Genomic DNA, 57671 nt, shown 5'->3' with positions numbered 1-57671 from the left:
GGACATCCGGGATCGCCTGCCGATCCGGCAGCGGGCCGGCATGCCCAAGTGGAAGAAGAAGGACAAGGCGGACCCGACGCTGAACTACACCCGGCGCGGGTTCCGCCTCAAGGCCGGTCGCCTGCACCTGGCGGGCGGAATCGTACTGACAGTCGTCTGGTCGCGGGACCTGCCCACCGATCCCAGCTCGGTACGGGTGTACCGGGACAACCTCGGCCACTGGTACTGCTCGTTCGTCGTCCCCACCCAGACCGAGCCCCTGCCCGAAACCGGCGCGGTGATCGGCATCGACTGGGGCGTGAAGGAGACCGCGACCACTACCAGCAACGACCACGATCTTCCCCATGCCGAGCACGGGCGGAAGGCCGCCAAGCGGCTGGCGTACTACCAGCGGATGATGTCCCGCCGCGAACGCCCCAGGGGCAATGCCCAATCCAAGGGCTACCGACGGGCGCAGCAGCAGGCCGCGAAGCTGCACAGGAAGATCGCTAAGCAACGACAGGACAGCGGCCGCAAGTGGGCCAAGCGCGTCGTCCGCGACCATGATGCGGTGGCGGTCGAAGACTTCCGGCCCAAGTTCCTCGCTAAGACGTCGATGGCGCGCAAGGCCGCGGACGCCGCCATTGGCGCGACCAAGGCGGCTCTGGTGGAGATGGGCCGCAAGCACGGGCGCGATGTCCGCCTGGTGCCCCCTGCGCACACCACCATGGATTGCGCACAGTGCGGAGCGAGAGCCAAGCACGCACTACCTCTTTCCGAACGTACCTACACCTGCACCGCGTGCGGAGCTGTGTCCCCCAGGGACAAGAACTCCGCCCGCGTGGTGCTGGTCCGGGCTGGTCTGAACCCGGCTGGTGCCGATCGCATAAGACTCGATCGTCAGCTTGGCAACCGAGCAGCGTGAGCCAGGAATCCCCTCCCCTTCAGGGAGGGGAGCATTCAATGGTGCTTGTAGTGCTTGATCGAGTCGTCCTTGGCCGCCTCGTCGGCGAAGCCCTGAATCTTCTTGATCGCCTCGGCGGGAGTGAGGCGGCCGGCCATCAGCTCGCCGAGGCCCGCGACACCGATCTTCTCCTTCTGCAGGGCCACGTACCAGTCCTGGAGGCGGGGGTTGAGGATGTTCTCCCCCGCCTTGTCCAGGGCGGCGGTCGCGGAGGTGAGGCCGGGCGGCAGGGTCAGCCCGTCGGTGCCGCCGTTGAACGACGTCAGCGACGAGACCAGCTTGGTGAAGTTCTTCGACTGCGCCTCGCTGAGCATGATGCGCAGCTGCTCCATGGCGCCGTCGGGATTCTTCGCCTTGGCGGGGACGATGAACGGCTCGCCGCCGGAGGCCCACAGCGTGCCGAAGGGCATCTTGTCCGAGCTGTCCAGGCTGGACGGGGCCGCGACCCGCATCTCGAAGTCCTTCGGGGTGGTCTTGCTCGCCTCGTTCTCCACCCAGGAGCCGTTGGGGATGAAGAGCGCCTTGCCCTCGTTCCATGCGGTCTGGGACTCGATGTGGTCCAGGCCTGGGGTGCCCTTGAGGATGTAGCCCTTCTTGTAGAGCTCGTAGTACGCCTCGAAGGCCGCCTTGACCGCCGGGTGCTTCCAGGCGTTGGGCTCGAGGTTGTCGATCGCGTCGAGGACCTCACGGCCGCCGATCTTGCCGATGAAGGGGTAGAGGCTGAAGGGGATGTAGTACGGGTGTTTGCCCGCGTATGTCCAGCCCGCAATGCCCTTTTTCTTTGCCTTCGCGCAGACCGCGAGCATGTCGTCCCAGGTCTCCGGGTACTCCGCGTCGAGCTTGTCGAGCGCGGTCTGCGAGTACCACACGCCGTACACGGTGTAGGCGTAGTAGAGGATCCAGACCGGTTTGCCGTCGAACTGGCCCATCTCGGCCACGCCCGGCCGCAGCGTGTCGCGCACCTTCTTGCTCGGGTCGTCGATGGACGGGGCGTCCAGCAGCGGGGTGAGGTCGGTCAGCTGGTCCTTGCCGACGAGGACGCCCATATCCATCTGCTCGGCGCCGGAGTTGTCGATGAGGTCCGGCGGGGTGCCGCCGTTGAAGCGCGGCTGCAGGACGGACTGGATCTTCTGCGTGGCCGAGTGCTTGACCTTCGGGGCCTTAGGGAAGGCCTTGTTGTACTCCTTCTCGGCGTCCTTGGCGTACTGCTCGCCGAAGCCGCCGTCGAAGATGACGACCTCGAGAAGCGCCGTCTCGTTGACGCCCAGCGGGTTCGTGTCGCTCTTCTTGCCCTTTTCGACCTTGTTGTCACCGCCGCTGTCGCTGCTGGCACACGCGGACAGGAAGCTCATCGTCGGGACGGAGATCAGGCCGATTGCCGCGGAACGCTTGATCAGATCGCGACGGCCGAAACCGTCAGGGTTGTGGGCGGAGGTGGATCCCATGCTCAAGTCCTCGCCTTCTCCAGGACTCAGGCGGTGTGCCGGTTGCCCGAACGTCAACGCCTGAAGGCGAAGGGCCCCGCCACCGCGGTCATATTGAAGCTGGGTTCGTGCAGGGTGCAGCGGAACGGCTGGAATACCCGGCAGTTGATGCGCTTACGCCTCCCCACCGTCGCCCTCCGCTCCCCCCGGAGCCCGCAGCCGGTGCCAAACGGCTGGGGCAGACGCCGACAGGTATAGTCCACTTCCCGTGGGGCGGGCAAGATCGAATGCAGCATTCGTCGGCAGTCTTTCCCGAGTTGAGACCTCGGGGAAATGCGGCAGGACGCCCTCCGGATAAATCGGGGCCGAACCACACCCTTCGGACGTGTTTTGATGGCCCGTCGGAGTGGAATGCCCAACTCCCTTGACACCACCGGCCCCATCAACCATTACTTATTTTTGCGCAACCAGGTTGACAACGTTGTCTAGATCGTTGGAGGGGCTGGCCGATGGAGCGCAGACGATGGCGCAGGCTCGGACGTACGGTCGCCCTGGTAGCGGCCGTCGTACTGGCCGCGACGACCCAGGGCTCGGCGGTGGCGCTCCCCCGCGAGCCCGAACGGGCGTCACAGGAATTCGCCTCCTCCTTCGAATCGGATGACCCTCAGCCAACTTGGAACAATACCGTCGAAACCGGCCCTGACGGCAAGAAAAAGTCCTCAGGTGTCGACGGTGGTGACACTTCCGGCATTCCCGGCAATGTGACGGACAAGGTGACCGAGGTCCGCGCCAGCGCGGAGAACACCGATGCCGGCGAGATCAAGGAAAATCTGGTCGACGGCGAAATCACCACCAAATGGCTGGCCTTCGAGAAGACCGCCTGGCTCGAGTTCGACCTGGACGAGCCGGTCAAGGTCGTACGGTACGCCCTGACCTCGGCCAACGACGCGGCCGGGCGCGACCCGAAGGACTGGACCCTCAAGGGCTCGAACGACGGCTCCAACTGGAAGGACCTGGACACCCACGAGGGCGAGGTCTTCGAGAAGCGCCACGAGACCAAGGAATACGGCTTCGAGAACACCGAGGCGTACCGGCACTACCGGCTCGACATCTCCCGCAACGCCGGAGACGACATCACCCAACTCGCCGAAGTGCAGTTCTCCAACGGGGACACGAGCGAGCCCGCGCCCTCCGACATGCGCACCCACGGCGACCGCGGCCCGTCAGGCGGCCCCACCGCCAAGGCCAACGCCGGCTTCACCGGCACCCGCGCCCTGCGCTACGCGGGCACCCACCAGGCCGAGGGCCGCGCGTACTCGTACAACAAGGTCTTCGACGTCGACACGGCCGTAACTCCGCAGACCCTGCTCTCGTACCGGATCCATCCCTCCATGGGCGACACCGACCTCAGCTACCCGGCGACCCATGTCTCGCTCGATCTCGCCTTCACCGACGGCACCTATCTGAGCGACCTCGCCGCCGTCGACCAGCACGGCGCCCGGCTCACCCCCCAGGGCCAGGCGGCCTCCAAGACCCTGTACGTCAACCAGTGGAACCACAAACAGTCCCGGATCGGCCAGGTCGCCGCGGGCAAGACCATCGACCGGATCCTCGTCGCGTACGACTCCCCCAAGGGTCCCGCGAAGTTCCGCGGCTGGGTGGACGACGTGTCCATCGCGCCCGCGCCGCCGGAGAAACCGCTGGCCCATCTCTCGGACTACGCGGTGACCACACGCGGCACCAACTCCAGCGGCAGCTTCTCGCGCGGCAACAACTTCCCCGCCACCGCGGTGCCGAACGGCTTCAACTTCTGGACGCCGGTGACCAACGCCGGCTCCACCAGCTGGCTGTACGAGTACGCCCGCGCCAACAACTCCGACAACCTCCCCACCGTCCAGGCCTTCGGCGCCAGCCATGAACCCAGCCCCTGGATGGGCGACCGGCAGACCTTCCAGCTGATGCCGTCCACCGCCTCCGGCACCCCCGACGCCGACCGCAAAGCCCGGGCGCTCCCCTTCCGCCACGAGAACGAGACGGCCCGCCCCCACCACTACGGCGTCACTTTCGAGAACGGCCTCAAGACCGAGATCGTGCCCACCGACCACGCCGCGATGATGCGATTCACCTTCCCGGGTGACAACGCGAGCGTCATATTCGACAACGTCAACAACTCGGGCGGGCTCAGCCTCGACCCCGACAGCGGCGTCGTCACCGGCTACTCCGACGTCAAGAGCGGCTTGTCCACCGGCGCCACCCGGCTGTTCGTCTACGGCGTCTTCGACGCTCCCGTCAGCGACAGCGGCAAGCTGCCCGGCGGCGGAGGCAAGGACGTCACCGGCTTCTTCCGGTTCGACCCGGGCGCCGACCGCACGGTCAACCTCCGCCTGGCCACCTCCCTGATCGGCGTCGACCAGGCCAAGGCCAACCTCGCGCAGGAGATCGGGGCCTCCGAATCCCTCGAGTCGGTCAAGGCCCGCGCCCAGGCGGCCTGGGACGACATCCTCGGCGTCGTCGAGGTCGAGGGCGCAACCCACGACCAGCTCACCACCCTCTACTCGAACCTCTACCGGCTCTACCTGTATCCGAACTCCGGCTACGAGAACACCGGCACCCGTCAGAAGCCGAAGTACCAGTACGCCAGCCCCTTCTCTCCTCCCGCGGGCGAGAACACCCCGACCCGCACCGGCGCGAAGATCGTCGACGGCGAGATGTTCGTCAACAACGGCTTCTGGGACACCTACCGGACCACCTGGCCCGCGTACTCCCTGCTCACCCCCGAGCGAGCGGGGAAGATGGCCGACGGCTTCGTCCAGCAGTACAAGGACGGGGGCTGGATCTCCCGCTGGTCCTCGCCCGGCTACGCCGACCTGATGACCGGCACCAGCTCCGACGTGGCCTTCGCCGACGCCTACCTCAAGGGCGTGGATCTCGACGCCGAGGCCGCGTACGAGGCCGCGCTGAAGAACGCCACCGTCGCCCCGCCGTCTCCCGGCGTCGGCCGCAAGGGCATGGAGACCTCCGTCTTCCTCGGCTACACCAGTACGGAGACCCGCGAGGGCATGTCCTGGGCGCTGGAGGGCTATCTCAACGACTTCGGGCTCGCCCAGATGGGCAAGGCGCTCTACGCGAAGACGAAGAAGGCGCGCTACAAGGAGGAATCTGCCTATTTCCTGAACCGCGCCCAGAACTACGTCAAGCACTTCGACAAGGGCATCGGCTTCTTCCAGGGCAAGGACGCCGACGGCGGCTGGCGGCTGAAGCCCGAGAACTACGACCCGCGCGTCTGGGGCCACGACTACACCGAGACCAACGGCTGGAACTTCGCCTTCACCGCTCCGCAGGACACCCGCGGGCTCGCCAACCTCTACGGCGGCAAGGCGGCCTTCGGCAAGAAGCTCGACACGTTCTTCTCCACCCCCGAGACGGCCGACCCCGACTTCGCCGGCTCCTACGGCGGCGTCATCCACGAGATGACCGAGGCCAGGGACGTCCGGATGGGCATGTACGGGCACAGCAACCAGGTGTCGCACCACATCACGTACATGTACGACGCGGCAGGCCAGCCGTGGAAGACGCAGGAGAAGGTCCGCGAGGTGCTCTCGCGGCTCTACCTGGGCAGCGAGATCGGCCAGGGCTACCCGGGCGACGAGGACAACGGCGAGATGTCCGCGTGGTACGTCTTCGGCGCGCTCGGCTTCTACCCGCTGGTGATGGGCAGCCCCGAGTACGCGATCGGCTCCCCGCTCTTCACCAAGGCGACCGTGCATCTGCCCGGCGGCCGCGACCTGGTCGTCAAGGCTCCGCGCAACAGCGCGCGCAACGTCTACGTCCAGGGCGTGAAGCTCAACGGCAAGCCATGGAACTCCACCGCGCTGCCGCACTCCGCCATCGCCGGCGGCGGCACGCTGGAGTTCGCGATGGGCCCGAAACCGTCGAAGTGGGGCACCGGCAAAGACGCCGGTCCCGGTTCCATCACCCAGGGCGACCAGCCGCCGTCCCCGATGGACGACGTGACGGAGAAGGACGGGACCGAGCTGACCGACAACACCTCGACGACGACCCGGTCCTTCACTTCGGCGGACCTGAAGGGGAAGTCCGCGTCCCGCGTCGCGTACTACACCCTCACCTCGGCGGACCGCGCCAAGGCCCCGCAGGGGTGGGTGCTGAAGGGCTCACGCGACGGTGAGAACTGGACCGAGCTGGACAAGCGCTCGGGCGAATCTTTCGCGTGGGACCGGCAGACGCGGGCTTTCGCGGTCGGCCACCCCGGCTCGTACGCGCATTACCGGCTGGAGCCGGTGGGCGGGGCGGCCACGCTGGCGGAGGTCGAGCTGCTGTCCTGAGGCGCAAGCGCCCTGTGGGGAGGAGGGCCGGGCCCCCGGGCCCTCCTCCCGAACCATTCGGCACGCGTGCCAACGTCCCACGCATCGGTCCCGCCCCGGAACCTGCGGAGCGGGCCGATGTGATTTCCGGATCTCGGATCAGGAGGTGCGCAGCGCCCAGAGCCCGGTGCGGATGCGAGGGGCCGAACGGGTCCCCGGCTCCGGGCGCTCGGCTGGGCTGAGGGTCACAGCGGCCCCCACAGCTGCGGGGAGGCTGGGTGGGGACCGTGGCTTCCGGTTCGTATGCCGCTCACGAGAGGCGGCAGCTGATCTCCATGCCGTCCTCGACGGGGAAGGTCACGCTGTGATAGCCGTTCGCGGGGGTACGCACGTAGCTCAGGTAGGACTGCAGACTGGTCAGGTTGACGTCGTCGGCCACGACGAGGGTGCCGGGCGTCAGGCGCGGTTCGAGCAGGCGAAGGACGGGCAGGCACAGGTCCTTCCAGCCGTCGAGCAGGACGAAGTCCACGGAACCGTCGATGCCGCTGAGGGTCTCACAGGCGTCTCCCTCCAGCACCGTGATGACATCGTCCAGACCGGTCTCGGCGAATGTGCGGCGGGCCGCGGCGATCTTGTGCTTGTTCAGTTCCGTGGTGATGACCCGTCCGGCGCCGTTGTCCTGCACGGCCGCGGCCAGGTACAGCGTGGAGATCCCGAACGAGGTGCCGAACTCGATGACGGTCGTCGGCCGAATAGCGCGGACCAGGTTGTAGAGCAACCGCCCACCAACGGCGGAGATCGGCATGTAGATCTGCGCCGCTGCGTCAGCGTGCTCCTGCGGTGCGGTGGGCATGGCGCCCCCATGCTCGGCCCGTAACCGGGCCGCGGTGGCGTCGTCGTCTGCTGCGTGCGCGAACATCCGGTCGAGGGCGGCCTCGACCCGGGGGTCGGCAAGTGTGTACCTGGTTGTCATGCGAGCCAGAGTAGACGCACCGTTGCGTCTAGTCTAGGGTGGATTTCTGTTCCGGAACGAAGGAGGCGACATGCGGCGTACAACAGCAGCCGGCGAGGAGAGCGCCACCGGCCGATCGGGGCCGCGTCACCGTGGCAACCGGTACGGACGCAGCGAAAGGGCCCGGCAGGCGGTGCTGGAGGCGGCCGACGATCTGCTCGTCGAGAAAGGGTTCGCGGGCGTCACGATGGAGGGCATCGCGGCGAGAGCCGGTGTCGCCAAGCAGACCATCTACCGCTGGTGGAACACGAAGACCGACGTGCTCGTGGAGGCCTTCCTGCAGGACATGACCGAGGAGCTGCGCCCGCCCGATCACGGTGACATCGCCCGCGATCTACGCGCCTACCTGCACCAACTGGCATGCTTTCTCAGCCAGTCCGATGCCGGAGCCGTCTTCAAGGCCTTGATCGCGCAGACGCAGCACAATCCGGTGTTCGCGGAGGACTTCCGCGGCAGATACCTCGACGAACAACGCCGTCACGACCGCCTGCCACTGGAACGCGCCGCACGACGTGGCGAGCTGCCCGCCGGCATCGACATCGCGGCCGAGACCGACCAGCTCGTGGGACCTGTCTACTACCGCGTCCTGGTAACGAACGAGCCGATCGGCCGGGACTTCACCGACCGGCTCGTCGACTCGTTTCTGCGTCGCATGCGCTAGGCGTGCAGCGAGGTGGTTCCCCACCGCAAGGGCGTCATGGGGGTGGCCGCTGCCCACCGCCTGCGGTGTCTCGCCCCCTCGGGTGCGGCCCGGACGCGCAGGGTCAGCGCTGGTAGAGCTGCCACATGGCCAGCTCGTCATCATGCGCGCGCAGGCGCTCGACCGCCTCCGCGGGAGTGCGCTGCTCGGTGAGCTCGTAGAAGAGGAACAACGGGGCGAACACGCTCGTGTAGCCGAACGGCGCTCCGCGCGGGGCGATATAGATGCCGGCGCCGGCGTCTAGGAAGGCGTCAGCAAGCGCGGTATCCCCCGTGTCGCAGCCGGTGACGAGCGTGACGCTGCCCGGCAGGTGGAAGTGCTTGCGCACCTGGTCCGGGCCGACGGCGCCGTTGAACGCCTGGAATCGTGCCAGTTCCTCGGCGAGGTCGTCCATGAGAATGCGTCCCTCGTCGCGGTGGCAGGACACGATCACGTACGGCGCGATGGGCCGACTGCCGTCCAGTGCCGACACCAGGTGGCGAGGCTGGCCAACCTGTAGGTAGCTCACCCGGGCACCGAGCACTTCCAGCCCATCCCGCAACGGCCGCGCGAACCCGTCGTCGATGTCGATCAGGTCGATCTCGGTCCAGGCCAGCCGACCGGCCTGAATCTCACGCACCCGCGACGGACTGCTGCGTCGCCAGCCACTCGGCCTCTTCGTTGGACGTCACTCATCCACGATTCCTCGGCAACGACTGCCACGAGTGGCCTTCCCGAATGTCCGTGAAACTCATAAGAGTTGGCAGCAGCCACGCCACGGCATCGCCCCCGCTGGGTTTCGGGTCGCCGGATCAGGAGGTGCGCAACGTGCGCATCATGGATGCGAAGACCGGGGAGTCGGGGAACGGCTGCTGCGTCCCGATCTGCTCGTAGCCCCACGCCTCGTAGCGGGCCTTGAGCCTCCCGTCGCTGAACAGCGGGTTCACCAGGAGCGTGACGCGCTCCTCGGACCGGCCGGAGATCAGCTCCTCGTGGATACGGTGGGCCACGTCCGTGCCGCGCCAGGGCTTACGTACGACGACCTCGTTCAGGGCCAGGGTGCGGGTGCCCGTCTCGGTGGTATAGCCCTCGGGCAAGGCTTCCCTCATGGCTTCCCACCAGCGGGTTTTGGGCCCGAGCGGGGTGGCGTAGGCGAAGCCCACGGCTTCTTCCTCGGCATAGCCGATGACAGCTTCCCAGCCCGGGGCAGAGGAGTGGCTGGTCAGCCGCTCGTTGAACCGCTCCACGGAATAGAACGGGCGCTCCAGGAGGCCGAAGTCGCCACGTACCGCGGCATGGATGTCCAGAAGGAGCTGCCGCACATCATCCACGTTGGTGACGTGGCGGAACGTCAGAGGAGCGGGGGTGGTCACGCGGTGGTCCTCCTATGGCTTCGGGTGTAGTCGGTCCATTCGCGGGCCTGGGCGGTGCCCGAGGCAGTGCCTTGCAAGCGGTCGCCGAAGCGATCGAGGAGGCGACCGACACGTCCACCCCGTTGGGCGATGTCGCCGGGGACGGCCTTGGCAGCGACCAACGCGGGCTCCAGTGCTCCTTGACCAAGCTGGGCATGGGCCAGATGGGCGTTGGCCAAGGCGCGGTTGCGCAACAGGTTGGGGCGGAGCTGAGCCAGATTCCGGTGTGCGTGCGCCTCGGCGTCCTCCCAACGGCCGAGAGTGAAGTTGGCGATCAGCGCCAACAGCTCCATTTCAGCCTGGTCGTAGAAGCCCATCCACGGGGGGCGGGATGCGCTCAGGTCGGCTCCGTTCAGGGCGTCCTGCGCGTGCGCGAGGCTGCGCAGCGTCGCAGTCGGGTCGCCCAGGTCCGCGTGGCTAACGGCCATACGGGCGTGGGTGAGCGACGCGTACAGAGGGTCACGGCGGGTGATGCTTGCCGAGCGTGCGGCTTCGGCCGCGGCCATGGCGTCGGCGTTCCGGCCGAATTGCCGGTACAGGGCCCCCGCGTGGCCCCATACGCGGACCTGGATGGCAGAGTCCCCCGAGAGGCCCGCCAAGGTCACAGCGTGGTTCAGGTGCTGCTGTGCGACGTCCAGGCGGCCACCGTCGATGGCGGCCCACATGGCGCTGGAAGTGAAGGAGGCCGCGGTGGCATAGAGATGACCGCGTACACGCTGGCTTATCGTGCCGTGTTGCTGCAGGTTGAGCACCTCTCTCGCCATGTTGGCTGCGCGGCGTTCCAGGTCGATCGTGCCGCCGTGTCGGTTGTCGTCGGCGACGATTGCGCCCAGCTTGGCATTGAGGCGTTCCACGTCGGTCATGCCGACGCGCCGGGGCGTGGAGGTCGCCGCCGTTGTGGTGGCGGTCAGTGCCGCACCGGTAGTGGCAGTGATGAACCTGCGGCGGCGCACGGGGCCCTCGTCTTCAGGTGGCGCTGTTACGGCTGGCGGGTTTCCTCGGCGATGAAACCCTAATTGCGGGGCGGTACGGCCGGTGACCGCTTCCAGGGCTACCCGCTGGCGGGCCTGGGGCAAGGATGCCTCACCGGACAGCCAGCGGAACACGGTCCGTTCGGAGACGGATCCGTGCTTGCCGGTCAGGTTGCCGATCTCGTCGTTGACCTGCTCGGCGAGTTCGAGCGCCGTCACCCTGTGCTCGGCCATCCACGCCGCCAGAGCCTCATTCCTGGTCCGTGGCATGTAAGTAACGGTAGAGCGTGCGGGACCTCACCGACGGTAAAGAGACCGCCAACTCGTCAGGGTACTTGCACGCACCCTGACAGCACTTCGACATACAGAGCAGCCGTGACGGCGGGTTAGCTGAAGGTACGGAAGATGTGGCGCCCATCACATGCGCCTTCCGCCCCGAGAGGATTCCCGCATGCACCCGCGCACCAATGCTGCCCCGCCGACGCCCACGGACGAGCCCGTAGATCTGTTCAAGGTTCAGCTGACGATCGACGCCGCGATGGACCTCGCGCCCCGACTGGCTGAGCCCGCAAGGCAATCACCGGGCAAGCGCGCGGACGAACTCATCACCCGGCTGACCCGCTACCTGCATCAGCTGCTCGGACCGGCCGAGGAGCGTATCCAGCGCATGAGCCCGGACACCCCTGCCCGCGCCATCGGCCTGGAAACGGTGAGGCACGCCCGCGCTCTGCTGGCCGATGAAGGTGGCGGAGATCTGGGGGCCCGCCTGACCTTGCTTGCCGGGTCCGCTCGGCTCCTGACGCACTACCAGGGCATGAGGCCGTGAACCCGGATCCCCGCTGCCTCACCGCCCCATAGCCCGCCTGACATGCGGGGCCGAGACTGCCGCCCCCCGCTGGAAGCGGGGCGGTGCATTCTGGCCGTCCCGACACCAGACGGCGAGTGCCACCGCAGGACGACTGAGACGAAGAGAGAGGAAGATAGCAGCAGGTGACTGCACCAGCCGGCGAGGGCCGACCCTGGGGTATCAGCCGGATGCGCCCGTACCCGAGCGTCCACCAGCCCGGGTACGCCACAGCCGAGGTTGACCCGGAGACCCAGCTCACGACCTTCCGTGACGCTCGGGGCGGAGTGATGGAGATGGGCAAGCACGGCACCGCCAAAGGCACCGAGACACACCCCCAGTCGACCAACCTGGACAGCCGCAACGATACCGATCACGACCAGGACAACGAGCAGGACTGATGACTGCCTCTGGACCGGTCGCCGTCGTGACGGAACCCGACGACATCACCGCTGACATAGTGATCGCCGAGCTCAACGCGCGGGCCGTGCCCGTCGTGCGGTTCGACCCTTCGGACATCGGTGAACGCCTGGCGGTCTCGGCCCGGTTCGGCACCAACCCGGCTGCCCCGGCCGGAGAGGTCCGTACGCCTTCCAGGACAGCGAGCCTGGAAGGCGTACGGGCCGTTTACTGGCGCCGCCCGACCTGGCCTCACTTCGCGCACCTGGACCCCGCGGATGCAGAGTGGGCTGCCGCGCAGGTCCGCCACGGCCTCGGCGGTATCCTCTACGCGCTGCCCGCCTGCCGCTACGTCAACCACCCCTTGCGCAACCGAGCCGCCGAGCACAAGCCCCTGCAGTTGGCCGTAGCTCAGCGCATGGGGTTTACGGTGCCGCCCACGCTGATCTCCAACCACCTGGATGACATCACCGCGTTCATCACCGAACAGGGCTCGATGATTTACAAAGCCCTGCGGTGGACCCCCTACCGCCGAGCTGATGGCGCCGGGCTCACCACGTGGACCGAGCCGGTCACCGTAGGCGAGCTGGACGCCTCCGTGACCGTCGTGCCGCACCTGTTTCAGGCGCGCGTGAACAAGGTCGCTGACCTGCGGGTTGTGGTGATCGGCGACCGCGTGTTCGCGATACGGATCGACTCCGGCCTGCTGGACTGGCGCGCCGACTACAGCGCGTTGTCGTACAAACCTGTCACCCTGCCCGAGGGAATGGACAAGGCCCTGAGCGACTATCTGAAACACTTCGGCCTCGCCTCTGGCAGCTTCGACCTGTGCATCGGCGCCGACGACCGGATCCACTGGCTGGAGCTGAACCCCAAGGCCAATGGGGATGGCTCGAAGACGAAACCGGCCTGCCCCTCGCCGCCGCCTTCGCCGACCTCCTGAAGCAGGGAGCCGCACCGTGAACCTCCCCGACACCAGCCGCCACCGCCGCGCACTCGCCGCCCGGCTCATCGCGCAGGGCCACCTGAAATCCCCGGCATGGAAGGCCGCGGTCGAAGCCGTTCCGCGTGAACTCTTCCTCTCCTCCGGGGTGTTCCTGCCCGAAGAAGCCACCGGCCTGTGGCGGCCGATCACCCCCGACGGCATGGATCCCGAGCAATGGACGGCCCTCGCCTACAGCGATCAGTCCTTGGTCACCCAGCTCGACGGCCGCCTGACCCCCGACCAGGCCGACAGCGCCGTATCCGGCTTCCCCACCTCCTCATCCACCCTTCCGGCCACCGTCGTCGGCATGCTCGAGGCCCTCGACGTCGAAGACGGCCAGAACGCAGCGGAGATCGGCACCGGCACCGGCTACTCCACCGCACTGATGTGTCACCGGCTCGGCGAGGACAGCGTCACCAGTATCGAAGTCGACCCCCGGGTCGCCGAGCGGGCCGACGCCTCACTGGAGACGGCCGGGTACTCCACCTGGACCGTGACCGGTGACGGTCTTCTCGGCAATCCCCGCCGCGCCCCCTACGACCGGATCATCGCCACCTGCGCGGTGCGCCGTATCCCCTACACCTGGATCAGGCAAACCAGGCCCGGCGGCATCATCCTGGCCACTGTCGGGCCCGGCTCCTGGTCCTACGGCACGGGGCTGGCCAAGCTCACCGTCAAGGACGACGGCACCGCCGAAGGGCGCATCATCGGCCCGTCCTCGTTCATGCCCGCCCGCTCCCAAGCCGTCGTCCCTGTGTCCGGAGATCTGGCAGCCTGCACCGCCTACGCCGACACCGAGCGCAAGGCGATCATCGAGCCGGACAGGCTGAACGAGTGGATGCCTGCGTTCCTCGCCCAGCTTGCCGCTCCCGGTCAACTCGTGCGGGCCGTCGCTGGCGGAGGCCAGGAGACGGTGTATCTGTTCGACACCAGCCGGGAGTCCTTCGCGGCCCTGACAGCAGACGCAGGCGAGTGGACCGTGCGGCAAGGCGGTCCACTCGCGATCTGGGACGCCATCGAAGGTGCCGTCGCAGCGTGGCGTGACGCGGGGGAACCGGACATCAGCGCAGTGCGCGTCGAGGTGAGTCCCCACGCGCATGTGTACTGGATCGGCGGCCAGCAGATGGCCACCCCCAATCGGTCCTACTGGATCGGCGACAATCCGGCCCTGCGATGGGAGCACAGGCACCAGCCCCTCACCACATAGACACGTCTCACTTGCCCGTCATCGAGAGCCCCGAGCGCCCACCCCGAAGGGTGCGCTCTCGACACTCGCCTGGTGCGGCGTCAGCGCCCCACGAGCCGTGGGAGCCGGGTTCTGTTGCTCTCCCTGACGTGCCCGTCAGCACACGGAGAAGGGCGGGGCGTGCGCGGTCCGTGTGCCACGTTTGCTGTCGTCCGGACCCCGATCGAGATCGGGCAACACAGCGCTCAGGCACGCCTCAGAAGCTACAGTCCTGGGTGACCGGTGACTGGTGAGCTCGGCAAAAGGGGCGTGGTGTGATCGAGTTGGCCACCGTGATCAGGGAGCTGCGGGAGGAGCTGGAGCGGGCGATCGTCGCGGCGGAGGGTGAGGCGCTGCGCTTCGAGCTGGGGTCGATCGAGTTGGAGCTGTCGGTCGCGCTGGAGCGAGCCGGGCAGGCGGGGGCGAAAGTGCGGTTCTGGGTAGTGGAGTCCGGTGCGGACGCGACGGTGAGCGCCACCTCGACCCAGCGCATCACACTGGCGCTGCAGCCGACCCTGACGGGGGCGAACAACTCGCCGTACGTCTCCGGCACCGCCGGCGCACACGAGCGATGAGTGCCGCTGTGGGCGGGGCATTCGAGCCGGATGGGCTCGACCGGTGGCGGGTGGTCCAGGTCATCACCACGCGCGGCGACCGCGCGGGGGGCCGTGGGTCGGGTTACCAGGTGGCCGGGGATGTGGTACTCACGGCCGCGCATGTGGTGTGTGACGCGACGTCGGTTCAGGTGCGTTTTCTCACCAAGGACGGCGGTACGCGGGAGTTACCCGGCGAGCCGGTCTGGGCGGACTCCGCCTCGGATATCGCACTGCTCAGGATCGCGGACGACTCGAGCACCGGCGGGCTGTCCGCTGCCCAGGTCTCGCCGGTGCGGTTCGGCCGCATCTCGCAGCCGGTGGATTGCGAAGCGCTGGGATTCCCCAGGTTCAAGCTGCGCCCTGATACCGCGTCACCGGACCGTGATGCTCCCATGTGGTACCGGGATTCTCACCACGCGCGGGGCAAGACCACACCGTTGTCGAACCTGCGCGCGGGCAGCCTGGAGATCTCCGTGGATCCTCCGGAGTATGACCCCGAGCCGGGCCGTTCCCCTTGGGAGGCGATGTCGGGGGCCGCGGTGTGGAGCGACGGGTGCGTGATCGGGGTCATCAGTGAGCATCATCGCTCCGACGGGCTCGGCAGGCTCGCGGCAAGCCAGGTGGCCCGCTGGTACACAGTCCTGACTCCAGCCCGGATCAGCGAACTGAGCTCGCTGATCGGTCTGCCGGCGCATGCTGACCAGCTCGAGCAGCTTCCTCGCCCACCGCAGCTCCCGGACGGCGCGCCGGAGTTACGAGAGGCGGCCGAGCGACTCGCCTTCAGGGTGGCAGAACAATGGCGTAAGGAGGAGCAGCGGCGGAAGGTGCACGACCCGTTCCCGCTCGCCGTGCGCTTCCGGAACGCCGACACGGGGTTCGATCACTGGGCCAGTATCCGCAATGCCCCGGCCGGGGCGGATCCAGGGCCGCTTACGCTGGCCGGCCGGCTCGACCGGATCGTGGAGGTGTACCGGTCCATCCCGTCCCGTCGGCTGGTGGTGCTCGGTGCGGCCGGGTCGGGCAAGACGGTCCTGACCCTGCGCTTCGTCCTCGACCGGCTGGACAACCGCACCCCCGGTGACCCCGTACCGGTGATCTTCAGCCTGGGTTCATGGGACCCGGCCACCATCTCGCTGCGCGACTGGATGTGCCGCCAACTGGTGCGCGACTACGGCCTCGCGGCTCCGGCCGCGCACGGAGGGAATCTGGCCGGCACCCTGGTCGACACCGGCTGGATCCTGCCTGTTCTGGACGGGTTCGACGAGATCGCCATCGGTCTGCAGGGCAAAGCGCTCGAACAGCTCAACCGCACCACCACCCCCCTGCTGCTCACCAGCCGCCGCGCGGAATACACCAAGGCCGTGGCGAAATACGACGTGCTCACCAAGGCCGCCATCGTTGAGCTGGACGACCTCACCCTGGACGACCTCGCCGTCTACCTGCCCCGCGCCAGCCGTCCGGGCAGGGATGGCGGCCTGCACAGCACCGTGTGGGAACCCGTCCTGGCCGAGCTCCGTAAACAGCCGCGCAGCCTGGGCGCAGAGAACGTCGCCACGGTGCTCACCACCCCGCTGATGGTCGCCATGGCCCGCACCAGCTACAGCGACCGCCCCGGTCGCGACCCTGCGGAACTCCTGGACACCACCCGGTTCGAAACCCCCGAAGCCCTACAGAAGCATCTCCTGGGCGAGTTCACCCCCGCTGCATACGCGCCCTTGCCGACCGACAGCGACAGCGGCAACGGCCGTCGCCGCCAGCGGCACTGGGACCCCGACCGTGCCCAACACTGGCTCGGCTACCTGGCCGCGCACCTGGACCAACTCGGCAGAGCACGCGCGGGCGTCCCCGCACGTGACCTCGCCTGGTGGCAACTGGGCACCACCATGCGCCGTTCCTCGCGCATGCTCATGATCGGGTTCCTGGCCGCACTGGCCTTCGGGGTGACGACCGGGGTCGGAAACGTGCCCATTGACTTGATCGCAACATCGCACGGGCTCAGGTTCGCGCTCGAGCGAGGGCTCGTGGTCGGTCTCCTGCACGGGCTCGTGGCCGGGCTGGTCATCGGGCTCGCGTACGGGTTCGTCTCCCTGGGTGCGGCAGAGCCGTCGCGCGTACGCATACGGGTCTTCGGCAGGGCCAGGGAGAGGCGGGCGAGATTCGTTCCCAGATTCAAGCTCGGGCTCATGTGCGGAGCTTCGATCGCGCTCGTGCTGCTGTTCCTGGACAGGATCGTGGTCGAATCGCTCGGGCTCGGGGACGGGCTCGATGGCGGGCTCGTGGGCGGGCTCGTGTTCGTGCCCGGAGTCGGGCTCGGGGCCGGGCTGGCGCTTGGGCTCATGGCTTGGCTGGAAGTTCCCATCAACATCAGATCTGGCGTCAGCTCCTCTGAGCTGTTGAGCCAGGACCGCAGGAACGTGGTCTTCTATTGGCTGGTGTGGGCACTCGTGTTCGGGGTAGGGGCCGGAATTCCCAACGGGCTCATGTTCGGGCCTGTGGAGGGGCTCTTGGCCGGGCTCGCGTTCGGGATCGAAGCCGCGTTCATGGGCGGGCTCGGATACGGGCTCAGTATGACCGCTTGGGGTCAATGGGTGGCCCTCGCGCGAATATGGCTGCCGCTGACAGGGCGGTTGCCCTGGCCACTGATCGCTTTTCTCGATGACGCGTGCGAACGAGGTGTGTTGCGCCAGGCCGGCGCGGTCTACCAATTCCGCCACGCTCGACTCCAGGATCACCTGACCCAGGTCTTCCTGGCACGCCGCGACCAGCGTCCTGTCGGCTCGCCGGCTCCCGGTCGAGGCGGTGACGAACTGGAACCGAAGTGTGACAGACCTATTACTGCGGTGCGTACAATCCTTGTTGAGAGATCCCAAACACCTGACGGGGGATCAGGATGATGACAACTGGCAAGCAAATCCAGAAGCTTGAGCGGCGTGCGTTAGCCCGTGCCGTCGTAAGCGGTCCAGCGGCTCGTAGCGCCCTTCGACTCGCGACGGCTGTAGGGGTTGCGGGCGGAATCGTAGGAGTTTTCGGAGCCGCACCCGCCGCCGCGGACCCGGTATCGCTCACGCTGCGGTACACATGCTCAACTGAGTTAATCGAGGACCTGCCTGTCACGCTGAAGATTGACGCGGATATCCCGAAGTCGGCCGAGGTCGGCAAGCGCACCCCGAAATTCGTCGTCAAAGCGCGGCTGCCGGTGCCCGCAAACGCGACGAAGGTGCTGGGCAAGGTCGGTGTGAAGACCGTTGAGGGAAGGGTGGTCGCGAAGGCCCGCGTGGCCGCACCGGAGGGCGACATCCACGTGAAACTGCCGGTCAACGTGAAGACCAAGGTCCCGGCGTCCGGGGCGTTCGACGTCAAGGCGACCGGCGCCGCGCCGGCGCTCACCTTCAAGCAGCCGGGCAGCGCCAAGATCACCGTCGGCGACCTCGTCGCGCGTCTCACCCCGAAGGACGCGAGTGGCGACGTGACTTTCCCGGGCAAGATGGACGCGAAGTGCAAGCTGAACGACGGGCAGAACAACGTCATGGCGTCGTTCCACATCGCGGGGACCAGGACGGCGACCGGCCCGGCCACTTCCGGGACGACGGGTACGACGGGTACGACCGATACGGCCACCTCCGGCACCTCCGGCACCTCGGGGGGCGATGAGACCGCGTCAGGTACCACCGCGCCCAAGCCGAACGGCTCGCTCGCCCACGCCGGAGCCGGCGCCACCCCGTGGCTGCTCGGCGGCGCCGGCGTGCTGCTGGCCGCCGGCGGAAGCGCTGTCTTCGCCGCCCGCCGAAGCCGGACGGATGACCGCGGCACCGCTTGACGCGGAATAGTGGGCCACTGCGGCAGGGCCGCACCCCTTTCGGGAGGGGTGCGGCCCTGCCGTCCCTGGCCCGCGGCGCGCCCGCCGGGCCTCAGCCCACGGCCACCGTGAAAACATGCAGGTTCTCGTTGTCCGGCAGCGTGACGCTCTTGATCGTCTTGCCGTCGGGGGCCTTGAAGGGCGCGGTCGCGAAGACATAGGCGTCGATCACGTCCTTGTCCCCGCCGCTGACATTGCGGTACGGGGTCCTGGCGACGGTCAGGTTGCCGTACTGGACCGTCCCGCTCCCGCCGCCGACCGTCCAGTCCGTGAAGGAGACGGAGGCCGTGCCAGAACTGCCGTCGGTGTACGTGACCTTGGCCTCGGCGGGCTGGTTCCCGTTGACCGCGCTGCCGACGAAGGACAGTGCGGTGGCGGGCCGGGGCAGCTCGATGGTCTGGCCGTCGGCCGAGGCGTTGTCAGGGCGGCCGGCTGGCGAGCCGGGCCAGGTGAAGTCGAGGCCGCCGACCGTGCCCTTCGCCCCCGGTGTCAGCCCGGCCTGGCCCAGCGCCTGCCGCGAATAGCTCCAGCCGCCGCCGTCGTAGTCGCCCTCGTCGTGCTCGCCCTCGTCGTCGGACGAGCCGACGTTGTTGTACGCGGCGAGGAGGCTGCCCGGCGCGGCGACCGTCACCGTGACCGGCTGGACGACGGTCGTACGGTCGCTGGTCACCGTCACCCTGGCGTCGTAGAAGCCCTGCTCCGTGCCTTCACCGGCGGTGAGGGCGATCTCCGCGGTGCCATCGGGGCCCACCGTCCCGGAGGCGGGTGAGGCCGTGAGCCCGTCCGGGGCTTCGGCCGTGAAGCGCACCTCGGGCCGGTCCCCCTCGCTGACGGGAACGGCCGCGACCTTCACGGTCATGCTGCCGCCCGGCGCGACGGTGCCCGTGGTCGGCCCGACCCCGATCTGGTACGGCTGCTCGCCGTCGCGGAAGGACGGCGGGGCGTCGGCCGGGTCCGCGCCCCAGGAGCGGTCGGGCTCGGTGCCCAGGGTGAAGTCGAGCCTGCCGCCCCGGTTGACGAAGGACTCCGGCAGCCAGGCCCGGTCGCTCGCCCGGCCGTTGATCCGCAGGGACTGCACGTACGGCGCGTCGGGCGCGGCCTGCGGGGCGCTGATGGAGATGGAGCGGGCGCCGCGGTCGATCTCGGCGCGCGGGAACAGCGGGGAGGCCAGCACCAGTTCGGAACGCGAGGGAACCTGCGGGTAGAGCCCCAGGGCGGAAAAGACGTACCAGGACGACATCTCGCCGAGGTCGTCGTTGCCGGGGATGCCCCCGGGCTGCGTGGTCCACAGCTGCCGCATCGCGGCCCGTACGGTCTCCTGCGTCTTGTACGGCTGCCCGGCGTAGGCGTACAGGTAGGGGACGTTGATGGAGGGCTCGTTGTCCAGCTCCGACTTCTCGCCGCCCGCCCCGGTGAGGGCCCAGCTGCCGTCGGCGTTGTGGAAGAAGGAGTCCAGGCGCTTCACGGCGGCGTCCCTGCCGCCCATGGCGGCGAAGAGGCCGGCCGGGTTGTGCGGGACCATCCAGGTGTACTGGGCGCTGGTGCCCTCCACGAATCCATTGCCGGTGGCCGGGGTGAAGCCGGTGACCCAGCTGCCGTCGGCCTTCCGGTTGGCGATGTAGCCGCCCGTGTCATGAGCGGCGGCGTTGAAGTTGTTCTGCCACCACTGGGCGCGCTCGGCGAAGGCCTCGGCGGTCTTCCGCTCCCCCGCGGCCTCGGCGAGCTGGGAGACGGCGAAGTCGGCTCCGGACATCTCCAGCGTCTCGGCCGCGCCGCCCCAGGCGTTGGAGACGGACGGCATGTAGTGCAGGTCGAGGTACTTGTCGAGGGAGGGGCGCTGCCCGACCGACATGATCGGTTTGCCCGCGGGGCTCAGGTCCTTCGCGGTCGGCACGGTGGCCGCCTTCACCAGGGAGTCGAGCGCGCCCTCGAGGTCGAAGTGCGTGCCGCCGAAGGCCCGGATGCCGGCGAGGGCGGCGGCGGACGGGTCGCCGTTCATGACGTGCGTGCCGCCCGCGTTGTGGATCCAGCGGTCCCAGACGCCGCCGTTCTGGCGGGCGAAGTTGAGCAGCGACTGCGCGATGTCGGAGCCCGCGCGGGGCTCGAGGAGGGTGAGCAGCTGCACCTGGGAGCGGTAGACGTCCCAGCCGGAGAAGGTGCCGTACTGCGCCTGGTGGCCCGTGCTCACGCGGTGGGTTCTGCCGTCGCTGCCGGTGTAGCGGCGGTCCGCGTCGCTGATGACGTTGGGGTGGAGGAGGGCGTGGTAGAGCGCGGTGTAGAAGGCGGTGCGGTCGGCGTCGCTGCCGCCGCCGACCCTGATGGCGGAGAGCTGCTCGCGCCAGGTGCGGTGCGCAGCCGCCCGTACGTCGCCGAAGTCGCGGCCCGGCGGATTCTCGGCAGCGAGGTTGGCCTTCGCGCCCGCCTGGCTCACGTACGAGATGCCGACCTTGACACCCACGGGTCCTGTGCCGGGGGCGAACTGCACATAGCCGCCGGAGCCTTTGCCCGCGACCGGGCGGCCGTTGGTGCCGTATCCGCCGGCGCCGCCCTCGGCGCTGGTCGTCCCGGCCCGGAGCGTGTCGTCCTGCCAGGTGCCGTGGGCGGTGAAGGGGCGGTCGAAGGTGGCGGTGAAGTGCAGGGTGTAGTAGCTGCGGCGGCCCTCGGGGTCGAGGTAGCCGCAGAAGTTTCCGCTGGTGACCGAGCCGGAGACGGTGCGGCGGTCCGGATCGATGGTGACGTCGGCGTCCGTGCTGCCGACCTCGGAGTTGGCGGTGCGGATCAGCAGGGAGGCGGGCTCGTCCTCGGGGAAGGTGAAGCGGCCGGACCCGGTGCGGGCGGTGGCGGTCAGGTCGGCGGTGACGCCGGAGGAGAGGGCGACCTTGTAGCGGCCGGGCTCGGCCGTCTCGTCGGAGTGCTTGAAGTCGGCGGCGTACACCGCGTCCTTGGTGTCCGCGGCGGGGGACGTGGTGACTTCGCCGGCGTGGGGGAAGAACGGGATGTCGCCCGCGCCGCCCGCGCACCCCGTACCGGACATGTGGGTGAGGCTGAATCCGCGGATGCGGGTGGCGTCGTAGTGGTAGCCGCCGGGGGCCGCGGTGCGGGTGGCGTCGCCGCGGGTGTTCTCGGGGCTCCAGGAGAGCATGCCGAAGGGGAGCACGGCGCCGGGGAAGGTGTTGCCGCCGTTCCGGCTGCCGATCAGCGGATCGACGTACGCGGTGGGGTCGTTGACCAGGGTCGGGGGCGAGGCCGCGGATGCCGGCGTGGCCAGCGTGGGCGCGACGAGGCCCACGGTGAGCGCCACGGCCGCCAGCGCGGCGGAGGGGCGGAGGAGCATGGCGGTCCTGCCTTGTCGGAAGGGCCGCGGTCGACGGGACGAACAAGCCGGGAGCGACCGTACCCGATGGCGCGCACCCGCCGTAAGACCGCGCGCGCCGTTCCAGGTACAGCTGTCCGGCTCAACGCCCTTGACAACATGGGCCACTTGGCGGCCTACTGAACCCGACCCTTCCACTGACAACGTTGTCGCGGTCGCCGGTCGGACAAGCCCCCCCGCGCTCCGATACGTACGCGGCGGGGCCGCACCCCCCTCCCGGAGGTGCGGCCCCGCCGGACTGCCCTGCCTGCCGCGCTTACTTGCGGATCAGCGAGCGCAGCACGTACTGCATGATGCCGCCGTTGCGGTAGTACTCCGCCTCACCCGGGGTGTCGATCCGCACCACGGCGTCGAACTCGACGCGGCTGTCGGTCGTCACCCTGACGGTCCGCGGAATGGAGCCGTCGTTCAGCGCGGTCACGCCGGAGATGGAGAACGCCTCCTCGCCGGTCAGGCCGAGCGACTCCGCCGACTGCCCCTCCGGGAACTGGAGCGGCAGAACGCCCATGCCGATGAGATTCGAGCGGTGGATGCGCTCGTACGACTCGGCGATGACGGCCTTGACGCCGAGCAGGGCGGTGCCCTTGGCGGCCCAGTCGCGGGACGAGCCGGAGCCGTACTCCTTGCCCGCGAGGACGACCAGCGGGATGCCCTGCTCGATGTAGTTGCGCGAGGCGTCGTAGATGAAGGAGACCGGGCCGCCCTCCTGCGTGAAGTCACGCGTGAAGCCGCCCTCGGTGCCCGGCGCGATCTGGTTGCGCAGCCGGATGTTGGCGAAGGTGCCGCGGATCATGACCTCGTGGTTGCCGCGCCGGGAACCGTACGAGTTGAAGTCGCGGCGCTCGACGCCGTGCTCGGTGAGGTACGTGCCGGCCGGGGTGTCGGCCTTGATCGCACCGGCCGGGGAGATGTGGTCGGTGGTGACCGAGTCGCCGAGCTTGGCGAGGACCCGGGCGCCCGCGATGTCCTCCACCGCGGCCGGGTCCATCGTCATGCCCTCGAAGTACGGGGGCTTGCGGACGTAGGTGGACTCGGCGTCCCACTCGAAGGTGTTGCCGGTCGGGATCGGCAGCGACTGCCACTGCGCGTCGCCCGCGAAGACGTCGGCGTAGCTGGTGCCGAACATCTCCTGGCCGATCGCGGAGGCGACGACCTGCTCGACCTCCTGCTCGGAGGGCCAGATGTCCTTGAGGAAGACCGGGTGGCCCTCGGTGTCGGTGCCCAGCGCCTCGGTGGTGATGTCGGTCTTCATCGAGCCGGCGATGGCGTACGCGACGACCAGCGGCGGGGACGCCAGGTAGTTCATCTTGACGTCCGGGTTGATCCGGCCCTCGAAGTTGCGGTTGCCGGAGAGCACGGAGACGACGGCGAGGTCGTTGTCGTTGACGGCCTTGGACACCTCGTCCGGCAGCGGTCCCGAGTTGCCGATGCAGGTGGTGCAGCCGTAGCCGACAAGGTTGAAGCCCAGCTTGTCGAGGTATGGGGTGAGGCCGGCCCGGTCGTAGTAGTCCATGACGACCTTGGAGCCGGGGGCCAGGGTGGTCTTGACCCACGGCTTGCGGGTGAGGCCCTTCTCCACCGCCTTCTTGGCCAGCAGCGCGGCGGCGACCATGACGTACGGGTTGGAGGTGTTGGTGCAGGAGGTGATCGCGGCGACGGCGACGGCGCCGTGGTCGATCTCGTACTCGGTGCCGTCGGGGGCGGTGACCTTGACCTTCTTGGCCGGGGCACCGTTGCTCACCGCGGGCGCGTCGGAGGCCGGGAAGGACTCCTTGCTCGCCTCGTCGGGGTCCTCGGCGTCGGCGACGTAGTTGCGGACGTCCTCGAGGAACTGGTGCTTGGCGTCGGCGAGGACGATGCGGTCCTGCGGGCGCTTCGGACCGGCGATCGACGGGACGACCGTGGAGAGGTCCAGCTCCAGCTTCTCGGAGAAGTCCGGCTCAGCGGCCGGGTCCAGCCACAGGCCCTGCTCCTTGGCGTACGCCTCGACGAGCGCGAGCTGCTGCTCGGAGCGGCCGGTGAGCTTGAGGTAGTTGATGGTCTCGCCGTCGATCGGGAAGATCGCGGCGGTGGAACCGAACTCCGGCGACATGTTGCCGATGGTGGCGCGGTTGGCCAGCGGCACGGACGCGACGCCCTCGCCGTAGAACTCGACGAACTTGCCGACGACGCCGTGCTTGCGCAGGATCTCGGTGATCGTGAGGACCAGGTCGGTGGCGGTGGTGCCGGTGGGCAGCTGGCCGGTCAGCTTGAAGCCGACGACGCGCGGGATGAGCATCGAGACCGGCTGGCCGAGCATCGCGGCCTCGGCCTCGATGCCGCCGACGCCCCAGCCGAGGACGCCGAGGCCGTTGACCATGGTGGTGTGCGAGTCGGTGCCGACAAGGGTGTCGGGGTACGCCTGGCCGTTCCGGACCATGACCGTACGGGCCAGGTGCTCGATGTTGACCTGGTGGACGATGCCGGTGCCGGGCGGGACGACCTTGAACTCGTCGAAGGCGGTCTGGCCCCAGCGCAGGAACTGGTAGCGCTCCTTGTTACGGCCGTACTCCAGCTCCACGTTCTGGAGGAAGGCGTCCGGGGTGCCGAAGCGGTCGGCGATGACGGAGTGGTCGATGACCAGCTCGGCCGGGGCCAGCGGGTTGATCTTCGCCGGGTCGCCGCCGAGCTCCTTGACGGCCTCGCGCATGGTGGCGAGGTCCACGACGCAGGGCACGCCGGTGAAGTCCTGCATGATCACGCGGGCCGGCGTGAACTGGATCTCCTGGCTGGGCTGGGCGCTCGCGTCCCAGTTGCCCAGCGCCCGGATGTGGTCGGCGGTGATGTTCGCGCCGTCCTCGGTGCGGAGCAGGTTCTCCAGCAGCACCTTCAGGCTGTACGGCAGGCGGGCGGAGCCCTCGACCTTGTCCAGCCGGAAGATCTCGTACGACTCGTCACCCACGCGCAGCGTGGCGCGGGCGTCGAAGCTGTTCGCCGACACGACAGTCTCCTTCATCAATGTGCGCGTTACTCACGCGATCCTGCCGCCACGGCTTGTGGCCGGTTCGCTAAGGTAAGACTTAGTTAGGTAACCCTTACCGGCGGCGGCAGCGGTGCGCCTCTCGGGCAGATATCTCGATGTCGAGATAACTCTAGTACATCACCGCTGCTCGGTCATGTCCCGCCCGCGCCCGTTCCGTGTTCAGCGCGACGGGGCAAAGGGGACGCGTGTCGGGCAGACTGACGTCATTCGCCTCGCCAAATGTTGTTGAAGGCCGCCTCGTCGAGCGCTCGCCGTTGCCGTTCGGCCTCCAGTTCCCTCAGTGCGTCATGGACGGCGGCGAGCACGGTCGCCACCGCGTCGTCGGCCACGGCCGGGGGGTCTCCAGCCCGCTCGTCGCGGAGTCCGACGGCCGCCGCAAGGGTGGCGAGGATGGGCTCATCCGATGTCCAGCGGTCCACCGCCAGACGGCGAGCAGGAGTATCGGCCAGCACCATCCGGCTGGTCCCGAAGAGCATCCAGCGGCGGCGTTGCCGGGTGAGCTGCCCTTCCGCCTCAAAGGCGGCCACATAGGCCGCGGACAGGCCGCGGCCTCGGCGCCACAGCCAGTCGTCGACCGACTCGTACGGCGCTTGCCGGAGGAGCGACGACGCGGCCTCATCCAACAGGCGATCGTCCAGTGCGCGCCGGTCGCCCGGCACGATGTGATCGCCGTCCAGTCTGACGGCCTGGGCATTCAGAAGGTCGATCACCTCGGCTCCCGCCAAGGCGAGTGACAGATCGCCTCGCTCCGGAGGGCGACTGGAAGCCATGTCCATGGCGACGATCAACAGGTCTCGTGGTGTGGTCATGATGGTGTTGACTCTCGCTCCGCTATCCGGTTCCGACCCATCTCGGCGGCCGCCGGGTCCAAGTTGAGCTGGGACGCTGCCGGCACCGGTTGAGAAACGTACGACGCCCTCTTGAGAAACCCCAGCACATCGGGATGAGAGTCAGCACATGGGCCCGGGCGGAGCCGGTGGCTGCCGCCGCAAGTCCCGCGACTGGCAAGGTCCCCGGCGCAGCCGCCCGACCTGGGAGCTCACCACCGGACGACCCGACCAGCGCGGTCACCGCCGCACAGCCCGACCGGCACGGTCACCACCGGACAATCCGGCCGGCGCCCGAGCGGCGAGGTCACCGCGGAGTGGCCCGACCGGCGAGGTCACCGGCATGGAGAACCAGCAGCGCCAGGTCGTCGTCCGGCGGCGTCTCGCCGAATTCGTGCACCGCGCGCCTGATCCGCTCCGCGACCCCCGCCGCTCCCAGCCCCACACAGCCGGCCAGCGCCGCCGCCAGCCCGCCGCCGTCGTCGAACTGCCGCTGCCCCGAGCGGCGCTCGGTCACCCCGTCCGTCACGGACAGCAGGGTGTCGCCGGGGCGCAGGTGGAAGGTCTGGGACTCGTACGCCGTGTCCTCCTGCACGCCCAGCAGCAGCTGGGGCGTCGCCGCGGGCCGCACCTCGCCGTCGGGCAGCAGCAGCAGCGGCAGCGGATGACCGGCGCTGGCCAGGGTGCACCGCATGCCGGGACCGTCGCCCGCCGCCACCAGCTCCCCGTACACCAGTGAGAGAAAGCGCACCTGGGGAGCCTCCCACGGCACGGAGCCCGCGTCGGCGGTCGCCGGTGGCGCGGCGGCCTCCGCCGCCTGCGTGGCGTCGTCCATGAGCATGCGGTTGAGCCGGTCGAGCACTCCTCCGACGCTGTATCCCTCGTGCGCCAGCAGCTTCAGCCAGGGCCGGACGAGACCGGTCACGACGGCCGCCTCCGACCCGTTCCCGCACACGTCTCCCAGGGCGAAGCACCACCGGCCCTCGCCGGCCTGGAAGATGTCGTAGAAGTCGCCGCCCGCCCACGCGCCCTCGCCGGCCGGCTCGTACACCACGTGGGTGGTCACGCCCGGGATGGGGGCGATTCCGCGGGGCCGCAGTCCCTTCTGCAGGACCAGGCTCGTCGTGGCCTCGCGGGTGTACTGGCGCGCCGAGAGGATCGCCAGCGCGACGCGGCGCGCGAAGTCCTCGATCAGCGCGCCCACTTCGTCGGGGATGCGCGCCGGGCTTTCCCGGCCGAGCAGCAGGGTGCCGACGCTGCGGGCGCCCGCGAAGAGCCGGCAGGCGAGCGCAGAGCCGCCGTCCTCCTCCCACGGCTGCAGACCGTACGCGCTCCCCGGCGTCTCCGGCTCGGTCGCCGGCCACGGCCAGGGCACCGGCCAGCCGCGCACCGCTTCCCCGAGCACCGGAGGATTCTTCTCCAACGCCGCCCTGAACGCTTCGATACGACTCTCCTGGGCATGCCAGACCCGGGCGAGCCGCGGCGCGGAGCCCGGTGCGCGCCCGGCCTCGTCGTCCAGCCAGACCGCGCACCAGTCGGCCAGCCGCGGCACGAGCAACTGCCCGGCCAGCGCCGCCACCATGTCCTCGTCGAACTGCCCCGCCAGCAGGTCGGACGCCTCCGCGAGGAAGGACAGGGCGCCACGAGTGTCCCAGTCGGAGCCCTGCTCCCAGTCCGGGCGCCGCCCCCAGTCGCCAGCCTGCCGCCCCCAGTCGCCGCCCTGCGCCCGGGCCGTGACCGGCCGCCGGTTACCGGGGTCCGCGGCCGGCAGCGCCATCGCCCCGCCGAACACCGAGTCCCAGCCGGGCCGTCGACCGTCCGCGCCGTCGGGCTCCGTGTCCGTCAGCCGGAACCACACGGTCTTCAGGCCTCTCCGGTAGCTCACTCCCCAGGACTCGGCGAGCGCGCCCACCAGCTGGAGCCCCCGGCCGTACTCCCCTGCCGGAGGCGGCTGGCTCCCCACCGGCCGTGCCGCGTGGCGGTCGGAGACCTCCACCACCAGCCCGGCCGCCCCACCGTCTTCCTCCCCTGCCGCCACCAGGCGGCAGACCAGCTCCACGTCCGTGCCCGCATGCACCACCGCGTTGGTGACCATCTCGCTGACGAGCAGTGCCGCGTCCTCCGCCAGCCGGTCGGTGATGACCTCGGAGGAGGGCAGCCGGAGCTCCGCCCAGTCGGCGAGCGCGACGCGTACGAAACGGCGGGCGGTGGCGGGCGCGAGAGGATTCCCGGGCAGGTTGGTGCGTACCATCGGCCGCGTCCCACGGACGATGGCGGCCCCGGAACAGGTTTCGCGCAGTTTCGGAATCGACCCCACAGTGCGGCTCCTGACCATTTCGAGCAAACGCGCCGCTGACTACTCCGACAGAGTGACAGACTGAGCCTGCCCATGAGCACCAAGTCACCGAAGTGGGCTGCGATGAGCTCTGCAATTGGTACATCACACGACATTTCTGGTACGGCAGCCGCGGCACCGCCGCCCGGCGGGGGGTGGATTCGCGCCGACGCGCTGCGCCCGCTCCTGGCGGCGATGACCGCCTTACGGGACGGCGACTTCCGTGTCCGGCTGCCGGGCGCGTACGAGACCCCGTCCCCCGCCGACGCGGTGCCCCAGGGCGTCGCGGCCGACCTCGCCGCCGTCTTCAACCAGATCGCCGACCGCAACAAGCACTTCGCGGACGAACTGGTACGGGTGCGCCGGGAGATCGTGCGCCACGGAAGGCTCGACGAGCGGCTCTCGGCGAGCCCCGGCCAGGGCACGTGGACGGCGAGCGTGGGAGCCGCCAACTCCCTTGTCGACGCCCTCGTCGCCCCGGCCGCGAACGCCACCCGTGTCCTGGACGCGGTGGCCGGCGGCGATCTCACCCAGCGGGTGGATCTCCACGACGGCAACCGGCCGCTCCGCGGCGACCTGCGCCGCCTGGGGCGGGCGGTCAACACCATGGTCGACCAGCTGTCGCTGTTCACCGGCGAGGTGACGCGGGTGGCCCGCGAGGTCGGCACGGAGGGGCGGCTCGGCGGCCGGGCCAAGGTGCAGGGACTCTCGGGCAGTTGGCGGGACGTGACGGAGGCCGTCAACACCATGGCCGCCCGGCTGACGGCCCAGGTGCGGGACATCGCGGTGGTGACGACGGCGGTGGCCCGCGGCGACCTGACCCGTTCGGTCACCGTCGAGGCCACCGGCGAGCTGCTGGAGCTGAAGCTCACCGTCAACACGATGGTGGACCAGCTCTCCGCCTTCGCCGACGAAGTCACCCGCGTCGCCCGCGAAGTCGGCACCGAGGGCAACCTCGGCGGCCAGGCCCAGGTCCGCGGCGTCTCCGGCGTCTGGAAGGACCTCACCGACAACGTCAACTTCATGGCGTCCAACCTGACCTACCAGGTCCGCAACATCGCCCAGGTCACCACGGCCGTCGCCAACGGCGATCTCTCCCAGAAGATCACCGTGAACGCTCAGGGCGAGATCCTCCAGCTGAAGTCGACGATCAACACCATGGTGGATCAGCTGTCCGCGTTCGCCGATGAGGTCAACCGCGTGGCCTGGGAGGTGGGCACGGACGGCAGGCTCGGCGGCCGGGCGCAGGTCCGTGGCGTCTCCGGCGTCTGGAAGGACCTCACCGACAACGTCAACTTCATGGCCGACAACCTCACCACCCAGGTCCGTAACATCGCCCAGGTGGCCACGGCGGTCGCCCAGGGCGACCTGGGCAAGACCATCACCGTCGAGGCCAAGGGGGAGATCCTGGAACTGAAGTCGACGATCAACACCATGGTCAGCCAGCTCTCGGCCTTCGCCGACGAAGTCACCCGCGTCGCCCGCGAAGTCGGCACCGAGGGCAACCTCGGCGGCCAGGCCCAGGTCCGCGGCGTCTCCGGCGTCTGGAAGGACCTCACCGACAACGTCAACTTCATGGCGTCCAACCTGACCTACCAGGTCCGCAACATCGCCCAGGTCACCACGGCCGTCGCCAACGGCGATCTCTCCCAGAAGATCACCGTGAACGCTCAGGGCGAGATCCTCCAGCTGAAGTCGACGATCAACACCATGGTGGATCAGCTGTCCGCGTTCGCCGATGAGGTCAACCGCGTGGCCTGGGAGGTGGGCACGGACGGCAGGCTCGGCGGCCGGGCGCAGGTCCGTGGCGTCTCCGGCGTCTGGAAGGACCTCACCGACAACGTCAACTTCATGGCCGACAACCTCACCTCCCAGGTCCGCAACATCGCCCAGGTGGCGACGGCCGTGGCCCAGGGCGACCTGTCGAAGAAGATCGACGTGGACGCGCGCGGTGAGATCCTGGAGCTCAAGACCACCATCAACACCATGGTGGACACGCTCTCCTCCTTCTCCAGCGAGGTCACCCGGGTCGCCCGCGAAGTCGGCAGCGAGGGCCAACTCGGCGGTCAGGCCCGGGTCGAGGGCGTCTTCGGCACCTGGAAGCGCCTGACGACGAACGTCAACGAGCTGGCCCTCAACCTCACCACCCAGGTCCGGGCCATCGCCGAGGTCGCCTCCGCCGTGGCCCAGGGCGACATGTCCCGCTCCATCACCGTGGAGACCCGGGGTGAGGTCGCCGAGCTGAAGAACAACATCAACCTGATGGTCTCCAACCTCCGCGAGACGACCCGCGCGAAGGACTGGCTGGAGTCCAACCTCGCCCGCCTCGCCGGACTGATGCAGGGCCACCGGGACCTGATGGAGGTCGCCGACCTGATCCTGCGTGAGCTGACCCCTCTGGTGAACGCCCAGTACGGCGCGTTCTTCCTGGCCACGACCGACGGCGACGGCGGGCCGCCGAGCGCCGACGGCAGGCTCACCTCGCAGCGCGGTCTCGCCTTCATCGCGGGCTACGGCTCCGCGCAGGGGGCGACGGTCGACACTCCCGGTATGCCGGGCCACGGCCTCGTACAGCAGGCGGCGCTGGAGAAGAAGCGCATCCTCATGGAGGAGGCCCCGCCCGACTACATCAAGATCAATTCAGGGTTGGGGGAGGCGGCCCCGGCGAGCGTGGTCATCATCCCGATCCTCTTCGAGGACAAGCTGCTCGGCGTGATCGAGCTGGCCTCGTTCTCCCGCTTCTCCGATGTGCACCTGGCCTTCTTCGACCAGTTCGTCAACACCATCGGCGTCGCGATGAACACCATCATCGCCAACTCCCGGACCGAGTCGCTGCTCAGCCAGTCCCAGCGGCTGGCGATGCAGCTCCAGGAGCGCTCGGACGAACTCCAGCGCCAGCAGGCCAAGTTGCAGCGCTCCAACGCGGAGCTGGAGGAGAAGGCGGCGCTGCTGGCCACCTCCTCGCAGTACAAGTCGGAGTTCCTGGCGAACATGTCGCACGAGCTGCGCACCCCGCTGAACTCCCTGCTCATTCTGGCCCGGCTGCTGTCCGACAACCCCGACGGCCATCTGTCCGAGCAGGAGGTGCAGTTCGCCACCACCATCCACCGTTCGGGCTCCGACCTGCTCCAGCTGATCAACGACATCCTCGACCTGTCGAAGATCGAGGCCGGCCGGATGGACGTACGCGCCAAGAAGCTGCCGCTGATCAAGCTCCTCGACTACGTCCACGCCACCTTCCGCCCCATCACCCTCGACCGCGGTCTGGCCTTCGAGGTGGCGGTCGGCGAGGACGTGCCGCGCGAGATGCACTCCGACGAGCAGCGGATCCAGCAGATTCTGCGCAATCTGCTGTCCAACGCCATCAAGTTCACCTCGGCGGGCCGGGTCGAGCTGAGAGTGGAGCGGGTCAAGGACCCGCAAGGCCATCACTTCGAGGGCGTGGAGGACCTGATCGCCTTCTCCGTCAAGGACACCGGCATCGGAATAGCTCCCGACAAGCTGCCGGTGATCTTCGAGGCGTTCCAGCAGGCGGACGGCACGACCAACCGGAAGTACGGCGGGACGGGCCTGGGCCTGTCGATCAGCAGGGAGATCGCCGGACTCCTCGGCGGGAGGATCACCGCCGAGAGCGAGCCGGGCAAGGGCAGCACCTTCACCTTCACCGTCCCGGCGATCTACCCCGACATCGCCGGCGTGGAACCGGAGGCATCGGCGGAGCCCGGAAGGGAGGCCGGGCCGGCGCACCAGCCGGCCCCGGCGGATGTGGCCGCCTTCCCGGACCAGAGCGACCACTGGCCCACCCCGACCCGGCTGGAGCAGTGGAAGTCCGGCCGAGCGGGACACGTACTGCCCGGCAGCCGCGTGCTGATCGTGGACGACGACATCCGCAATGTCTTCGCGCTCACCCATGTACTGGGCCGCGTGGGAATGTCGGTGCTATACGCGGAGAACGGCCGCGAGGGCATCGAATCGCTCGAGCGGCACCCCGACGTCTCCATGGTCCTGATGGACATCATGATGCCCGAGATGGACGGATACCAGACCATGGAGGCGATCCGCCGCACCCCGCGCTACGCCGACCTCCCCATCATCGCCCTCACCGCGAAGGCGATGCCGGGCGACCGCGAGAAGTCCATCGCCTGCGGCGCCAACGCGTATGTGCCCAAGCCGGTCGACGTCGACCGGCTGATCGGGCTCATCTGCGACCTGCTCGACCCCGACCGTGACGACGAATCCCCGAAGGCGACACCATGAACAGCGGCTTCGCCGCCGACCGCGCCGGCATCCTGATCGTCGACGATATGGAGGACAACCTGGTCGCCCTGGAAGCCGTGCTGGGCTCCCTGGGCGAACCTCTCGTACGGGCCCGCTCCGGGGAGGACGCGATGAAGGCGCTGCTGCGCCAGGAGTTCGCGGTCGTGCTCCTCGACGTGCTGATGCCGGGCATGGACGGCTTCGAGACCGCAGCGAACATCAAGCGGCTCGACCAGACCAAGGACGTGCCGATCATCTTTCTGACCGGCACGGACACCGACCGGGGATACGCATTCCGCGGCTATGCCACGGGCGCGGCGGACTTCCTCACCAAACCGTTCGACCCGTGGGTGCTGCGGGCCAAGGTCAGCGTCTTCCTCGAACTGCACCGCAAAAACCGCCAGTTGCAGCGGCTGCTGACCCGCGACCAGAAACGGCTGGACGAGCTGGGCGCGCGGCTGGAGGCGATCGAGACCCAACTGGCCGGGGCCGACGCGCCCGAGTCCGCCCGGCTGCGGGACAGCGCGGCCGAGGTGGGCCACTCTCTGCGGGAACTGCGGAGCGGACGGGGACAGTGACCCCGCCCGTACGGGACGTGCGCTGCCGCATCCGGCCCCCTTCCGTTTGCGCTGCCGGTCCCCGGCGGGTTCGTTCGTGGTGAGAGGGAGAACCGGAGAAGGGACACGGCCATGTTCGGGAACACCAAGGCGTTCAGCGGCTTCGCGGTGAACGACATGCGGAAGGCGAAGGAGTTCTACGGCGAGACGCTGGGCCTGCGGACGTCCGAGGAGTACGGCCTGATGACGCTGCACATCGCCGGCGGCACGGAGATCCTGGTCTACCCCAAGGAGGACCACACCCCGGCCTCGTTCACCATCCTCAACTTCCCCGTGGACGACGTCGACCAGGCCGTCGACGAGCTGGGCCGGCGCGGAGTGACCTTCGAGCGGTACGAGGGCTTCGAGCAGGACGAAAAGGGGGTCTTCCGCCAGGAGGGCCCGTACATCGCGTGGTTCAGGGATCCGGCGGGCAACGTCCTGTCGGTGCTCCAGGAGCGGTGACGACACCCATCCGGACCTGATCGCAACAGGCGCCAATCTCATATCTGAGATAACATTCGCCTCATGGGAGACGACTACCTCGTACGCATCGGCAAGCTCATCCGCGACGCCCGCCAGCACAGGGGCTGGACACAGACGCAGCTCGCCGAGGCGCTCGGCACCAGCCAGAGCGCCGTCAACCGTATCGAGCGCGGCAATCAGAACATCAGCCTTGAGATGATCGCCCGCATCGGTGAAGCGCTCGACAGCGAGATCGTCTCCCTCGGCTACGCGGGCCCCATGCACCTGCGCGTGGTCGGCGGGCGCCGGCTGTCCGGCCGTATCGACGTGAAGACCAGCAAGAACGCGTGCGTGGCGCTGCTGTGCGCGGCGCTGCTCAACTCGGGGCGCACCACGCTCAGGCGGGTCGCGCGGATCGAGGAGGTCTACCGGATCCTCGAGGTGCTGGGCAGCATCGGCGTACGGACCCGGTGGCTCAACGACGCCGGTGACCTGGAGATCGTCCCTCCCGCCCGGCTCGACCTGGACGCGATGAACACGGACGCGGCGCGCCGGACCCGCAGCGTCATCATGTTCCTCGGCCCGCTGCTGCACCGGATGGACCACTTCCGGATTCCCTACGCGGGCGGCTGCGACCTCGGGACGCGCACCGTACAGCCCCATATGACGGCGCTCCGGCACTTCGGCCTGGAAGTCACGGCCACCGAGGGCACGTACCACGCGCAGGTCGACCGCTCCGTCTCGCCCGGCCGCCCGATCGTGCTGACCGAGCGCGGCGACACGGTGACCGAGAACGCGCTGCTGGCCGCCGCCCGGCACGACGGCGTCACGGTCATCCGCAACGCCAGCTCCAACTACATGGTCCAGGACCTGTGCTTCTTCCTGGAGCAGCTGGGCGTCAGCGTCGAGGGCGTCGGCACGACGACGCTGACCGTGCACGGCGTAGCGCAGATCGACCGCGACGTGGACTACGCGCCCTCCGAGGACCCGGTGGAGGCCATGAGCCTGCTCGCCGCCGCCGTCGTCACGGAGTCGGAGCTGACGATCCGGCGGGTGCCGGTGGAGTTCATGGAGATCGAGCTGGCCGTCCTGGAGGAGATGGGCCTCGACACCGAGCGCAGCCCCGAGTATCCGGCGGACAACGGCCGTACGCGACTGATCGACCTGACCGTACGGCCGTCCAAGCTGCGCGGACCGATCGACAAGATCCACCCGATGCCGTTCCCCGGGCTCAACATCGACAACGTGCCGTTCTTCGCGGCCATCGCCGCCACGGCCCAGGGCTCGACGCTGATCCACGACTGGGTCTACGACAACCGCGCGATCTACCTGACCGATCTCAACCGGCTGGGCGCGGACGTCAAACTCCTCGACCCGCACCGGCTGCTGGTCGAGGGCCCTACGCGCTGGCGCGCCGCCGAGATGATGTGCCCGCCCGCGCTGCGGCCCGCGGTGGTCGTGCTGCTGGCGATGATGGCCGCGGAGGGCACGTCCGTGCTGCGCAACGTGTATGTGATCAACCGGGGTTACGAGGACCTGGCGGAGCGGCTGAACTCGGTCGGCGCGCAGATCGAGATCTTCCGGGACATCTGAACGCCTCCGTTCTCCTTGCAGTAGCGGACGCATGTGCCTGCCGCAGGCGAACTCCCAGCGCCCTCCGCCCTGTTGTTGTCCGGTGTCATTGCACCGCAGCGAGGACGAGTCGTCGCTATGAGTGCGATGCTGTGTGGCTGTTAGAGTCCGTGTCCGACCAAGGGGGGGCGCTCGTGGCCAAGGTCAACATCAGTCTCGATGCCGAACTGGTGGTGGAAGTGATGGTCCTGGCCGGGGTCGGCTCGCCCCAGGACGCCGTCGAAGCGGTCATGCGTGACTACATCGCCCGGGGGCACCGCACCGAGGCACGCACCGAGCTCAAAGACCAGAGCCTGCGCGAGGTCGAGGTCAAACCGCAGGAGCCTCAAGGCTGATGACTGCATCGGCGCCCGCGGGCCGCCTAGTCACGTACTGATCGTGTGTGTGCCGACGCGCCGTGAAGCCGGGTCAGGCTGCATCGGTTCGCGCCGCAGTGACCGCCACCGCGGTGTACCGCATCGTGAAGCTGCCCCCCATCGCGTCGATCGCTGCCCCGACGCCCGCCAGCAGCTCTTCCATCTCGGCCGGCGGCAACTGGCCGACATCGCCACCGGTAGGCAGCTGGTCCAGCCACTCCTCCCGGGTGTAGGCCCTCTCCCAGTCGAACCGCCACTGCTCCGGGTCGCCGAACGCGCCCACCTGTCGTATCCCGTCGGCCGCCCTGGTGAACAGCACCGAGTACCCGTCGAGGGCAGGCATCGCCCAGGGATTGCGCGGCACGTTGGGCATGACCCGGCGGTAGACCCCGGAGAAGGCGTCCGACACCTCGGGCGAAGGCTGGAACACATTCCAGAACACGGCCAGCCGGCCACCGGGCCGTAGCACCTGCGCAGCCTTGGCCGCACCGGCGAACGGGTCAATCCAGTGCCAGGTCTGCCCGGCGAGGACCGCATCGAATGCCCGGTCGGCGGGGTCCCAGGCTTCGAACGCCGCCACCTCGACCTCAAGCCCGCTTCGGCGCGCGAACTCGGCCATCCGCGCGTCGACGTCGACGCCCAGCACCCTGCAGCCGGCCGCTTGGAACTGCCGGGCTGCTATGCCGGTACCGCAGCCGACGTCGAGAACGTCGGGCCCGGGGCCGGCGGCGACGATCGCGTCCACCATCGCGTCGGGGTAGCGGGGCCGGGCTCGGTCGTAGCGTTCGGGGTCCGAGCCGAACGACTCCGCCATCTGTCGGGCTCGGTGGGGCTCGTGTTCGGAACGAGGCGCTCGCTCCGGCGGTAAGGTGGGCATGTGCCCACTATGGTGGGCGCATGCCCACTCGTCAACGGGCGGGCCGGCCGAGGAAGGAGGGATGCGCGGTATGCCGACAGGGGTGGCCATGCGCGACGCGCGCGAGCAGCTGTTCGACGCCGCCGAGCGCCTTCTGCTCCGGGACGGGCCGAGTGCGCTGACCAGCCGGGCGGTCACCACGGAGGCGGGCTGCGCCAAGGGGGTCCTGCACCGGCACTTCGCCGACTTCGACGCCTTCCTCGCCGAACTCGTACTGGACCGCATCGGCCGGATCGGCAACCAGTCCGCCGCCCTGCGCGAGTCCGCCGGGTCGGGCACCGTCGCCGGCAACCTCACCGGCGCGCTGATGGCCCTGTTCGGGTCGGTCGCGGTGGTGATCGTCGGCCTCGTCATCTCCCGGGATGAGCTGCGCGCTCGGCTGCGCCAGGCCGGGTCGGCCGGCGTCCCCGTCCTGACGGAAGCTACGGCCATGATCGCCTCCTACCTCACCGCAGAGCGCGAACTGGGCCGCATCGCGGCGGATGCCGACGTCGACACGCTCGCTCCCACGCTGATCGGGGCCGTGCACCTGCTGTTCGCCGACCGGGAAGGCACCCCGCCGGAGGCTGGAGCCGTCGGCAAGGTCGTGACCACGGTCATCGCAGGCGTTGGGCAAGAACCGCTCCTGTGAACCGCCCAGCAGCAAGCCCGCACCCCCGGGGATCAGGCGCCGCGTGCCGCTGGGTCAGGGCGAGCGAGACAGATCAACCAGTCCCCGTTACGGGGCTGTTCCGGACGGCAGCCGGTCGGGGGTACCGCTCGATGTGCCGTTTGCCGAGCAGGAAGAACGCCGCGGGTATCCTCCGTCCGCGGCGAGATCGTCTCGACCGTGGAACAGCCCCTCAGGACGAGAGCCAGGGATACGGCGGCGACCGGTACCAGCAGGGCGGCGGGTCGTGGCCGACGACCCGGCGATGGTGCGAAGCGGCTTTGTGAACCTGCTGTCGACGCAGGACGACATCGAGGTCGTCGGCGAGGCGGTGGACGGGCAGAAGCGGTCCGCGTCGCGGCCGAGCAGCGTGCGGACGTCGCGCTGCTCGACATCCGGATGCCGAAGATGAACGGCATCGAGGCCGCCCGCGCCTACGAGTTGCGTCTGGTGGTCCCCGGCGGTGCCGACTGACCGCCCGCGAAGTCCGGTCTTTCAGTCCTGGTGGACGATCGTCTCGAGCTCACGCGCCAGACGTTCGACGGCGTGCTCCGGTGTCTCCCGCTGCGCCATCGCGTCGTGCACGACCGCCTGGATGGCCAGGTTCACCTGCTCGTACCGTGGGCTCTTCGGGCGGGGTCTGGCCGCGAGCACGCTCTCCCGGAGGGTGGGCAGATACGGGAACTGGCGCACGAGCGCGGGATCGCCGTACAGATCGGCCCACACAGGTGGCAGCGCTCCCTCGGTCAGCACGCGGCGCTGGACCTTCTCGCTCGTCAGATAGCTCAGCAGATCCGCGGCCGACTCCTTGTGCCGCGAGTTCGCGTTGATCGCGAGATTCGAGCCTCCGAGGATGCCCGCGGCGGGCCCGTCCGGCCCGGGCAGCGGGACCACGCCGAACTTCCCCGCCACCTTCGAGTCCCCGCGGCTCGCCAGCCCGTGGACGTACGGCCAGTTGCGCAGGAAGAGCAACCGCCCGTCCTGGAAGGACTTCCGGGACTCCTCCTCCTTGTACGTAAGCGCCTTATCGGGGATCCATCCGTCCCGCACACCCCCGGCCAGGAAGGCCACGCCCTTCCGCGCGGCCGCGGAGTCCACGGTGACCCGGGCACCCTCGTCGGCGAGGACCGAGCCGCCGGCCGACTGCACGGCCTCGGCGGCGTTCACCGTCAGCCCCTCGTACGGAAGGAACTGCCCCGCGTAACCGTCGAGGCCGTACTTCGGCGCGACCGTCTTGGCCAGTCTCTCCAGCTCCGCCCAGGTGTGCGGTGGCTTCTCGCCCTCCCGGTCCAGGACGTCCTTGCGGTAGTACAGCAGGCCCGCGTTCGTCACATAGGGCAGCGCGTGCAACCGCCCGCCGAAGGTGGCGGTGTCCACCACCGGCGGCAGGAAGCGCTTCGTCGGGAAGCGATCGGCGTTCAGCGGGGAGAGCCAGCCCGCGGCGGCGAATTCGGATGTCCAGGCCACATCGATGTTGAGGACGTCATAGCGGTCGCTGCCGGACCGCAGGCTCGTGGACATCTGTGCGCGAACCTCGTCCGCGGCCTCCGGCAGCTCGACCAGCGTCACCTTCTCGGCCGGCCGCGCCCGGTTCCAGTCGTCGAGGACACTGCGCAGATAGCCGGTGATGTCCCCGCCCGTCACCAGAGTCAGCTGACCGCGGCCATCGGAGTCATGCGTTTCTCCCCCGGTCGAGGAACACGCGACCGACGACCCCGCGAAGATCAGCGCAGCTGCCAGGAGCCCCCGGCCGGCGGCACACGTCCACCGCATAGGTCCCTCGGTCCCTCCTGGCACAGCGGTGCCGGTGATTCGCCCGGCGTGAGCACCTGTATACCCGTTATGCATGCGGGATACTGGATGTCGCGGATGTCCACGGGCGGTCCGGCGCACAGCCCGAAACACCCACCGCACGAGAACGTCTGTCGGGAAGGAGGCGGCACTGTGCGTCTGCCCCTCCTGGCGCTTCTCTCGAAGGGCCCCGCCCATGGATACGAGCTCAAGCAGACCCTTGAGAGCCTCCTTGGTGCAGCGTACCCCCAGCCGAACATCGGACAGATCTACGTCACCCTCGGTAGGCTGGAGAAGACCGGGCTGATCGAGGGACAGGACGTCGCCCAGTCGGCCCGGCCGAACAAGCGCATCTACCAGCTGACCCCTGCGGGGCGTGAAGCGGTGGCCGCATGGTTCGAGGAGCCGAGCGACGAACCGCGGGTACGGGACGAGTTCTTCATGAAACTCGCCCTCACACCGGACTCGGGTGACCAGATCGCTCTGATCAACAAGCAGCGCCGGCACTATCTCAACACCATGCGTGACCTGTCGAAGCTGGCCGCGACCGAGGACCGGGACAACCAGGTCGCGCAGCTGCTGATCGAGGGCGCGATGCTGCATCTGCAGGCGGACCTCGACTGGTTGGAGCGTTGTCAGGAGGAGCTGGAATGAGCCGTGAGGCCCCCGCCGCAGCCGGCGGAACCACGGCTGCCGATACCGGACCCATCGTGCGGGCAGAAGGCCTGGTCAAGACCCACCAGGCCGACGGCAGCCCCGTCAAGGCCGTACGCGGTGTCGACCTGAACGTCGAGCGCGGTGAGTTCCTCGCCATCACCGGACCATCGGGGGCCGGCAAGTCCACCCTGCTCCACCTGCTCGGGGGGCTCGACCGGCCGGACAGCGGCCGGATCTGGCTCGGGGGCCACGAGGTCGACTCCTACAGCGAGGCCCGCTGGGCCGTGCTGCGGCGGCGCAGCATCGGCATCGTCTTCCAGTTCTTCAATCTGATCTCGACCCTGACCGTGGCCGACAATGTCGAGCTGCCCGCGCTGCTCACCGGGACCTCGCCCCGGCAGGCCAGGGAGAGCCGTGCCGAGCTCCTCGCCGACCTCGGTCTGGAGGGCAAGGAGCACAGCATGCCGGGCGAGCTCTCCGGTGGTGAGCAGCAGCGGGTGGCGCTCGCCCGCGCACTGGTCAACCACCCCGCCCTGCTGCTCGCGGACGAACCCGCGGGAAGCCTCGACAGCAAGGGCACCCGGGAAGTGCTGCGGCTGCTCTCCCGCTTCCACCAGCGCGGCCAGACCATCGTGCTGGTGACCCATGACGCCCGGATGGCCAGCGCCGCGGACCGGGTGATCAACCTGTTCGACGGCCGGATCGTGGACGAGGCCACGCTCGGCGAGGGGACCCGGCGAGCCGGTGGCGTGTCCGGCACGATCGAGCTGAAGGGCTGAGCAGGATGAGGGCCACGGTGCGCTGGGTGCGCGCCGACCTTCGGGTGCAGCGCGGCGAAGCGCTGTTCCTCGTCCTCGCGACGGCCGGGATCATCGTCTCTCTTCTGCTCGCCGGAGCGTTCCTCGCCTATGCGGCGAACCCCTGGCAGCGGGTCTTCACCCAGTCCTCCGGCGCCCATGTGTGGATCCACACCACGACGACCGCTGACGCCGGGGCGCTGACCGGGCTCGACGGCGTCGCGGCCGCGGCCGGGCCGTTCCGTACGGCAGCGGCCACCGCCGAGCTCGGGGGGAGCAGCACCGGGGGAGGCAACGCGACACTGGAGCTGCGCGCCACCGCGCCCCAGCCGCCCGACGTGGCCCGGCCGCTCGTCGCCTCCGGTCACTGGCTCACCCGTGACGCCCGGAACGGCATCGTGCTGGAGAGCTCGGTCGCCCGGGCGCTGTGGGCCGAGCCCGGCGACTCCCTGAACGTCCGCGGCTCCGGCGGAACCGTCAGCTCCCTGCGCGTCGCAGGCATCGCCGACACCGCGGAACCGCGCTATCGAGCGGGGGAGACTCCCGGCGTGGGATGGGTACTGCCGGAGACCCTCCGCCAGGTCGCGCCCGACCGCGAGCGCCAGGGCCAGACCATCGGGCTGCGGCTCGACGATCCCGAGGACACCGACTTCGCCGTCCAGCGGGCGGTCACCGAGCTCGGCGCCGACCAGGTCACCGAGGTCTCCACCTGGCAGCAGGCCCGGGCCGACGCCGAGGGCGGCGACCGCCTCCTCGGGCTGCTGCTCGGGGTGTTCGGGCTCGGGGCGCTGCTGGCCGCCGCCCTGGCCGTGGCAGGCGCCATCAGCACGCGGATCCGAGGTCATCTGCGGGACATCTCGGTGCTGAAGGCCATCGGCTTCACTCCCGGGCACCTCGTCCGGATGTACCTGGTGGAGCACCTCGCCCTCGCGCTGGTCGGCGTCGCCTTCGGGGCGGTCCTCACCGAGGTGCTCGGCCCGCGTCTGCCCGGCCGGGTGGGCGAGGCCATGGACCTGTGGCAGGCGCTTCCCGAGCACGCCTGGGTGCCGGCGGCCATCTCGGCGGGCGCGCTGCTTCTCATCGCCGCGATGACGGGGGCGGCCGCCTGGCGGGCCGGGCGTGTTCCGCCGGTGCCCGTCGCCCGGGCCGCGACCCCGGTCAGCCGCCGGATATCCGGAACCGTACGGCGCGCTCTCGGTCTGCACCTGCCTCCCGCTCTGGTGCTCGGCTGGCGCGGCGCCTTCAACCGCTCGGCGCGCTCCATAGCCGCCGTCGGCCGGCTGGCCGTCCCCCTGCTGCTGATCACCGTGGCCCTCGGCGCCTGGACCACCCTCGACGGCTTCGAGCACCGGCCGCAGAAGGTGGGGCTCTCCGCCGCCCTCACCGCGCGGGGCGACGGTCTCGACGAGGCGTCCATGCGTCGCCTGCTGACCGATCACCCCGAGGTGGCGGCGGCCTATCCGGGTTCCGAGGTCGCGGCCCTGGTCCCGGGACAGACCGGAACCATCAGGCTTCGGGGCCTCGGCACGGAGAGCGACCCGTATCCGTTCGTCGCCGCCGAGGGACATGCGCCGCGCGGCCCGGACGAGGCAGTGGCAGGCCAGGGGCTGCTCGATCTGCTCGATGCCGAGGTCGGCGACTGGGTCCGCATGACGGTGCAGGGAAGCCCCCAGGTCCTGCACATCGTGGGGCGCAGCATCGAGCCGGAGGACGGCGGCCGGGTGATCTCCACATCCCTGGACACCCTGCGCGAGCGCGACGCCTCGCTGCGGCCCGACTTCTATCAGCTGGTGCTCGATGACGACGCCGACCCCGGCGCGGTGCGGGGCGATCTGGCCGGGACCGCGGACGGCCGGCTCGACATACGCGAGATCGGCAATCCGTCCGACGCGCTCTCGTCGGTGCGTGGCGTGATCGTCGGGCTGATCTTCGTGCTCGCGCTGATCGGTCTCGCGGAGCTGTCGACGACCATCGCCGCAGGTGTACGGGACCGACGCCGCGACCTTCTCGCCCTCAAGGCGATCGGGCTCACTCCACGCCAGATCATGGCCGTGATCGTGGCCGGCACCGGCTTCATCGCTCTGGGCGCCAGCGTGGTGGGAATGGCCGCCGGAGTCCTGGCCTCGGACTGGCTGATCGATCTCCAGGGCCGCTCCAGCGGCATCGGCTCGGGTATCGCTCAGCAGCCCTCGCCCGCGCTTCTGCTCACGATCACCGCGGCTGCGGTGGCCGGGGCGGTCGCCGTTTCGGTGCTGCCCGCCGCTCGAGCCGTACGGCAGCGCCTCGCGGACACCTTGAGCGACTCGCTGTGACCGGAAGCAGTCTGTGAGGCAACCCGTCCCCTGGGTGAGAGCTGGGAACTGCTAAGCCGCGGTACTGCCTGCCGGAGCGACGCGCAGACCCGCCCGGCTCCGCCAGCCGTCCCGTTCGGCGCGGAAGTCGGTCCAGCTGGCCAGGTGATCGACGATGCCCAGACCGCGGCCGTGCTCGTCCTCGGCCTCGCTGCCATGCGCGCGTGGGGGGCGACCCGATGGGCCGGTGTCCACGACGTCGATGCACAGATCCCGGTCGGTCAAGGACAGGCTCACGGTCATGTCGGTGCCGCCGTGTCGCGCCGCGTTGCCCGCCAGTTCGCCGACGATGAGGACCACGCAGTCCCGGTCCTGCTCGGTCAGCCCCCAGCAGGACAGGTGGGCAGCGGCGAAGCGGCGCACCATACGAACCTGGCGTTCCTCGGCCAGGAGGGCGATCACCGCGCGGTGGGACGCCGCTTCCCGGGGCCCGTACCGGGCCGAAGGCAGAGCCGTGGCGCGCCTGAGGCCGGGACGGTGTCCGCGCGATGCGATGGGGGAGCTGGTCGGTGCCGGAGCCATGAGGTGCCTCGCTGATCTCGGCAGCAGCCCGGAGCGAAGGGTCGACTCCGGTGATGCTCCGAGTCGCCGTGCCGGGTGGTACGTGTCACGAGCGCCCGCTTCAGAACTCCCGTGACGTTGTCCGACGGGATAGCGTTGGTGCATCCCGCGGCCCTGTTGTGCATACATGTTATGTATCGCCCACATGACGCGTCAACGGGTAGGGGAGAAAAATGCGCGCCTGGACGTGAATATGGCGTTTCCTGCGACGTTGCACGGGTCGGTTGCTACCGCACACGTAGGTAGTGGCGTCAGGGCAGGACCGCGATGCCGTCCAGCTCCACCATCGCCTGCTCGTCCCAGAGCCTGACCGCGCCGATCACCGCCATCGCCGGGTAGTCGCGGCCCGACAGACGGCGCCAGATACGGCCGAGTTCGGCGGCGTGCGTACGGTAAGCGGCGACGTCCGTGGCGTAGACGGTGACGCGGGCCAGCTGCTCCGGTGCTCCGCCCGCCGCGGCCAGGGCGGTGAGGAGGTTGGTGAGCGCGGTCTCGAACTGCGCGGGGAGGGTGTCTCCTGTGACCTTGCCGTCCCCGTCGAGGGCCGTCTGGCCGGCGAGGAAGACCAGCCGGCCGCCGGTGGCCGTCACGGCGTGGCTGAAACCCCTCGGCGGGGACAGCTCGGGCGGGTTGACGCGCCCCAGGTGCCGCGGTCGCTCGCTCACCGGTACAGCTCCTTCGCGATGATGGTCCGCTGGACCTCGGTCGCGCCCTCGTAGATCCGCGGGGCCCGCACCTCACGGTAGAGGTGTTCGAGCAGGTGCCCCTGCCGGAGCGCGCGGGCGCCGTGGATCTGGACGGCCGCGTCGACGACGTACTGCGCCGTCTCCGTGGCGAGCAGTTTCGCCATGGCCGAGCGCTTGGCGACGTCCGGGGCGCCGCTGTCGTACGCGGCCGCGGCGGCGAGGACGAGCAGCCGGGCGGCCTCGGTGCGGGTGGCCATCTCGGCCAGCTGGTGGGAGACGGACTGGAGGTCCTTCAACGGGCCGCCGAAGGCCGTACGGCGTGCGGCGTGCGCCAGGGCGGCGTCCAGCGCCGCCTGCGCCATGCCGACGGCGAAGGCACCGACGCTGGGCCGGAAGAGGTTGAGGGTCCGCATGGCGACGCCGAAACCCCGGCCGGGCTCGCCGAGCAGGTCGGCCGAGGTGACCGGGACGCCGTCGAAGCGCAGGGTGCCGATGGGGTGCGGGCTGAGCATGTCGAGGTGCTCGCCCGAGAGGCCGGGACGGTCGGCGGGGACGAGGAAGGCCGTGATGCCCCGGGACCCCGCCCCTCCGCCCGTACGCGCGAACACGGAGTAGAAGTCGGCCTCGGGGGCGTTGGAGATCCAGCACTTCTCGCCGCTGAGGCGCCAGCCGTGCCCGCCGTCGGGCTCGGCCGCCAGCGCGAGCGCCGCCGCGTCGGAGCCCGCGCCCGGCTCGCTCAGCGCGAAGGCGGCGACGGCCCGGCCCGCGGTGACCTCGGGGATCCAGCGTGCGCGCTGCTCCCGGCTGCCCGACTGGACCACCGGGTACGTGCCGAGGCCCTGGAGGGCGAGCGCCGTCTCCGCCTCCGTGCACTCGGTGGCCAGGGACTCGCGCAGCAGACAGAGGTCCAGTGCGGAGACCCGGCCCGGCCCGGACGCCCCCGGGCCCCCACCCGGACCGGCACTGGCCCCCGGGCCGACGCCCGTACCCCGACCGGCACTGGCCCCCGGGCCGACGCCCGTACCCGAAGCGGCGCCCGTACCCGGACCCGCGCCCGCGCCCGCGTCCGGGAAGATCCGCTCCAGGAGGCCGAGTTCGCCGAGCGCCGCGACCATCGGCCGGTTGACCCGGCCGGGCTCGCCCTTCTCCGCCAGCGGCCGCAGCCGCTCCGCCGCCAGCTCGCGCACCTGCGCGCACCACTCCAGCTGCTCCGCCTCCAGCGCGAATGCGGCCATCGACAGCACCTCCTTCTCGGCAGTCTTATCGCGATCTGTTGACTGTCGTCACCATCACGTTACGCTCGTGGGCAACCGCACGGCCTGAAACCACCCCATTCCAGGACCGGCGACCGAGGGGGCGCAACCGCCATGCAGCTCACGCCGCTCAAGCCGTCAGCCCACGAGGACACCTTCGCCCGCGACCATCTGCCGCCGCGCGAACAGTGGCCCGAGCTGCTCTTCGAGCTGCCGGGGCTGCGCTATCCGGACCGGCTCAACTGCGGTGCCGAACTGCTGAACCGCACGGTGGAGCGGTTCGGGCCCGGCCGGCCCGCGTTCGTCGACGGCTCGGGCGGCGTCTGGTCGTACGGCGAGCTGCGCGGCCGGGTCGACCGGATCGCGCACGTCCTCACCTCGGACCTCGGCGTGGTGCCCGGCAACCGGGTCCTGCTGCGCGGCCCCACCAGCCCCTGGCTCGCCGCCTGCTGGCTCGCGGTGATGAAGGCGGGAGCGGTGGCCGTCACGGTGCTCGCCTCGCAGCGGCCGCCGGAACTCGCGGGCATCTGCGAGATGGCCAGGGTCCGGCACGCGCTGTGCGACATCCGGTCGGTCGACGACCTGGTGAAGGCGGAGGTGTCCGGTCTGCGCATCGCCACCTACGGCGGGGACGGACCGGAGGATCTCACGTCCCGGTGCGCGGCCAAGCCCGATGTCTACCCGGCGGTCGCCACGTCCGCGGACGACGTGGCGCTGATCGCCTTCACCTCTGGAACCACGGGGCGCCCTAAGGGCTGCATGCACTTCCACCGCGATGTGCTGGCGATCGCCGACACCTTCTCGGAGCACGTGCTGCAGCCGCGCCCCGACGACCTGTTCGCGGGCAGCCCGCCGCTCGGCTTCACCTTCGGGCTCGGCGGCCTCGTGGTCTTCCCGATGCGGGCCGGAGCGGCCGCGCTGCTGCTGGAGCAGGCAGGACCGCGGCAGTTGCCTGCCGCGATCGGCCGGCACAAGGTGTCCGTGCTCTTCACCGCCCCCACGGCGTACCGGGCGATGCTCGAGCAGCTCGACTCGCACGACCTGGCGTCGCTGCGCCGCTGCGTCTCGGCCGGGGAAAACCTTCCTGCAGGCACCTGGACCGCCTGGCACGAGCGCACCGGTCTCCGGCTCATCAACGGCATCGGAGCGACCGAGCTGCTGCACATCTTCATCTCCGCAGCCGACGGCGCGATCCGGCCGGGCACGACCGGAGTTCCCGTGCCCGGCTTCCACGCGCGCGTGGTCGGGGACGACGGGCGGCCCGTACCGGACGGCGAGCCGGGGCTGCTGGCGGTCCGCGGGCCGACCGGCTGCCGCTATCTCGCGGACGAGCGGCAGCGCGAGTACGTCCGGGACGGCTGGAACATGACCGGCGACACGTATGTGCGGGAGCCGGACGGCTGGTTCCGCTACGTGGCCCGCGCCGACGACATGATCATTTCCGCCGGGTACAACATCGCGGGCCCCGAGGTCGAGGACGCCCTGCTGCGCCACCCCGAGGTACTGGAGGCGGCGGTGGTGGGGCGTCCCGACGAGCGGCGCGGGCAGATCGTGGTGGCGTATGCGGTGCTGCGCGACGGCGCGCGCCGGGACGAGCTCGCGGTCGCGGCCCTCCGGGATTTCGTCCGGGACCGGATCGCGCCGTACAAGTGCCCTCGCGAGATCGTCTTCCTCGACGCCCTGCCCCGTACCGCGACGGGCAAGCTGCAGCGCTTCCGGCTGCGCGGCCTGGAGACCGAGCGGACCGGGCGAGCCGGGACAGCAAGCGCTCTAGAGTGATCGCGTGGCAGAGCAGCACACTCCGCGGTCCCTGATCGTCACGTTCTTCGGCGCCCACGGGCGCGGGCGCGCAACCGAGGAGGGTCCGGACGGACCGGTGCCGATCGCGGCGCTGATCCGGCTCCTGGGCGCCGTGGACGTGGACCCGCCCTCGGTGCGCTCGGCGGTCTCCCGGCTGAAACGGCGCGGGCTGCTGCTCCCCGCCCGTACGGGGAGCGGCGCGGCCGGCTACGTGCTCTCCGGCAGCGCCCGGCAGCTTCTGGACGACGGAGACCGGCGCATCTACGGCCGGCAGCCCGTGCGCCTCGCCGACGGCTGGGTGCTGGCCGTCTTCTCGGTCCCCGAGCAGGAGCGGAACAAGCGCCATCTGCTGCGCTCCCGCCTGGCGCGGCTCGGGTTCGGCACGGCCGCGCCCGGCGTGTGGATCGCCCCGGCCCATCTGCTGGAGGAGACCCGGCACACCCTGGAGCGGCTCGGACTCGACGCGTACGTCGACCTGTTCACCGGACGGCACACCGGCTTCGAGCCGACGGCCCGCTCGGTGGCGCGCTGGTGGGACCTGGACGCGATCGCGAAGCTGCACCGCGCCTTCCTGGAGGAGCACGAGCCGATGCTGCGGCGCTGGGCGGGGCGGCGCACCGTGGACCGCGCGGAGGCGTACCGGGACCACCTGCTGATGCTGGACTCCTGGCGCCACGTGCCGTACGCGGACCCGGGGCTCCCGGCGGAACTGCTGCCCCGCGACTGGCCGGGCGGGCGCAGCGCGGAGGTGTTCGCGGCGCTGCACGCCCGACTGCGCGACGCGGGAGCCGCGTTCGCGGCGGAAGTGGTGTCGGGCTGAGCGGCCCTCACCTCTGTACGCCCCAGCCGAGGCTGAGCCTGGGCTTGGGCGCGTCTGTGCGGCCGGCCGGGGGCTTGCGGCTGCCCGCGCGGTACGGGAGCGGCCAGGGGGCACCGGGGCCGGTGTAATCCTGCTCGGCGGCCGCGTGCAGGGTCCAGTGCGGGTCGTAGAGGTGCGGACGGGCGAGGGCGCACAGGTCCGCGCGGCCCGCGAGCAGCAGCGAGTTGACGTCGTCCCAGGAGGAGATGGCGCCGACCGCGATGACCGGGACGCCGAGGGTGTTGCGGATCCGGTCGGCGTACGGCGTCTGGTACGAGCGCCCGTACTCCGGCCTTTCGTCGGGGACGACCTGCCCGGTGGACACATCGATGGCGTCCGCGCCGTGGGCGGTGAACGCGCCGGCGATCTCGACGGCCTCGTCCGCCGTGGTGCCTCCGTCGGCCCAGTCGGTGGCGGAGATCCGGACGGTCATGGGCCGGTCGTCCGGCCAGACCGACCGTACGGCGTCGAAGACTTCGAGCGGGTAGCGGAGCCGGGCGGCGAGGTCGCCGCCGTAGGCATCGGTGCGGTGGTTGGTCAGCGGTGACAGGAAGCTCGACAGGAGATAGCCGTGGGCGCAGTGGAGTTCGAGGAGATCGAATCCGGCGCGGGCCGCGCGGCCGGCGGACTGCGCGAACTCTTGGCGGATCCCGGCGAGTCCGGCCGCGTCGAGCACGTGCGGGACCTGGTTGACGCCCGGCCGGTACGGCAGCGGCGAGGGGGCCACCACCGGCCAGTTCCCGTGCGGCAGCGGCTGGTCGATGCCCTCCCACATCAGGCGGGTCGAGCCCTTGCGGCCCGCGTGGCCGAGCTGCACGCCGATCGCCGTGCCGGGCGACTGCGCGTGCACGAAGTCGGTGACGCGCCGCCACGCCGCTTCGTGGCCGGGTACGTACAGCCCGGCGCAGCCCGGGGTGATCCGCCCTTCCGGGCTCACGCACACCATCTCCGTCATCACCAGCCCGGCGCCGCCGAGCGCGCGTGCGCCGAGGTGGACGAGGTGGAAGTCGCCGGGGGTGCCGTCCTCGGCCGAATACATGTCCATCGGGGAGACGACGACGCGGTTGCGCAGGGTGAGGCCGCGCAGCCGGAAGGGGGTGAACATCGGGGGCGTGCCGGGCGGAACCCCCTCGTCGCGCTCCACGGCAGCGACGAATCCGGGGTCGCGCAGCCGCAGGTTGTCGTGCGTGATGCGGCGGCTGCGGGTGAGGAGGTTGAACGCGAACTGGCGGGGCGGCTGGCCGAGATACGTGCCGAGGTTCTCGAACCATTCGAGGCTGGCGCGGGCGGCGCGCTGCGTCGACTCGACGACGGGACGGCGCTCGGCCTCGTACGCGGCGAGTGCGGCGGGCAGATCGGGCTGCTCGTCCAGGCAGGCGGCCAGCGCGAGGGCGTCCTCGACGGCGAGCTTGGTGCCGGAGCCGATGGAGAAGTGGGCGGTGTGCGCCGCGTCGCCGAGCAGCACCGTACGGCCGTGCGACCAGCGCTCGTTGACGACGGTGCGGAAGGCGGTCCAGCTGGAGCTGTTTCCGCGCAGCGGGCGGACGCCGAGCGCGTCGGCGAAGATCTTCGCGCACCGCTCGGTCGACTCGGTCTCGTCGCACCGGTCCAGGCCCGCGCTCCGCCACACCTCCTCACGCATCTCGACGATGACGGTGCTGGCGCCGGCCGCATACGGATAGCCGTGCAACTGCATGACCCCGTGCTCGGTCTCGGCGATCTCGAAGCGGAAGGCGTCGAAGGCGAAGTCGGCGGCGAGCCAGATGTAGCGGCAGCGGTGGGTGGTGAGCCGGGTCCCGAAGGTGTCGCGGTGCGCTTCACGCGTCAGGCTGTGCACGCCGTCGGCGGCGACCACCAGGTCGTACGCGGCGGCGAGTCGGGCGGCGGACGGGGCCTCCGTACCGAAGCGCAGCTCCACGCCGAGCGAACGGCAGCGCTCGTGAAGGATCTCCAGCAGCCTGCGGCGGCCCAGGGCCGCGAAGCCGTGGCCGCCGGAGGTGAGCGTGCGCCCGCGGTACACGACGTCGATGGCGTCCCAGCGGACAAACTCGGCCTGCAGCGCGCGGTGGACGGCCGGGTCGGCGTGTTCGATGCCGCCCAGGGTCTCGTCGGAGAGGACGACGCCGAAGCCGAAGGTGTCGTCGGGCGCGTTGCGCTCCCAGACGGTGATCTCCCGGGCGGGGTCGAGCCGTTTGAGGAGCGCCGCCGCGTACAGCCCGCCGGGCCCGCCGCCGATGACGGCGACCCGCATCGGCCCGACAGCCGCTCCCCGCCCCGGCACCGCTACCTGCCCTGCCACGTGGGCGGCCGCTTCTCGCTGAACGCGGCGTGGAACTCGGCGTAGTCGGCGCTGTTCATCAGCAGCGCCTGCGTGGCCGCGTCCATTTCGACGGCGGCGGCCAGCGGCATGTCGAGCTCGGCGGTGAGCAGGGCCTTGGTCTGGGCGTGGGCGAGGGCCGGTCCTTCGGCGAGCCGCCGGGCGAGCGCGGCGGCCTCCGCACCGGCCTGGCCCTCCTCCGCGAGAGTGCTGATCAGGCCGATCCGCTCGGCCTCGGGGGCCCGCACCGGCTCGCCGAGCATCAGCAGCCGGGTCGCGTGCCCGAGGCCGACCACGCGCGGCAGCAGATAGGCCGCGCCCATGTCGCCGCCCGAAAGCCCCACTCTGGTGAAGAGGAACGCGAAGCGGGCTTCAGGGTCGGCGACCCGGAAGTCGGCGGCCAGGGCGAGGACGGCGCCCGCGCCCGCGGCGACTCCGTGCACCGCGGCGACCACGGGGAAGGGGCACTCGCGCAGCGCGCGGACGACCTGCCCGGTCATCCGGTTGAAGTCCAGCAGCTGCCCGGTGTCCATGGCCAGGGTGGCGCCGATGATCTCGTCGACGTCCCCGCCGGAGCAGAAGCCGCGGCCCTCGCCGCCGAGCACCAGCGCCCGTACGGAACCGTCCCTGGCGAGCTCGGCGAGCAGGTCGCGCAGGTCGGCGTAGGCGCCGAAGGTCAGGGCGTTGAGCTTCTCGGGGCGGGCGAGGGTGACGGTGGCGACCCCCTCGTCCCTGGTGAGCCGGAGATGCCGCCACTCCTCGGTCGTCCGGGCGGAACCGGTGAACGGGCTCATGGCGTAGGGCCTCCTTCAGCCGGACGGCTGGTGCCTGCCCTCCGAAGTTATCACCCATCCATGACTGTCGTCACGAGTACGCGATACGGGCCCGAGAGGCGGCCACCCCATAACCATGGGTGGGCTTCGCCCTTCATGCTCCCGGCGCCGCCGGACCGGCGAGGGTGGCGACCAGGACCGCCTTGATGGTGTGCATCCGGTTCTCGGCCTCGTCGAAGACGACCGAGTGCTCCGACTCGAAGACCTCGTCGGTGACCTCGAGCGAGGTCAGGCCGTGCCGCTCGTAGATCTCCCGGCCGACCTGGGTGCCGAGGTCGTGGAAGGCCGGCAGGCAGTGCAGGAACTTCACGTCCGGGCGGCCCGTGGCGCGCAGCATGTCCATCGTCACCGCGTACGGCCGCAGGACCTCGATCCGCTCGTCCCAGACCTCCTTCGGCTCCCCCATCGACACCCACACGTCCGTGGCGACGAAGCCGGCCCCCCGCACGCCCTCGGCGACGTCCTCGGTGAGGGTGACCCGTCCGCCGCTGGTGGCCGCCAGCTCGCGGGCCCGCGTCACGATCTCCTCGGCGGGCCAGAGCTGCTTCGGCGCCACGATCCGTACGTCCATGCCGAGGAGCGCGCCGGTGACGAGGTAGGAGTTGCCCATGTTGGAGCGCGCGTCACCGAGGTAGGCGAAGGCGAGCGACTCCAGCGGCTCGTCGCTGTGCTCGGTCATGGTGAGCACATCGGCCAGCATCTGGGTGGGGTGCCATTCGTCGGTGAGGCCGTTGAAGACCGGGACCCCGGCGTGCGCGGCGAGCTCCTCGACGACCTCCTGGCCGTGGCCGCGGTACTCGATGGCGTCGAACATCCGGCCAAGGACCCGGGCGGTGTCCTTCACCGACTCCTTGTGCCCGATCTGTGAGCCGCTGGGGTCGAGATACGTCGTCGAGGCGCCCTGGTCGGCGGCCGCAACCTCGAAGGCACAGCGGGTGCGGGTCGAGGTCTTCTCGAAGACAAGGGCGATGTTCCTGCCGCGCAGCCGCCGCACCTCGGTGCCCGCGCGCTTGGCGGCCTTCAGCTCGGCGGCCAGCTCGACGAGGTGGCGGAACTCCTCGGCGGTGAAGTCCAGCTCCTTGAGGAAGTGGCGGCCCGTGAGGTCTGTCGCCATCGGGTGGGCTCCTCGGTCACGACTGCGGGTGAACGGCTGGAAGTCTATACGATTCTCCGTATCCCTATACAGGGAGGCCTGCCGAGAGACAGCTGGGTGGAGACACAGGGACCTGCGGGGCCTGCGCGACCTACAGGGCCCATGGTTCCCGCGGGCGCCGCCCCGCCCTCTGGATTCCCTACGGCTTCACAGGCTCCCGCTCCACCGGACAGCTCATGCAGCGCGGCCCGCCCCGCCCGCGCCCCAGCTCGCCACCCGGGATCTCTATCACCTCGATGCCGTGCTTCCGCAGGAAGGTGTTGGTGGTGGCGTTGCGGTCGTAGGCCACGACCACCCCCGGCTCGACGGCGAGCACATTGCACCCGTCGTCCCACTGCTCCCGCTCCGCCGAGTGCACGTCCTGCGTGGCGGTGAGGACGCGGATGCCGTCGAGGCCGAGCGCGGCCGCGATGGCGTGGTGCATGTGCTCCGGCGGGTGGTCGGTCACCTTCAGCTCCCGCTCCCCCGAGCCCGGTTCGATGGTGTACGAGCGCAGCATCCCCAGACCCGCGTACTGCGTGAAGGTATCTCCGTCGATCATCGTCAGCACCGTGTCGAGGTGCATGAACGCCCGCCCCTTGGGCATGTCGAGCGCCACGATCGACCGCGCGGAGCCCGCCGCGAACAGGCCGCGGGCCAGCATCTCCACGGCCTGCGGGGTGGTCCGCTCACTCATCCCGATGAGCACCGCGCCATTGCCGATGACGAGCACGTCGCCGCCCTCGATCGTCGACGGATAAGCGCTCTGCCCCTCGGACCAGACATGGAAGGCGCCGGACTGGGTGAAGAGCGGGTGGTACCGGTAGATCGCCTCGAAGTGCATCGTCTCGCGCTGCCGGGCGGGCCAGCGCATGGCGTTGATCGACACCCCGTCGTAGACCCAGGCCGAGGTGTCACGGGTGAAGAGGTGGTTGGGCAGCGGGGCGAGCAGGAAGTCGTCCAGATCCATGACGTGGAACCGGACGGAGACCGGCTCGGGGTGCCGCTCCAGGAACTCCCGCTTGGTCATGCCGCCGACCAGAGCCTCGACCAGCTCGGGAATCGGCAGCTCGTCGAAGGCGGCCCGCAGGTGGTCGGTGGCCAGCGGGCCGTACTCCTTCTCCTGGAAGACCCGGTCCAGCACGAGCCTCCGCGCCTCGGGGATCTCCAGGCTGTCGGCCAGCAGCTCACCGAAGAGGTGCACCTCGACGCCGAGCTCGCGCAGTACGTCCGCGAAGCCGTCGTGCTCCTGGCGCGCCCGGCGGACCCACAGCAGGTCGTCGAAGAGCAGTGCGTCCTTGTTGCTCGGGGTGAGCCGCTTCAGCTCCAGGTCCGGGCGGTGCAGGATGACGCGGCGCAGCCGCCCGGCCTCGGAATCCACATGGAATGCCATCTCTCCATCCTCGCCGAGGCGGGCGGCCTGCGCGCCGGAAATCTTCTCCGCCGTGACGGCGGGAAGCCGGCGACGGAGTCCGGCGGTGCCGGGCGAGCCGCAATCACGCGCCCCGCCCGCGCCGCGCGGCGACTCGGCTACAGCCGGGGGGCCACCGGCTCGGACTCCAGGGCCGAGCCTTCGCCCGCGCGCAGCAGCTTGTCGACCTCGTCGGGTGCCACCCAGTCGTGCTTGGCGCCGTCGAGCACCGGCAGCAGGATGTAGAGGTGGCGCAGGGCGTCGGCGAGAAGCAACTCCCCGTCCAGGGCGAGGCGTACGTACCGGGAGTCGCCCCACTCCGGACCCGGCGAGGGGTATCAACCAGATACTGCACATGATGTCGGCCTCCACGTGAGCGTGCCCAGCTACGTACGGACGGCTGCTGGGCGTAACACCCCCAGCAACGGAGGCTGTCTGCCGACCGGTGCCATGACGCTCGCGCCGGGAACCGCTCAGCCTTCTGGATGGGCGGTGCCCGGGCCCTTCGGCTGCCGAAGAAACGCGGCATGAACCGGTCCGCGTCATGGATGGGGCTGGCCCCCGACCGCGTCGTTGATGTCGGGCCGCTTCTGATGCAGGCGGTGCCAGAGCAGGTCACCGACGCGCTGGACGCCGGCGGTGAGGTGCCTTCGGTAGGTGCTCAGCGGCAGGCCAAGCCGTTCGGCCGCAGTTTCCCGCGTCGGCGCGCCACGGAGGAAGGTCATCTCGACGGCTCGGTGCAGTTTCATCGCCTGCGGATCCTCACGCAGGGAATGAATCGTGTGGGTCATGATGGTGCGCAGGGCCTCGGCGGGATCATCAGTCGCCGCATCCCTCACGAGTTCGCTCCGTGCCAGCGGATTGGCGGACAGGTCGTCGGCGCGGTTCAGGGACTGCAGGGCACGGCGAATGTGGCCGTCGAATTCCGGGCGGGACATCATCGCCGGGGCATTTCCGGGTTTCGGCCGATTCCGCCGAGGGCCAGAGATCTCGACCTTTCTGCTGAAATCGAGCCATCGCTCCGCCGGGACGAGCCGCCAATCGTGTGCGAACACCGAGTAGGAACGGTTGTCGACACATTCCCGCGTCGGCAGGAGGTGCTGGTCGATATAGCCCATGAGCGGCTCCCAGAAGGCGTTCTCGGGCAGCACCACGTACGAGCGGGCCAGCCCTCGCACGTGGATGAACTCGGACACCATGCGGTGCAGGAAGAAATCCATGACCGGGGAGGCTCCCGTGGAGAACTCCTGCCGTGTGATCACCCGGGCGATCAGGAGGTGTTCACGAGGACGCGGTGGCGCTGTGCTCCGGGCATCGTTCCATGCGGCGGCCGCGACGGGATCCGCCGCATTCTCCTCCTCATCCTCCGGAGCGAGGCGGAGAAAGGTGAGGACGGCGACCAGTTCCCCGGTGTCCGATCTCCTGCAGACCCGGAACGCCTCGCGTCGGCGCCGTAACCAGAACTCCATGATCGCGGCTGTCTCCTGCCCCGCGCACGCACGGGCCAGTTCGGTCACCGCCGAGGTGTCGTCCGGCCGCACGCCGTCTTCGTAGATCTCGCCGTCGTTCCGCCAGGTCAGATAGCGGGACAGGAAGCCGTTCCTGCGGTGCAGATGGGTCAGGGCCGAGATGGCCGGCAGGACATGCGGCCCTTCCGCCTCGCGGGCGCGGTCGACCAGGTGCTGCCGCACCCGGTGATGCATGTCCCGATACCCCTCGGGGTCGCGCCATCGGAGGTCGGCGTCGAGGGCTTCGCGTACGACGTCATGCGGGAAGAGACCGAACGGGCCGGCCTCGACGAACGGCAGCTCGCGCAGCCACGCGAACAGCGCGCCGCTGTCGTGCCCGGGCAGGGCGGCACGCAGGAGCCCCTCGGTGGTGAAGAGAGCATGCGCACAGATCTCCAATACGCTCCGGTGCACGGCCGACGGCACATCACCGACGAGCTGGGCAAGGAGCGTTCCCACCACATCGTGGGCCGGTTCCCACGAGGGCGCGGCCGCCCCGGGCCTGCCGTCGGCCACCGTGGCGGCCAGGCACAGCGCCAAGGGGTGGCCGCCCGCGAAGGCCACAACCGACGGATGCAGCGACGGCGGCACGCCTTGGGCCGTGAGCAACGCGGAGGCCTCCTCGCCGGAGAGGTCCCGCAGATCGACGACCTTCAACGTCCCTCGCCACCGCGGATCCGCCTGCCACATGGGGTCCGGTTTCCGCCGCCCGGCCAGGACGGCCAGGGCGCCCTCAGGCAGCTGGGGAAGGAACTCATCGCGGAGCCATGCTTCGAGACCCTGGCACCGTTCGAAGGTGTCGATCAGCAGCACTGTCCGTGGGTCCCGGAGGGCGGGTGCCGCGTGGGCCAGGAACGCCGCCGGTGAGGCGGCGATCGTACGGCAGTCGATACGCATGACGCGCCGGCCCGCGGCCCATGCCTCATCCTCATACCGCCGCAGAAGGGTCGTCTTGCCCACACCCCCGACACCGTGTAGGTACAGCACGCGGTACGCGTCCGAGGAGCCCGAGGAGTTCCTGATAAAAGACCGAAACAGGGACAGCTCGCTCGCCCGGCCCACGAAGCCACGCGCCGCCGAGGCGCGCAGGCGGCTGGACAGGCGCGGCACCGGCCAGTCCTGCGAAGGCATGACGTCCACTGTACGTTTGCGATCGACGGCGCGTGCCGTGGGGCGCCGCAGGCGCACCGCGTCCGCGGCTCGCGCCGACCGGTTCCGCAACGTCCTCACCGCCTGGCGTCATGCTCCGTCGAAGACTCGGACTGCGATGGCTGTGGTGTGTAACGCACCTTCAGGGAAAGCGGACCACGGGTGATCCCTTCCCGTATCCAGGGCAGCGGCTCTTCCGGTGCGTCCCAGGTGAGATCGGGCAGGCGCTCCAGCAGCGCGCCCAGGGCGACGGCACCTTCCATGCGCGCGAGCGGCGCGCCCAGGCAGTGGTGGATGCCGTGGCCGAACGCCAGGTGCTTCACCTGGCTCCGTGTGACGTCCAGCTCCTCCGGACGTTCACCCGCCCCCATGGGCGCGTCCCGGCTGGCGGAGGTGAGGGCAATCGTCACCACGCCACCGCGGGGGATGACCTCACCGCCCAGCACCACCTCCTCGGTCGCGAACCGGGTCGGTGTGTTCTCCAGCGGGGGGTCGTAGCGAAGAAACTCCTCGACCGCGCCAGGTAGCAGTTCAGGATGCTCCCGCAACAACCCTGCCTGCTTGGGATGTTCGAGCAGGGCGACCGCGGCATTTCCCAGCAGATTGACCGTCGTCTCATGACCGGCGGCCATCAGGATCACTGCCGTTCCCAGAAGTTCGGTGTCGGAGAGGCGGTCCTCTCCTTGGTCGTGAACATGGATCAGCTCACTGAGCAGGTCACGCCCAGGATTGCGGCGCTTCTCCTCGAGGAGTTCACGGAGAAAGGTGTTGAGCGACAACAGACTTGTGCGCTGAGCATCGGAAGGGTTGCCGATGGCCGTGCGTGTCCAGTTGCGAACGTCGTCCTTGAACTCGGCGGGAATACCGAGAAGCTCCGCTATGACGGCCATGGGCAGGGGGCCGGTGTAGGTCTCGACCAGATCGCTCTTTCCGAGCGGCGCAATGCCATCCAGCAACTCGTCGGCGATGGCCCGGATCCTCGGCGCGAAGTCCTCGGCCCGGGCAGGAGTGAAGGCACCCGCTACGAGGCGCCGGAGCCGGGTGTGCTCCGGCGGATCGGACATGAGCATGTTGCCGCCCAGACCTGTGCCTGCGAGCAGGATGTGCTGACCCACCGACTTGAGCCGTTCCGCGAAGGGGGCGGGGTCTTTGCCCAGCAGTGGATGCGCCAGAGCTTCGCGGCCCAATTCGTATCCGACGACGAGCCAGCCCTGAAAGCCGTCGGCCCGCCGGACCCGGTGGATCGGGCCGGCAGCCCGCAGCTCGGCATACCGTGTGTGGGCTTCGGCTTTGAATTCAGGGGTGCCGACCAGCGGAAGAGAATCCTCTTTCGCGGGTTTCGGAGAGGCATCACGCCTTGTCTCAGCCATGGTCAACTTCCGGTAGTCATGAGTACGTTCGCAGGACTGCTGCCGCTCGGTCGCCACGTCACACCGCGGAACCGGCCATGAGGTGCAGCACCTGGACTTA

The 57671-nt window shown here is 69.8% G+C and carries 40 protein-coding genes and 3 pseudogenes (1 of these 43 only partly in view); 22 read left to right on the top strand and 21 right to left on the bottom strand.

Annotated features, from left to right (window positions below; genetic code table 11):
- A protein-coding gene (locus tag ACTWQC_RS06295; protein ID WP_443314532.1) for an RNA-guided endonuclease InsQ/TnpB family protein crosses the window boundary here: on the top strand, nt 1–904 show its 3' portion. Its footprint begins 299 nt before the window's first position; the window shows 904 of its 1203 coding nt (coding positions 300–1203); its start codon lies beyond the left edge, outside the window; its stop codon occupies nt 902–904.
- A 35-nt stretch (nt 905–939) separates the two neighbouring features.
- Here the strand turns inward: ACTWQC_RS06295 and ngcE are convergent, their stop codons facing one another.
- Nucleotides 940–2388, bottom strand: a complete 1449-nt coding sequence (gene ngcE / locus ACTWQC_RS06290) for an N-acetylglucosamine/diacetylchitobiose ABC transporter substrate-binding protein (RefSeq protein ID WP_443314531.1) — start codon at nt 2386–2388, stop codon at nt 940–942.
- 488 nt (nt 2389–2876) lie between these two features.
- On the opposite strand from ngcE, the gene ACTWQC_RS06285 reads away from it, so the two are divergent.
- The gene (locus tag ACTWQC_RS06285; protein ID WP_443314530.1) at nt 2877–6710 is read left to right on the top strand and encodes a GH92 family glycosyl hydrolase; all 3834 of its coding nucleotides are present in this window, start codon (nt 2877–2879) and stop codon (nt 6708–6710) included.
- 289 nt (nt 6711–6999) lie between these two features.
- Here ACTWQC_RS06285 and ACTWQC_RS06280 read toward each other — a convergent pair whose 3' ends face one another.
- The gene (locus ACTWQC_RS06280) at nt 7000–7662 is read right to left on the bottom strand and encodes an O-methyltransferase (RefSeq protein ID WP_443314529.1); all 663 of its coding nucleotides are present in this window, start codon (nt 7660–7662) and stop codon (nt 7000–7002) included.
- A gap of 172 nt (nt 7663–7834) precedes the next feature.
- Between ACTWQC_RS06280 and ACTWQC_RS06275 the strand changes: the two genes are divergently transcribed.
- Complete coding sequence (locus ACTWQC_RS06275; protein ID WP_443314528.1) at nt 7835–8362, top strand: TetR/AcrR family transcriptional regulator; 528 nt, start codon at nt 7835–7837, stop codon at nt 8360–8362.
- A gap of 103 nt (nt 8363–8465) precedes the next feature.
- Here ACTWQC_RS06275 and ACTWQC_RS06270 read toward each other — a convergent pair whose 3' ends face one another.
- The 3 genes from ACTWQC_RS06270 to ACTWQC_RS06260 all read right to left on the bottom strand — a co-directional run bounded on the left by ACTWQC_RS06270 (nt 8466) and on the right by ACTWQC_RS06260 (nt 10997).
- Entirely contained in the window at nt 8466–9020 is a 555-nt protein-coding gene (locus tag ACTWQC_RS06270; protein WP_443314527.1) for a hypothetical protein, read from the bottom strand.
- Between the two features lie 172 nt (nt 9021–9192).
- Nucleotides 9193–9753 (bottom strand): N-acetyltransferase, encoded by a 561-nt coding sequence (locus ACTWQC_RS06265; RefSeq protein ID WP_443314526.1) that lies wholly within the window; start codon nt 9751–9753, stop codon nt 9193–9195.
- On the bottom strand, nt 9750–10997 hold the full coding sequence (locus tag ACTWQC_RS06260; RefSeq protein ID WP_443314525.1) for a Tat pathway signal protein: 1248 nt from the start codon (nt 10995–10997) through the stop codon (nt 9750–9752). The genes ACTWQC_RS06265 and ACTWQC_RS06260 overlap by 4 nt, the downstream gene beginning before the upstream one ends.
- Before the next feature lie 217 nt (nt 10998–11214).
- On the opposite strand from ACTWQC_RS06260, the gene ACTWQC_RS06255 reads away from it, so the two are divergent.
- The 7 genes and pseudogenes from ACTWQC_RS06255 to ACTWQC_RS06225 all read left to right on the top strand — a co-directional run bounded on the left by ACTWQC_RS06255 (nt 11215) and on the right by ACTWQC_RS06225 (nt 18629).
- On the top strand, nt 11215–11589 hold the full coding sequence (locus tag ACTWQC_RS06255) for a DUF6415 family natural product biosynthesis protein (protein WP_443314524.1): 375 nt from the start codon (nt 11215–11217) through the stop codon (nt 11587–11589).
- A 164-nt stretch (nt 11590–11753) separates the two neighbouring features.
- Nucleotides 11754–12008 carry a putative ATP-grasp-modified RiPP gene (gene tgmA / locus ACTWQC_RS06250; RefSeq protein WP_443314523.1) on the top strand — a complete coding sequence of 85 codons (255 nt, stop codon included), beginning with the start codon at nt 11754–11756 and terminating at the stop codon, nt 12006–12008.
- A pseudogene (tgmB, locus tag ACTWQC_RS06245) lies at nt 12008–12969 on the top strand (ATP-grasp ribosomal peptide maturase). The gene tgmA and the pseudogene tgmB overlap by 1 nt, the downstream one beginning before the upstream one ends.
- Nucleotides 12966–14198 carry an ATP-grasp peptide maturase system methyltransferase gene (gene tgmC / locus ACTWQC_RS06240; protein WP_443314522.1) on the top strand — a complete coding sequence of 411 codons (1233 nt, stop codon included), beginning with the start codon at nt 12966–12968 and terminating at the stop codon, nt 14196–14198. Before tgmB ends, tgmC begins: the two are co-directional and overlap by 4 nt.
- Before the next feature lie 293 nt (nt 14199–14491).
- A complete protein-coding gene (locus tag ACTWQC_RS06235; protein ID WP_443314521.1) occupies nt 14492–14791 on the top strand; it encodes a trypco2 family protein in 300 nt (99 codons plus the stop codon).
- The gene (locus tag ACTWQC_RS06230) at nt 14788–17706 is read left to right on the top strand and encodes a trypsin-like peptidase domain-containing protein (protein ID WP_443314520.1); all 2919 of its coding nucleotides are present in this window, start codon (nt 14788–14790) and stop codon (nt 17704–17706) included. Before ACTWQC_RS06235 ends, ACTWQC_RS06230 begins: the two co-directional genes overlap by 4 nt.
- Entirely contained in the window at nt 17703–18629 is a 927-nt protein-coding gene (locus ACTWQC_RS06225; RefSeq protein WP_443314519.1) for a DUF6801 domain-containing protein, read from the top strand. The genes ACTWQC_RS06230 and ACTWQC_RS06225 overlap by 4 nt, the downstream gene beginning before the upstream one ends.
- 91 nt (nt 18630–18720) lie before the next feature.
- On the opposite strand, the gene ACTWQC_RS06220 is transcribed toward ACTWQC_RS06225, so the two are convergent.
- The 4 genes from ACTWQC_RS06220 to ACTWQC_RS06205 form a co-directional block, all read right to left on the bottom strand.
- Nucleotides 18721–22002, bottom strand: a complete 3282-nt coding sequence (locus tag ACTWQC_RS06220; protein ID WP_443314518.1) for a GH92 family glycosyl hydrolase — start codon at nt 22000–22002, stop codon at nt 18721–18723.
- Nucleotides 22003–22297: 295 nt separating this feature from the next.
- Nucleotides 22298–25021, bottom strand: a complete 2724-nt coding sequence (gene acnA / locus ACTWQC_RS06215) for an aconitate hydratase AcnA (protein ID WP_443314517.1) — start codon at nt 25019–25021, stop codon at nt 22298–22300.
- A gap of 245 nt (nt 25022–25266) precedes the next feature.
- The gene (locus tag ACTWQC_RS06210; RefSeq protein WP_443314516.1) at nt 25267–25872 is read right to left on the bottom strand and encodes a GOLPH3/VPS74 family protein; all 606 of its coding nucleotides are present in this window, start codon (nt 25870–25872) and stop codon (nt 25267–25269) included.
- 325 nt (nt 25873–26197) lie between these two features.
- Nucleotides 26198–28141 carry a SpoIIE family protein phosphatase gene (locus tag ACTWQC_RS06205; protein ID WP_443314515.1) on the bottom strand — a complete coding sequence of 648 codons (1944 nt, stop codon included), beginning with the start codon at nt 28139–28141 and terminating at the stop codon, nt 26198–26200.
- A 279-nt stretch (nt 28142–28420) separates the two neighbouring features.
- Here ACTWQC_RS06205 and ACTWQC_RS06200 point away from each other — a divergent pair, with 279 nt between their 5' ends.
- The 5 genes from ACTWQC_RS06200 to ACTWQC_RS06180 all read left to right on the top strand — a co-directional run bounded on the left by ACTWQC_RS06200 (nt 28421) and on the right by ACTWQC_RS06180 (nt 35510).
- Complete coding sequence (locus ACTWQC_RS06200) at nt 28421–32482, top strand: HAMP domain-containing protein (protein ID WP_443314514.1); 4062 nt, start codon at nt 28421–28423, stop codon at nt 32480–32482.
- Nucleotides 32479–33060 carry a response regulator gene (locus ACTWQC_RS06195; RefSeq protein ID WP_443314513.1) on the top strand — a complete coding sequence of 194 codons (582 nt, stop codon included), beginning with the start codon at nt 32479–32481 and terminating at the stop codon, nt 33058–33060. Before ACTWQC_RS06200 ends, ACTWQC_RS06195 begins: the two co-directional genes overlap by 4 nt.
- Before the next feature lie 111 nt (nt 33061–33171).
- Complete coding sequence (locus ACTWQC_RS06190) at nt 33172–33543, top strand: VOC family protein (RefSeq protein WP_443314512.1); 372 nt, start codon at nt 33172–33174, stop codon at nt 33541–33543.
- A 63-nt stretch (nt 33544–33606) separates the two neighbouring features.
- Nucleotides 33607–35136, top strand: a complete 1530-nt coding sequence (locus tag ACTWQC_RS06185) for a helix-turn-helix domain-containing protein (protein WP_443314511.1) — start codon at nt 33607–33609, stop codon at nt 35134–35136.
- A gap of 173 nt (nt 35137–35309) precedes the next feature.
- Nucleotides 35310–35510 (top strand): type II toxin-antitoxin system VapB family antitoxin, encoded by a 201-nt coding sequence (locus ACTWQC_RS06180; RefSeq protein ID WP_443314510.1) that lies wholly within the window; start codon nt 35310–35312, stop codon nt 35508–35510.
- A 73-nt stretch (nt 35511–35583) separates the two neighbouring features.
- Here the strand turns inward: ACTWQC_RS06180 and ACTWQC_RS06175 are convergent, their stop codons facing one another.
- Entirely contained in the window at nt 35584–36408 is an 825-nt protein-coding gene (locus ACTWQC_RS06175) for a class I SAM-dependent methyltransferase (protein ID WP_443314509.1), read from the bottom strand.
- Nucleotides 36409–36478: 70 nt separating this feature from the next.
- Between ACTWQC_RS06175 and ACTWQC_RS06170 the strand changes: the two genes are divergently transcribed.
- Both ACTWQC_RS06170 and ACTWQC_RS06165 read left to right on the top strand, forming a co-directional pair.
- Nucleotides 36479–37078, top strand: a complete 600-nt coding sequence (locus ACTWQC_RS06170; RefSeq protein WP_443314508.1) for a TetR/AcrR family transcriptional regulator — start codon at nt 36479–36481, stop codon at nt 37076–37078.
- A 283-nt stretch (nt 37079–37361) separates the two neighbouring features.
- Nucleotides 37362–37528 (top strand): annotated as a pseudogene (locus ACTWQC_RS06165) (response regulator); the annotation flags it as partial.
- Between the two features lie 63 nt (nt 37529–37591).
- On the opposite strand, the gene ACTWQC_RS06160 reads toward ACTWQC_RS06165, so the two are convergent.
- Nucleotides 37592–38869 carry an ABC transporter substrate-binding protein gene (locus ACTWQC_RS06160; RefSeq protein ID WP_443314507.1) on the bottom strand — a complete coding sequence of 426 codons (1278 nt, stop codon included), beginning with the start codon at nt 38867–38869 and terminating at the stop codon, nt 37592–37594.
- A 171-nt stretch (nt 38870–39040) separates the two neighbouring features.
- Between ACTWQC_RS06160 and ACTWQC_RS06155 the strand changes: the two genes are divergently transcribed.
- From ACTWQC_RS06155 to ACTWQC_RS06145, 3 genes are read left to right on the top strand one after another with little or no spacing between them, the layout of a single operon-like run.
- A complete protein-coding gene (locus ACTWQC_RS06155) occupies nt 39041–39541 on the top strand; it encodes a PadR family transcriptional regulator (RefSeq protein ID WP_443314506.1) in 501 nt (166 codons plus the stop codon).
- Entirely contained in the window at nt 39538–40323 is a 786-nt protein-coding gene (locus tag ACTWQC_RS06150; RefSeq protein WP_443314505.1) for an ABC transporter ATP-binding protein, read from the top strand. The genes ACTWQC_RS06155 and ACTWQC_RS06150 overlap by 4 nt, the downstream gene beginning before the upstream one ends.
- A gap of 5 nt (nt 40324–40328) precedes the next feature.
- On the top strand, nt 40329–42653 hold the full coding sequence (locus ACTWQC_RS06145; protein ID WP_443314504.1) for an ABC transporter permease: 2325 nt from the start codon (nt 40329–40331) through the stop codon (nt 42651–42653).
- 51 nt (nt 42654–42704) lie between these two features.
- Here ACTWQC_RS06145 and ACTWQC_RS06140 read toward each other — a convergent pair whose 3' ends face one another.
- From ACTWQC_RS06140 to ACTWQC_RS06130, 3 genes are all read right to left on the bottom strand, one after another.
- Complete coding sequence (locus ACTWQC_RS06140) at nt 42705–43094, bottom strand: ATP-binding protein (protein ID WP_443314503.1); 390 nt, start codon at nt 43092–43094, stop codon at nt 42705–42707.
- A gap of 410 nt (nt 43095–43504) precedes the next feature.
- The gene (locus tag ACTWQC_RS06135) at nt 43505–43918 is read right to left on the bottom strand and encodes a RidA family protein (RefSeq protein WP_443314502.1); all 414 of its coding nucleotides are present in this window, start codon (nt 43916–43918) and stop codon (nt 43505–43507) included.
- Nucleotides 43915–45174, bottom strand: a complete 1260-nt coding sequence (locus ACTWQC_RS06130) for an acyl-CoA dehydrogenase family protein (protein WP_443314501.1) — start codon at nt 45172–45174, stop codon at nt 43915–43917. Before ACTWQC_RS06130 ends, ACTWQC_RS06135 begins: the two co-directional genes overlap by 4 nt.
- Before the next feature lie 132 nt (nt 45175–45306).
- On the opposite strand from ACTWQC_RS06130, the gene ACTWQC_RS06125 reads away from it, so the two are divergent.
- Both ACTWQC_RS06125 and ACTWQC_RS06120 read left to right on the top strand, forming a co-directional pair.
- Nucleotides 45307–46971: an AMP-binding protein gene (locus ACTWQC_RS06125; RefSeq protein ID WP_443314500.1), complete on the top strand. Its 1665-nt coding sequence runs from the start codon at nt 45307–45309 to the stop codon at nt 46969–46971.
- 4 nt (nt 46972–46975) lie between these two features.
- Complete coding sequence (locus ACTWQC_RS06120; RefSeq protein WP_443314499.1) at nt 46976–47812, top strand: PaaX family transcriptional regulator; 837 nt, start codon at nt 46976–46978, stop codon at nt 47810–47812.
- A 7-nt stretch (nt 47813–47819) separates the two neighbouring features.
- Here the strand turns inward: ACTWQC_RS06120 and ACTWQC_RS06115 are convergent, their stop codons facing one another.
- The 7 genes and pseudogenes from ACTWQC_RS06115 to ACTWQC_RS06085 form a co-directional block, all read right to left on the bottom strand.
- Nucleotides 47820–50102: a bifunctional salicylyl-CoA 5-hydroxylase/oxidoreductase gene (locus ACTWQC_RS06115; protein ID WP_443314655.1), complete on the bottom strand. Its 2283-nt coding sequence runs from the start codon at nt 50100–50102 to the stop codon at nt 47820–47822.
- Between the two features lie 32 nt (nt 50103–50134).
- Nucleotides 50135–50962: an enoyl-CoA hydratase family protein gene (locus tag ACTWQC_RS06110; RefSeq protein WP_443314498.1), complete on the bottom strand. Its 828-nt coding sequence runs from the start codon at nt 50960–50962 to the stop codon at nt 50135–50137.
- A 133-nt stretch (nt 50963–51095) separates the two neighbouring features.
- Nucleotides 51096–52115 carry an ornithine carbamoyltransferase gene (gene argF, locus ACTWQC_RS06105; RefSeq protein WP_443314497.1) on the bottom strand — a complete coding sequence of 340 codons (1020 nt, stop codon included), beginning with the start codon at nt 52113–52115 and terminating at the stop codon, nt 51096–51098.
- 178 nt (nt 52116–52293) lie between these two features.
- Nucleotides 52294–53526, bottom strand: a complete 1233-nt coding sequence (locus tag ACTWQC_RS06100; protein WP_443314496.1) for an arginine deiminase — start codon at nt 53524–53526, stop codon at nt 52294–52296.
- Nucleotides 53527–53702: 176 nt separating this feature from the next.
- Nucleotides 53703–53867: pseudogene (locus ACTWQC_RS06095) on the bottom strand (3' terminal RNA ribose 2'-O-methyltransferase Hen1); the annotation flags it as partial.
- A 219-nt stretch (nt 53868–54086) separates the two neighbouring features.
- A complete protein-coding gene (locus ACTWQC_RS06090; protein ID WP_443314495.1) occupies nt 54087–56183 on the bottom strand; it encodes an ATP-binding protein in 2097 nt (698 codons plus the stop codon).
- A gap of 95 nt (nt 56184–56278) precedes the next feature.
- On the bottom strand, nt 56279–57571 hold the full coding sequence (locus tag ACTWQC_RS06085) for a cytochrome P450 family protein (protein ID WP_443314494.1): 1293 nt from the start codon (nt 57569–57571) through the stop codon (nt 56279–56281).
- Between the last annotated feature and the right edge of the window lie 100 nt (nt 57572–57671).

Source organism: Streptomyces sp. 8N616 (genome assembly GCF_052246385.1).
Classification (GTDB): Bacteria; Actinomycetota; Actinomycetes; order Streptomycetales; family Streptomycetaceae; genus Streptomyces.
This window is presented reverse-complemented; position numbering and strand designations above follow the sequence as displayed.

Excerpts from the sequence above, each read along its gene's own strand:
- ngcE (WP_443314531.1), bottom strand. The coding sequence starts at position 2,388 with ATGGGATCCACCTCCGCCCACAACCCTGACGGTTTCGGCCGTCGCGAT.
- ACTWQC_RS06285 (WP_443314530.1), top strand. The coding sequence starts at position 2,877 with ATGGAGCGCAGACGATGGCGCAGGCTCGGACGTACGGTCGCCCTGGTA.
- ACTWQC_RS06280 (WP_443314529.1), bottom strand. The coding sequence starts at position 7,662 with ATGACAACCAGGTACACACTTGCCGACCCCCGGGTCGAGGCCGCCCTC.
- ACTWQC_RS06260 (WP_443314525.1), bottom strand. The coding sequence starts at position 10,997 with ATGGCCGAGCACAGGGTGACGGCGCTCGAACTCGCCGAGCAGGTCAAC.
- ACTWQC_RS06255 (WP_443314524.1), top strand. The coding sequence starts at position 11,215 with ATGCACCCGCGCACCAATGCTGCCCCGCCGACGCCCACGGACGAGCCC.
- ACTWQC_RS06230 (WP_443314520.1), top strand. The coding sequence starts at position 14,788 with ATGAGTGCCGCTGTGGGCGGGGCATTCGAGCCGGATGGGCTCGACCGG.
- ACTWQC_RS06225 (WP_443314519.1), top strand. The coding sequence starts at position 17,703 with ATGATGACAACTGGCAAGCAAATCCAGAAGCTTGAGCGGCGTGCGTTA.
- ACTWQC_RS06220 (WP_443314518.1), bottom strand. The coding sequence starts at position 22,002 with ATGCTCCTCCGCCCCTCCGCCGCGCTGGCGGCCGTGGCGCTCACCGTG.
- ACTWQC_RS06210 (WP_443314516.1), bottom strand. The coding sequence starts at position 25,872 with ATGACCACACCACGAGACCTGTTGATCGTCGCCATGGACATGGCTTCC.
- ACTWQC_RS06205 (WP_443314515.1), bottom strand. The coding sequence starts at position 28,141 with ATGGTACGCACCAACCTGCCCGGGAATCCTCTCGCGCCCGCCACCGCC.
- ACTWQC_RS06200 (WP_443314514.1), top strand. The coding sequence starts at position 28,421 with ATGACCGCCTTACGGGACGGCGACTTCCGTGTCCGGCTGCCGGGCGCG.
- ACTWQC_RS06195 (WP_443314513.1), top strand. The coding sequence starts at position 32,479 with ATGAACAGCGGCTTCGCCGCCGACCGCGCCGGCATCCTGATCGTCGAC.
- ACTWQC_RS06190 (WP_443314512.1), top strand. The coding sequence starts at position 33,172 with ATGTTCGGGAACACCAAGGCGTTCAGCGGCTTCGCGGTGAACGACATG.
- ACTWQC_RS06185 (WP_443314511.1), top strand. The coding sequence starts at position 33,607 with ATGGGAGACGACTACCTCGTACGCATCGGCAAGCTCATCCGCGACGCC.
- ACTWQC_RS06175 (WP_443314509.1), bottom strand. The coding sequence starts at position 36,408 with ATGCCCACCTTACCGCCGGAGCGAGCGCCTCGTTCCGAACACGAGCCC.
- ACTWQC_RS06170 (WP_443314508.1), top strand. The coding sequence starts at position 36,479 with ATGCCGACAGGGGTGGCCATGCGCGACGCGCGCGAGCAGCTGTTCGAC.
- ACTWQC_RS06160 (WP_443314507.1), bottom strand. The coding sequence starts at position 38,869 with ATGCGGTGGACGTGTGCCGCCGGCCGGGGGCTCCTGGCAGCTGCGCTG.
- ACTWQC_RS06150 (WP_443314505.1), top strand. The coding sequence starts at position 39,538 with ATGAGCCGTGAGGCCCCCGCCGCAGCCGGCGGAACCACGGCTGCCGAT.
- ACTWQC_RS06145 (WP_443314504.1), top strand. The coding sequence starts at position 40,329 with ATGAGGGCCACGGTGCGCTGGGTGCGCGCCGACCTTCGGGTGCAGCGC.
- ACTWQC_RS06130 (WP_443314501.1), bottom strand. The coding sequence starts at position 45,174 with ATGGCCGCATTCGCGCTGGAGGCGGAGCAGCTGGAGTGGTGCGCGCAG.
- ACTWQC_RS06125 (WP_443314500.1), top strand. The coding sequence starts at position 45,307 with ATGCAGCTCACGCCGCTCAAGCCGTCAGCCCACGAGGACACCTTCGCC.
- ACTWQC_RS06115 (WP_443314655.1), bottom strand. The coding sequence starts at position 50,102 with ATGCGGGTCGCCGTCATCGGCGGCGGGCCCGGCGGGCTGTACGCGGCG.
- ACTWQC_RS06110 (WP_443314498.1), bottom strand. The coding sequence starts at position 50,962 with ATGAGCCCGTTCACCGGTTCCGCCCGGACGACCGAGGAGTGGCGGCAT.
- argF (WP_443314497.1), bottom strand. The coding sequence starts at position 52,115 with ATGGCGACAGACCTCACGGGCCGCCACTTCCTCAAGGAGCTGGACTTC.
- ACTWQC_RS06100 (WP_443314496.1), bottom strand. The coding sequence starts at position 53,526 with ATGGCATTCCATGTGGATTCCGAGGCCGGGCGGCTGCGCCGCGTCATC.
- ACTWQC_RS06090 (WP_443314495.1), bottom strand. The coding sequence starts at position 56,183 with ATGCCTTCGCAGGACTGGCCGGTGCCGCGCCTGTCCAGCCGCCTGCGC.
- ACTWQC_RS06085 (WP_443314494.1), bottom strand. The coding sequence starts at position 57,571 with ATGGCTGAGACAAGGCGTGATGCCTCTCCGAAACCCGCGAAAGAGGAT.